This is a genomic window from Methylocystis sp. Uni0008 (assembly GCF_056838045.1).
This window is the reverse complement of the sequence record NZ_CM166370.1, coordinates 1,545,659-1,602,368: the sequence shown is the minus strand read 5'-3', so window position 1 is coordinate 1,602,368 and position 56,710 is coordinate 1,545,659. Positions and strand designations below refer to the sequence as shown.

Sequence of the window (56,710 nt, the reverse complement as noted above, 5' to 3'; positions counted from 1 at the left end):
CGCACCGCGCGCCACGTGGGATCCATGCGCAGCTGGTCGCGCAGCGCGGCGAGGTCGCGCAAAGTGGCGTCGAGATCGAGCGCGGCTTCGCCTTTCGGCATAGGCCGCGCCGAGGCGGCGCGCGCAGCCTCGGCCTTTTGTTTCAGCGTGATCGTCTGAGCGTTGAGCGCGTCGCGTCGCTTCGCAGCGCTCGCCCTTTCGCTCGTGGGACCGGCGAGTGTCTGCTTGAGCGCCGACATCCGCCGCGTCGCTTCGGCCGCTTTATCTCGATGACTGCGGCAATTCGGGCCGCAGGCCGCGCCCAGGCCATCGAGTCCATGTGCGGCGTCGACGGCAAGCTGCTCTTCCTGACGCACTGTGGCGGCCGCCGACGCCATCTCGTCCTGCTTGGCTTTGATGACGACGTCGAGTTCGCCGATGCTGCGCTCAAGCGCCTCGATCTCGCGGCGCGCATCCTCCAGCTGGCGCACCGCCGCCTGCGCGCTTTCCAATTCCGCCGCGGCCTGGCTCGCAGCCTGCGCGATGACCGCCTGCTGCGCCTCTTGCCGTTTCCGAATGGCGTCGCGCAGCGCCGGCCCCGCCTGCCGCGCCGTGTCGATGAGACCGTCGATCGCGTCGAGATAGGCTTTGTAGCTCGCCGTCTGAGCGATGCGCGCGGAGGTCGCCTCATAGGCGGCGGCGATCGCTTTCGTCGCCGGCAGGATGACTTCCGTCGCAAGCTCCATCGGCTGCAGCTCGGCGACGATCTTGCGCGAGGAGAGCTTGAAGATGTTGTTGTAATAATAGGTGAAGGAAAAAAAGGCGGAGATCGAGAAGACGAAGGCGAAGACCAGCGCCGTGACGCCGGTCTTGATGATCATGCGTTCGCGCGCCATCCGCCGCCGCGCGATGAGCGCGGCAAGGTCGACGCCGAGCGACCAGGACGTCGCGGCAAGCATGGTGAGGACGGCAGTCGTCGCGATCAGCGTGCCCGCGATGCCGATCACGTCGCCGGGCTCCTTTTGCATGATGTCGATCATGCCGGACGACGTCGTGTAGAAGACCCAGGCGAGGACGGGCAGGGCGGCCGCCATGCCGAGCCGGCCGAGATTGAGATCGCCGCTCCACAGACGAACGAGCGGGGAGGTCAGCGCGTCCAAGAGACCGAGGCGCCTTCGCGGCGTGGAGGAATCGGGAACGCGCGCCTGTTGCGCGGGGGCGGCCATTAAGCAGACGCTCTCGACGCTGGAACCGGCCGGCTGCGCATGTCCGCTCCTTGGAGAAATATCGGGTGGTGAAGTTGCCGGCGAATTGAGACGGATTTGCGCTTCAAGCGCAAGCGCGCCCGCCGCTGCGGCGCAGCGCGCTCGCCGGTTCCCGCCGCGTCCGGTTCCGCCTCCGGATCAGCGGCTTGATGCGGCGCAGCGCCCCGCTTTCCCTCGCAAAAGGATTCGTGTTAGAGGGCGGGATTATTGTCTGCGGCTGGGCCGTTCGGCCGCGACTCGCGCTGACGGGCCTTGAACCCGTCGAGTCATCAAGGGGTCAGCCGTGGCCATTCCGTTCCGCTATATCGCAAAAATCGGCGCCTATCTCGTCAAGCAGCACCTCATGGGCGTGCAGCGCTACCCGCTCGTGCTCATGATGGAGCCGCTGTTCCGCTGCAATCTCGCCTGCGCCGGCTGCGGCAAGATCGATTACCCCGATCATATCCTCAACAAGCGGCTGTCGGTGGAAGACGCGCTCCGGTCGGTGGACGAGTGCGGGGCGCCCGTGGTGGTGGTCGCCGGCGGCGAGCCGCTTCTGCACAAGGATCTGCCGCAGATCGTCGAAGGCATCGTCGCGCGCCGCAAATTCGCGATCGTCTGCACCAACGCGCTGCTGCTCGCCAAGAAGATCGACCTCTTCAAGCCGAGCCCCTATTTCACCTGGTCCATCCATCTCGACGGCGACAAGGAGATGCACGACCGCGCGGTCTGTCAGGACGGCGTTTACGAGCGCGCCGTCGAGGCGATCAAGCTGGCGAAGTCGAAGGGTTTCCGCGTCACCACCAACAGCACCTTCTTTTCCGACGCCGATCCCGAGCGCGTCGCCAAGTTCCTCGACGCCACGACCGAGCTCGGCGTCGACGGCATGACGCTTTCGCCGGGTTACGCCTATGAGCGGGCGCCCGACCAGACTCACTTCCTCAACCGCACCCGCACCAAGGAATTGTTCCGCGCCATCCTGCGCCGCGGCCGGGGCGGAAAGGCCTGGGACTTCACCCAGTCCACTCTGTTCATGGATTTCCTCGCCGGCAACGTCAGCTATCGCTGCACGCCCTGGGGCATGCCGCTGCGCACGGTGTTCGGCTGGCAGCGTCCCTGCTACCTTCTCGGCGAGGGCTATGTGCCGACCTTCAAGCAGCTGATGGAGGAGACCAACTGGGACTCCTACGGCGTGGGCAATTACGAGAAATGCGCCGACTGCATGGTGCATTGCGGCTTCGAGGCGACCGCCGTCGCGGATTCGGTGCGGCGCCCCTGGCGGGCCGCCGCCGTCGCGCTCTTCGGGGTGCGCACGGAAGGCCCGATGGCGCCGGATATTTCGCTCGAAAACCAGCGCCCGGCCGAATACGTCTTCGACGAAAACGTCGCCAAGCTCTCAGAGATCCGCGAGCATGAGGCGCAGCAGCGGGCCGAGCAACGGTCCACAGCGGCCTAGCGAGACAAAGGCGGCGCGGGAATCGAGTCCCGCGCGAATCATGCCGCCAAGTTGATGCGGCCCGCGCATAAGTTCGCGGGCGACGCCCAGCGCGCGAATGTCGCCCTCCGGCGTCAGCGCCTTGGCGACAAGCGGCGGCAGCGCGCGCGCCGCCGGATCGCTGATCGCGCGCAGCGCGACGAAAGGAAGCTCCCGCCGACGCGCAAATTCTTCGGCGACATGCGATTCCATATCGACCGCCACCGCTCGCGCGCCCTCGCGCAGCGCCGCTTTGGCGGCAGGGTGCATCGCCGGCGCGTCGACCCCGACGATGGCGCCGGGCGAAACCTTGCAGCCCGCCGCGGCGGCGCCTTTCATCAGCACTGACGAGAGCCGCGGATGCGTGTCGCGCCGCGCCTCTCCTGCGACGACGGCGTCAGCCACGACGACATGGCCTGGCCGCAGCGCATAGTCGAGGCCGCCCGCGAGCCCGAAGCTGACGACCGCGGAGAAATGATTCTCGCCGAGCGTATCGAGCTGATGCCGGAGGCGCGCGACATTGGCGCCGCTGCACAGGGTCGTGACGCCCTCGCCGGCGGCGCAGGCGGCTTCCCGCTTCATGCCGACAATGACGAGAATGGGCGCGACGGCGCTCAGGTCAGCGGTCCTTCTGCGGATTGCGCCGCGCGCCATCGTTCCTCCCGGCTACAAAGCTTCTAGAGCCCAACCTGCACGCGCTTGCTGTTGGCGCGCCGCAAATTGCGATAGCGCGCGAGCGCCCAGAGCGGGAAAAACTTACCGTAGCCATGATAGCGCAAATAAAACACGCGCGGGAAACCCGTGGCGGTGAAGCGCGCCTCGCTCCATAGACCGCCTTCGTTCTGCGTCGACTGAAGATAGGCGATCCCACGGGCGACGGCGGGATGGTCGACCTCGCCCGCCGCCATCAGCGCGAGCAGCGCCCACGCCGTTTGCGAGGCGGTCGAAGCGGCCTTCTCATAGCCCTTGTAATTAAGCTTGTAGCTCGAGAGGTCCTCGCCCCAGCCGCCGTCGTCATTCTGAATCGCCGTCAGCCATGCGACGGCGCGACGGTAGGCGTCATGGTCGTGCGGCAGGCCGATGGCGTTGAGCGCGCAAAGCGTCGACCATGTTCCGTAGATGTAATTCGCGCCCCAGCGGCCAAACCAGCTGCCGTCCTTTTCCTGCTCTTTCAGCAGATAGTCGACGCCGCGCTTGAGGCATTCGCTCGAGTCGACCGTTTCGCCGAGTTGCGCGAGCATGGAGACGCAGCGCGCGGAAACGTCCGCCGTCGGCGGGTCGAGCAGCGCGCCGTGGTCGGCGAAGGGGATGTGGTTGAGATAGTGATAGGTGTTGTCGGCGTCGAAGGCGCCCCAGCCGCCATTCTTCGACTGCATGCCGACGACCCATTCCTTGGCGCGGGCGATGCGCTCGTCGTAGGGACGGGAGGTGTCGTTCGCCATCAGGCGATCCATCGCGGTCACGACGACGGCCGTGTCGTCGACGTCCGGATAATAGGCGTTGCCATATTGGAAGGCCCAGCCTCCGGGCCGAACGTCGGGCCGCGTCGCCGCCCAGTCGCCCTTGACGTCGAGCACCTGCAGCGGCGCGAGCCATTCGCAGGCTTGGCGGGCGGCCTCGCGCGCGTCCTCGTCGCCGGTTTCGAGCAAGGTGTGCGCCGTCAGGCAGGTGTCCCAGACAGGCGAGACGCAGGGCTGGCAATAGGCTTCCGTGTCGTTGACGACGAGCAGGCGCTCGATCGCCTCGCGGGCCTGCCGCTTGCGCTCGTCGCCCTCAGGCACGCCGAGGACGTCATACATCAGCAGGCTGTTGACCATCGATGGAAAGATGGCGCCGAGCCCGTCGAATCCATTGAGCCGCTCGGTCGTCCATTCTACGGCGAGTTCGATCGAACGCTCGCGCGGGCCCTTCGGCATGTAGGGCTCGATAAGGCGCAGCAGCTTGTCGACTTCGCCGAAGACATGCGCCCAGGGCCAGGTCTGATGTTCGCCCTTCGGCCAAACCTTCACCTGTTCCGGCGGCGTCGTGAAGAGTTCGGGAATGTGGACATTATTCGGGTTCTTCGCGCGCGGCTTTTTCGTCATCAGCACGAGCATCGGCACGAGAACTGTGCGGCCCCAATAGGAGATCTTGTCGAGGTGGAACGGAAACCACTTCGGCAGCAGCATGATTTCGACAGGCATCACCGGCACGCCGCGCCACGGAATTTCTCCGTAGAGCGCCAGCAGCGAACGGGTGAACACATTGCTCCTGGCGGCGCCGCCATAAGCGAGGATCGCCTCGCGCGCGCGCGCCATATGCGGCGCGTCGACGTCGTCGCCGATCATCTTGAGCGCGAAATAGGCCTTCACGCTGGAGCTGATGTGGAAAGGCCCGTCTTGATAGAGCGGCCAGCCGCCGTGATCGCCTTGGCAGCGGCGCAGATAGACGGCGATCTTGCGTTCGAGTTCGGCGTCGACGGGCTCGGCGCGAAAGTGGCGCATCAGCACATATTCGGCCGGGATTGTCGTGTCGGCTTCGAGTTCGAAGCAGAAATGTCCGTCGCCCTTGCCGAGCGCCAGCAAGGCGCGCTTGGCGTTCTGGATGCTCGCCTCGAGCGCCTCGGTCGAAAGGGCGGTGTAATTATCGTCAATGCGCGCGGCGGCGTTCATTGCAAATCCTTCTTTAGTTCTTCCGGTCAGGCGACGCTCAGCGTCGCGGCCTTGGCCGATTCACGATGCGGTTTCACGACGATCTCGACATCCTGTCCGAGCGCGACGAGAAACCGCAGCAGCCGTTCAAGCGAAAACTGTCGCAGATCGCCATGCAGCAGCTTCGACACGTCGGGCTGCTTCACGCCGAAAAGTTCAGCGGCTTGCACCTGCTTCAACCCGCGCTCCTTCATCAGCGCTTCGATTTTGCGGACGAGCTGCGCCTTGAGGAGATGGTCGTCGGCTGGCGCCGCTTTCGGGGCGGTCGTGTCTTCGGTCATATCGGCTTGAGGTTTGCGAGGCGCCGTTCGCGCCGACCCGCACTGGCTATAGTGAATTGGCTATATCGTCAAGTCGTCTGGCTCGTCGCTTGCTACGGGGCAGGGGAGGGCGCCTCTTCTCGCCCAAGGCGTGCGACTTTGTCCGAAAGGAGAGCCGATGGACGAACTCTATGTGATTTGTCGGACAGACGAGATCGAGGACGCCGAGGCGACGGGATTCGTGCTGATGCGGGCCGAGGCGAGCGGCGACGCCGCGCCCTATCCGATCCTGATCACGCGCAAGGGCAATAATTTTTACGGCTTCGAGAACGCCTGTCCGCATGAAGGAACGCGGCTCGACGTGCAGCCCGGCCAGTTCATGGACGAGGAGGGAAATTTCCTCGAATGCGGCAGGCATCATTCGCAGTTCGACATCGACACCGGCCACTGCTTCATCGGCCCCTGTCAGGGTCAACGGCTTACGCCGATCAAACTCGTCATCGATGACGGCGATGTCTGCCTCACCGGCGTGCTGCTTGCCGAAGAATGAAAGGCGCTCCATGACCGACATGGCCGAACTGCAAAAGCGCAAGCAACCGCTCAACCTCGCGATTGTGCGCGTCGATCCCGACGCCTTCATCGCCAATTACACGCCCTGGCTCGAGATCACGAGTTTCACTACGGCGCTGCGGGCCGGAGACGCCGAGATCCCTGCGGACGGCGTCACGCCCAAGCTGACCGCACAGCAGATGAAGGGCGCGGCGGCGGCGAACTATGGCGGAGACGCGCTCTTCGCCTTCTGCATGACGGCGGCGCTGAAGGGCGACAAGGATGCGGTGTCGAAGGTCGACGCCGCGCTCGCCGAGCAGTTCGGCGAGGATTTTCCGGGCTCGACCGCGCTGTGGAGCTTTCGTTCGCCCATCGCTTCGCCGATGAGTCTCGAAGATCATGTGGGGCAGGCCGCGCAAAAGATGCTCGCCGGCGACATCCCGCCGCCGCCGATGCGCGCGCGTGAGAACTGGAACGCCGGCCTGCGCTTTTTCGAGAAAGCGCGTAAATCGAACTTCGTGCACGAGATCGTCTATCCGCTGGCTTTGTGGACGCGCGCCAAATGGACCGAGACGCTGGAAAAGGGCGTCGCCTTCCTGGCGCATATCGAAGACAGCGTCCCGCAACTGCAGGAATGCCTCGCGGAGACGCGTAACGATCAGGCGTTCGTCGCCAATATGCTGCTGAAGATGGCGCCGGCGATCGAGACGGATCTCACTGATGAAATGCAGGGCTTCCTGCGTTCGCTGTCGCGGCGGGTGTGAGTTCGGCTCCAGGGCTCCGTGATTTGCTCGCCGGCGCCGACGTCCGTCATTGCTGCGCCCAAGCGAGCGTGTGACGAGACAGTTGGAAAAACAGCCGCTTTTGCCGCGATGGAAACGAAGTGTTAACCGTCCCCCGCCGATGGTCCTCGCAGGGGTTTTTTAAGGAGAGAACATGGCTACCAAAACGGAAGGCGAACGCGCATTGGCCGACCTCGCGGCCGGCAAGTTTTCGTTCGAGATGGTCGACGCCATCAAGGATCACGTCAGCGGGCTCGACAGCGAGCTGCTGCGCGTCAGCACGGAGCTGCAACGCGTCAGCGCGCTGCATGAGCGCGTCGTCAACGAGACCAGGCAGCAGGAGTATACGATCTCGCGGCTCGAAGCCGATCTCCGCAAGCTGAACGCGAGACTCTACGCGTTGCTGAAGGCGAATGCGCTGACGGAAATCGCGCTGCGCCAGGCGAATGCGTTCATGGCGATCGCCCTGCGCGAGGCGAAGCGCGGCGCAGCGACGTTCATCGAATATCTCCCGGTCGCGCGAGATCATGCCGACGCGGGTTTGAAAAGCGCGCTCGCCTACCTCTCGACGCTCGATGTCAAGGGCGCCTTCGAGAAGGCGAAGGCGCATCCGGCGACGCAGAAGGCGCTCTCCTGGCTTGCCGATCTCGATCTGCGCGCCGAGTGGACGAAGCTGAAGACGCATCCGTTGACGCAAAAGGCGTGGAGCGAGCTGCAGCCGGCGCTTCTCAAGATTCCATGGGGAGGTGGATAGCGACCGGCGCTCTGGCAGAGTGAGGTTGCGACCACCCACTCTGGAGACGGCCATGCAAGTTAGAGCTGATCGCCCCGAAACGCCGGGCGCCATCCATACCGATCTTGGCGCGATTTTTATCTCTTTGGAACTCAGCCGCTCGACTTGGTTGATCACGTCGCTTTTGCCGGGCGGCGGCGGAAAGATGTCGAAGCACACTCTGCCTGCCGGGGACATCGATGCGCTGCTGGCGCGCTTTTTGGAATTTAAGCAGAAGGCGTTGGCGCGGACTGGGAAATCGTTCTCGATCATCGTCATTCAAGAGGCCGGACTGGACGGCTTCTGGATTCATCGGGCGCTGGAGAATGAAGGGATTGAGAGCCACGTCGTCGATCCGGCCTCGATTGCGACATCACGCCGGCGGCGACGCGCGAAGACCGACAGGATCGACGGTGAGGCGCTGCTTCGCGCGCTCTTGGCGTACAAGCGCGGCGAACCTCGCGTGTGTGCAATGGTCAAAGCGCCGGCTCCCGAGGAAGAAGACCGCCGCCGACTTTGCCGCGAGCGCAAAGTGCTGATCGCCGAGCGGGTCAAGCACGTAAATCGCATCAAAGGATTGCTGTTTTCCCAAGGCGTGTTCGGCTACGAGCCGTTGCGTCGTGATCGTCGGGAACAACTCGACTTGCTGAGCACGGGCGATGGCCGTCGGCTTCCGCCGCATCTCAAGACTCAGATATGCCGTGAACTCGATCGGCTCGAACTGCTGCTCGAGCAGGTCAAGGTGGTGGAGGCCGAGCGGGATGCGCTGCTGATCCCACAAGGAGTCGGTGCGCCAGAACCGGCCGCGATGTTGCTCGCCATCAAGGGCATCGGGCCCGAGTTCGCTGCCGTCCTCTGGGCGGAAGGGCTGTTCCGACACTTCGACAATCGCCGCCAGGTCGCTGCTTACGCGGGTTTGGCGCCGACGCCCTGGCAAAGCGGATCAGTGGATCGCGAGCAGGGCGTTTCTAAATCGGGCAACCCACGGCTGCGAACAACGCTTATCCAACTCGCCTGGCTTTGGCTGCGCCATCAGCCGCAATCGGCCTTGGCTCTGTGGTTCGAAGAACGAGTCAAGCGCAACGGCGGTCGTCTGAAGAAGACAACCATCGTGGCGCTGGCGCGAAAGCTACTGGTGGCGTTGTGGAAATATGTGACGGCCGGCGTCGTCATCGATGGAGCCGTGATGAAAGCCGCCTGACAAGGAACATTGACCGAATCCGCATATTGCGGATCCAGGTAGACGAACCGCACTTTCGCATGGCTTGAAAAGCCGCTTTCAAGAATGGTTTCGTCATCCTGAGCCCAGACCCGCCGCAAGCGGGATCTTGGTGCAGCCGTCGCGAACGGCGACCGAATGTGAGGTTGATCGTGCTCGGAAACGGGCAGCGTCATGCAGTCGGGCTCAGACCTTGGATACCGAAACAGCCACTGGAGTTTTATTCATGCGCCATTGACGCAGCCCACTTGACCCGAACTTCCCCATGTGAGGCGAAAGACTATCTGCCGGTCGCAAAGAAGCAGGTCGTCGCCGCGGCGGAAAAGACGGCGGCCTATATCGCCGATCTGCACAAGAAGATTGCGTAAGCGCTGAGCGGGCGCGGAAAGCTGCGCCCGCCGCTCTTTTGGTCATCAGACCCACTGCGCGAGTTCGACAGTGACGCCCTCAGGCCCGTCGATGAAGACCAGCTTGCGGGAGTGGAAAGTCATGACCTCGTTTCGCGTTCGAAAACCGGCCGCCCTTATTTTCGCGACCTCCGCTTCGATATCGTCGACCGCGAAACAGACGTGGTTGAAGCCGATCCTGTGCAGATCACGGATGGCGGGATCGGGCAGGGGCTGCGGGTTGAGATATCTCAGCAGCTGGATTTCCGTTCGCGGCGAAACATTCTCCAGAACCAGAGTGACGTGCTCGGCCTTGATGCCGGGAACGTCCATATAGCTGTCGAAGGGCGGGCCGGCGATGACGACCGACGCCGCTTCGCGGAAACCCAGCAGCGCGAAGAATTTCTTGGCGGCGTCGACGTCGTTCACGACGATCGTCAGATGGTCGAAATTCTTCACCATGGAGGTCCCTCCGGCTCCGCGGTTCGCTCGCTCGCGGCGGCCTAGTCAGGCGCTCGCCAGCTCCGCCGCCTTATAGCCGGAGCGTATCGAACCTTCGATCGTGGCCGGTAGGCCGGTGTTCGTCCAGTCGCCGGCAAGGTGCAGATTGCGCCACGACGTCTTCGCATCCGACCGGCGCTTCTCCTGCGCCGGCGTCGCGGCGAAGGTGGCGCGCTTTTCCTTGACGATCTGCCAGGGCGGCGGCGGCTCGGCCGGCAGGCCGGTCGCGGCCGAAACCTCGGCCCAGATTTTCGTCGCAAGCGCTTCGCGCGGCTCATCGATCAGCCGGTCGGCGCCGCTGATCGTCACCGACAGCCGATCGTCGAAGGCGAACAGCCACTCTGTCAGCGTCCCGATCATGCCGAGAAGCAGCGGCTGACCCGGCGGTGGCGCGATCTTGAAATGCGCATTGAGGATCGCGCGAAAATCGTCGGGCGCGACGAGTCCGGGAACAAGCTCCTGCGCGATCCAGGGCGGCGTCGCCAGGACGACCGAGTCGCCTTCTTGCAGCGTCTCCTCAGCATCGCCGAAGCGCAGCGCGGCGACACGAGACCCGTCGAAGGCGATCTCGCGCAGGCGCGCGCCGAAGCGCGGCTCGACGCCTTTGGCGCGCAGCGTGCGCAGCGCCGGCTCGATGAGCGCCTCGCCGAGGCCGCCTTTCGCGACCATCGGCCGGCAGGCGTCGCCGCCGGCGGCGAGGCTCTCGCGCAACACCGCGCCCGCGAGCGCGGCGGAGGCCTCTTCCGGCTCGGTGTTCAGGGCGGAAAGCAGAACCGGCCGCCAGAGCTTCTCCCACAATGGGCCGTTGCAGCGCATGGTTTCGCCGATGGTCGCGCCGTCCCTGGCGAAGAGAAGCCTTCCAGCGTCGAGATAGTCGAGCGGCCGCGTGCCGGGAACGCGCCGCTCGGCGAAGAAAATCCACCAGGGAATGCGCGAGGCGTTGGGGCGCAGCATCCAGCGTTCGCCGCTGCGCGCGTCGAGGAAATCGAAGGCGCATTCGTCGGGGCCGACGAGCGCGCCGCTCGCGCCGATGCGTTTGGCGTAATCCCGCGCCGCCCAATTGCCGGAAAGCAGCAGATGATTGCCGTTGTCGATCGTCAGGCCGAGCGACGCGTCGAAATAGGAGCGGCAGCGGCCGCCGGCCATGCGCGCCGCCTCGTAAACCGCGACGCGGCGACCCGCGTCAGCAAGGCGCAGCGCGCAAGCGAGCCCGGCGAGGCCCGCGCCGACGACATGGGTCGTTCCGCTCACGTGAAGGCGTGTCTGAAGAAGGCGCTGATGAGCCTGACTCGCGACGCGCGAACCGGGGCGCGCGGCGGCGCGAAGCCGCGCGCGGCGAGATTGTCGAGGATCGAGCGATAGCCGGCCGCCATCATATAAGGCGCCTTTACCGCGCGCTTCGGCAGCCCCGCCATCACCAGATCCGCCTGGTCATAATGTTCGCGCGCGCGGCAGAGCACCGGCGCGCAAATCTCTTCGAGCGACTCATGCGACAGCACGGCGTGCGGCGCGAAGCTCGTCACGCCGGCGGATTCGAGCGCCTCGCGCGGCAGATACAACCGTCCCCGCGCGGCGTCCTCGTCGAGGTCGCGCAAGATGTTGGTGAGCTGCAACGCGCGGCCGAGGTGATAGGCGAGCAGCTTCGGCGCCGTCGGCAGTTCGCAGTCGGCGCTCGGCTCTTCTTCGGCGAGTCCGAAGGCGCGCACCGACAGCCGCCCGACCGCGCTCGCCACACGGTCGCAATAGAGCTCAAGCTTCTCCCAGTCCGGGGCGCGAATGTCCTCTTCGACATCCATGGCCATGCCCTCGATCACCGATTCGAAATCGGCGCGGTCCAGGCGAAAACGGCGGACGGGTTCGGCGAGAAAGCTCACGCGCGCGCGGATGCGGCCGGCGTAGAGTTCGTCGAGATCGGCCCGCCACTGGTCGAGCGCGGCGCGGCGAAGCGCGCGGTCGCCCTCATCGTCGGCGATGTCGTCGACGGCGCGGCAGAAGGCGTAGATGGCGAACATGGCGTCGCGGCGCGCCGGCTCGAGGATGCGCATCGCGAGATAGAACGAGCTTTTGGTCGCGATGGCGCGCGTGCGCAGCGCCGCGGAATCTACAAGCGCGTCCATTGTCATTGGCGCGTCCTCGCGACGGTCGCGGTCGCGGCGCGGCGCGGCCGCGAGATGCGGCGCAAAAGCGCGCCGAGCGCGCCCGTCGCGCCCTTCACCGCGAAGCCGAACTTGCCGTCATGGACCGTCTCGCCGAGCGGGTCCGCGACCGCGAGCCGCGCCACAAGATGTTCGGCGAGAGTCTGAATGGCGCCGACCTCCATGGCGAGTCGGGTGTCGTCGATGAGATCGGCGAAAGAGCGCGACCGGGCGAGGAGCTTCGCGGTCTTCTCGTTCACTTCGCGGATCGTGGCGAGCAGCGGCGGCGGCGCTCTTTCCCGCGCAAGCATTTCGACCGAGGCGCGATGCGCGGCGAGCGAGTCCTGCGGCAGATAGACCCGGTCGAGATCGCGGTAGTCCTTGCCGCAGTCCTGCAGGTGGTTGATGACCTGCAGCGCGGCGCAGAGCGCGTCATTCGCATCCCACACGCGGCCGGGATCCTCGCCATGGACGTCGCAGACGAAGCGGCCAACGGGCATGGCCGAATAGCGGCAGTAGTCGATGAGGTCGTCCCAGTCGCGATAGCGCAGCTGCGTCACATCACGCTTGAAGGCGGCGATCAAATCGCGCGCGTGCTGCGGGTCGAGGCGCCGCTCCTGACTTACCTCGCGCAGGCGGCGCGCCTCCGGCGCGTCAACTTCCGCTTTTCCGATCAGAGCGGCGTCGAGCGCGTCCAGAAGCTCGAGCTTCTCCTGCGCGGGAAGGGTCGGGTGATCGGCGATGTCGTCGGCGGCGCGGACGAAATCGTAAAAGGCGAGGATCGGCGCGCGATGGCGCGGCGCAATCAGAAAGGAAGCGACGGGAAAATTCTCGTCGCGATGGGTCTTTCCCGAACTCGTCCGCGCAATGTCCATATGACGCCGATTGCCGCTCCACGGCGCTCGCGCGCCTTAAACCTCGATGTGACGGTTCGCCTCGATCTCGCCGGGCGCCTCGAATCGCTGCGGCGCCGCTTGCGTGCGCGGCGCCTGATAGCGGCCTTTCCATTCGCCGCCGCGGCCCCTCAGGTGCCGCCAGGCCGATTCAACCGTGAACCACGTATAGCATGCCGCGACGCCAGGCAAAGCAAAGGCGCGTAGCCGCGACAGGCCGTAAAAGCGCAGCGTGGGCATATAGGCCTGCGCCATCAGGAGCCAGGAGACGAGCGCCGTCTCACGCGCCGGCGATTCGCCGAAAAGCGCCAGATAGGGGGGCGCGAGATAGGCGGCGGCCATGCCGGTGAGCGCCCCGGCGAGACGCCAAGGGGAGTAGCTCAGCTGGGCATAGGCCGAGCGCACCACCATCCGGGAGATGTCGGCGAGACGCGGATAGGCCCGCAGGCTGTGGACGTCTTCGGTCAGCCCCAGCCAGATCGGGCCCTGCGCCTTCATCAGCGCGCCGAGCGCGCAATCGTCGATCAGCGCGCCGCGGATGGCGCGAAAGCCGCCCGCCGCCGCGAGCGCGTCGGGGCGTAACAGCATCACCCCGCCTGCGGCCCCAGCCGCTGCATGTTCAGGATCGTTGATGTGACGGAAGGGATAAAGCTTCTGGAAGTAGAAAATGAAGGCGGGGACGAACCAGCGTTCGGCGACGCTTTCGCAGCGAAGCTTGACCATAAGCGAGGTCAGCACCGCGCCGCGCGTCTGGGCGCCCGCGACGAGCCGGGCGAGCACATGCGGCGAGAATTCGATGTCGGCGTCGCAGAACAACACGAAATCGAATTCGATCGGCAGGCTCCGCACGTGATCGAATCCCCTCTGCATCGCCGCGAGCTTGCCCGTCCAGCCGGCGTCGGGTCCGCGCGAGGAAAGAACGGTCAGCCGGGAGAGGGCGCCATGCGCGGCCGCGCAGCGGCGCGCCGTTTCGGCGGTGCCGTCGTCGCTCTCGTCATCGACCAAGACAATGTCGAAGCGGCCATGGACCTGCTGAGCGAAGAGCGAGGACAGGCTCGCTTCGATCACGTCGGCCTCGTTCCGGGCGGGGACGATCGCCACAACCCGGGTCGCTGGAACGGCCGCGTCTTTGACCGCTAGATTGCGATCATGCTCGGTGAGCCGCCAAAAACCGCCGCGCAGGGTGAGGAGATAAAGCCAGGCAAACAGTCCGATGACGGAGATGGATGTCGCAAGCATTGGCGAATCGGGGTGAGATCCGGCGCAAGCTGGCCTTTTATCACTGGCGCTCAAGCTAGGCCAGTTGGCGCAGGCGTTCGCGGCGTTATCGCCTCATCCAGCGGTCCTCGACCTTGACGTAGCTTCGCTTGACGGCCGCCCAGGCGATGCGATGCGCCGCCTCCTCCTGTCGCGGATCGTTGCGGTGGGCGGCGAAGGCGTGGTTGAAGGCCTCGCGATAAATGTCCTGCGCGTGCTCAGGAAGGATGCGCTGGAGGTTTTCGGGCAGATCGGCGTTGCTCGCGTAGGGCATGCGGAGAACTCCGGTCAGGCGCCGGCAAGCTCGTTTATCACGGCCGCCGCCGCTGCGACCGGATTGGCCGCGCGTGTGATCGGCCGGCCGACGACAATATAGTCGGCGGAAGCGGCGATCGCCTCTCGTGGCGTCATGATCCGCTTTTGGTCTCCGGCGTCGGCGCCCTCCGGCCGCACCCCTGGGGTCACCAGCAGCATGTCCGAGCCGACGATGGGCCTGATGGCTGTGAGCTCCACCGGCGACAGGATGAGGCCGTCCACGCGCGCCTGCTGCGCCTGCCGGGCCCGGCGCGCGACCAGCTCGGCGACGCCCAAGGCGTAGCCCGCCTCTTTCAGGTCGGCGTCGTCATAGGAGGTCATCACCGTCACGGCGAGAAGCTTGAGCGCGCCCGCCGACGCGCCCTGGCGCGCCGCCGCCATCGTCTGTGGAAAGGCGTGGACGGTCAGAAAATCGACGCCAAGCCGGGCGATCTGCCGGGTGGCGCGCTCCACCGTGACGCCGATGTCATGGAGCTTCAGGTCCAGAAAGACGCGCTTGCCCGCCGCCTGCAGCTCCAGAGCGAAGTCGAAGCCGCCGGGCGCATAGGCGAGCTCCATCCCGACCTTATAGAAAGAGACCGTCTCGCCGAGAGCGGCCGCCATCGCCCGAGCGTCGGCGACGCTTTCGACGTCGAGCGCGACGATCAAGCGCTCCTGCGCCGTCACGCCTTCCGCTTTCCGGCAAAGCCGGCGTAGCCCGCCTTGCGGTAGCGCCAGACGCGTGCGGGCGGAATGTTGAGCACGATCGGCGGCGATCCCTTGCCGACATAGGCGCCGTTGACGCCGCGGGCGTGCATCGGCATCGGCGATTTGGTCAGGCCGTATGTGAACTGGATGAAAAGCCCGTCGTCGCCCATCAGCTCGAAGGCCTGGTTCAACAGCTCGACCCGATCGCGCTCGGGGCGCACCAGGAGCGGCAGGCTGGAGACGACGGCCGCGATCTTTCCCGGGACCTTGCCGTCGAGCGTCGCCTTGAGCCCGTAAGCGTCGCCCTGGACAATGTTGACGCCGGGGAAACGTTCGGAGAGCAGATGGCAGAAACGACTCTCATATTCGACGAGCACAAGTCGCTCAGGCGCGATGCCGCGGGCGAGCAGCGCTTGCGTCACCGGCCCGGTGCCGGGGCCGAGTTCAATGATGTGCCCGTCCTTGTCCGGTTCGACGAAGCCGGCCATCGTCTTGGCAAGCGCGCGACCCGACGGCGAAACGGCGCCGATGAGACGCGGATTCTCGATCCACTGGCGAATGAAACGCGCGTTGTCGACGAGCTTCGCGCGCCCGTTGGCCTTCTGCGATCTTTGTGACAAAGCGCCCCCTCCCGATCCGCGCGCGTTAGAGACGCGCAAACGGCCCCCGCTTTCGAGGGCCGTTTCGGCGGATGATAGGAGAGCCGCGCGTCAAAGACAACGCAGCGGGCGTGAGGACGGCGGCGCCGGATGCATTCCTGTCGCCGAGGCCGCCCCGAGATGTCGCAGAGGCTTGAGCATGAGGCTGCCCGAGCTTGTTGCGAAGCTTACCCTTCGCCCTTCGCGATGAGGCCGCCATAGGCGTCCAGATCGATGACGCCGCCGGCCGCATCGACGGCGGCGCGATCCTTGGGCGTCAACGCGTCCTGAGCGAGATCGAGCCGCTTCCAGCCCGGCAACGGCGCATCGCCCTCTGCATCCGGCAGATATTTCGAGTCAGCGATCTTCTGATAGCCGTGGATATAGCGCGGGCAATTGACCCAGACGCTCTCGACCGCGACGCTGACAAGGAATTGCGCGCCCGGATAAGACGCAACAAGCGCCGGGTCTCGCGAGATCGCCGCCGCGCCTTGCACGCGCAAGCGGTTCGGCCTCAGAAAGTCTATGAACAGCAGTCCGACATTCGACGTCTCGACGAGATTGCCGGCCGAATAAAACATGCCGTTGCCGTCATACCAGGGGAAGATCAGCGCGCTCGGTCCGGTGACGCGCACAAACTCAGTCGCGCCGCCCTTGTAGGAGACCGTCGGCCGTCCCGACGGATCCACCGTGGCGAGAAAGAACATGTCGCGCGATTGGATGAAATCGATTTCATGCGGCGCGAATTCGGCGTGCATCACGCCGCCTTCCATCAGATCGGCGAGGCGGCGCGTGTCAAACTCATCCTGAAGCGCGCGATGCGCCGCGCCGTAAATGTTGGACATGGAGTCCTCCCGCGCCTGCACTCTACTGCGCGCTTAGCGCGATGAAATCGTCGAAACGCAACGCGCCAACGCTGTTCTGCGCATCGTCGAGAAGTTCATAGACAGGATCATTGTCGTCATAGATCGCAAAGAGGACAATGACGTCCTGATCCCCGCCGCCTTCGCGATGCGGATCGTCCGAGGGCGGGCTCACCGTGTAGCGCCCGGCAGGTCGCGCTTCTGTCAGACGACCGTCGGGATGGTACAGCCGATGCTCGCCCTGAATAACGAAGGTTTTGTTCAAGCTGCGATGGCGATGCAGGATGATTTGCTGGTTCGCGTCGAATTTGAGCAGCACATGCGCGATGCGGTTTGTCGCGTCTATGTCGAGAATGGAATAGGCAAGGTGCGCAATGCCGTCGATGCGTCGCCAAACAATGTTCGTGTCGTCGAAAACAGATTGCGGCATGTCGGCTCTCCGCTGAGGACCAGCTCAGACTGTCCGACAATCGCCGCCGCGACGCCTGGGAAGCGCGCCCGAAAGCTTTCGGGCAAATTGCCCTGCGCATTTGATCTGACGTCGTCGCCCGGAAGCGCGTGGTATTAAAAAAATGCGCGCTAGCCCCCGAACAAGTCCTTCATTCGCGCGAAGAAGCCGGTCTCCTCGGGATGCGTGTCGTGCGAGGACTCCTCCTCGAATTCCGCGAGCAGCTCCTTCTGGCGCTTAGTGAGCTTCTGCGGCGTCTCGACGCTGATCTGCACGTGCAGATCGCCGTGATCACGCCCGCGCAGCACCGGCATTCCCTTGCCCTTGGCTTTGAGCTGGCGTCCCGACTGGGTTCCTTCCGGAATTTTGAGCTTCACCTCGGACCCGTCGAGGGCATGGACCTTGATCTCGCCGCCGAGCGCCGCGCGCACCATGGAGATCGGCACGCGGCAGTAGAGGTCCGCGCCATCGCGCTGGAAGAAAGGATGCGGCTTCACCGACAGGAAGATGTAGAGGTCGCCGGCCGGGCCGCCGCGCAGGCCCGCTTCGCCCTCTCCGGCGAGCCGGATGCGCGTCCCGTCTTCGACGCCGGGCGGCACATTGACCGACAGCGACCGTTCGATCGTCTTGCGCCCGGTTCCGGAACAGGAGGGGCAGGGGTTCTCGATGATCTCGCCGCGCCCCTGGCAGGCCGGACAGGTGCGCTCGATCGCGAAAAATCCCTGCTGGGCGCGGACGCGTCCCATGCCGCCGCAGGTGGCGCAGGTCTTGGGCTTCGAGCCCTTTTTCGCGCCCGTGCCCGAGCAGGCCTCGCAGGTGGCCGAGGTGGGGATTTTCAGCGATGCGGTCTTGCCGTGATAGGCCTCGTCGAGGGTGATCTCCATGTTGTAGCGCAGGTCCGAGCCGCGTTCGCGGCCGCCCGAGCGGCCGCGACGACCCATGACGTCGCCAAACAGATCCTCGAAGATATCAGCCATGGAGGCGCCAAAGCCTTCGCCGGCCCCAAATCCGCCAAATCCGCCCTGTTCGAACGCCGTGTGGCCGAAACGATCATAGGCCGCGCGCTTCTGCGGGTCGCACAGGCACTGGTAGGCTTCGTTCAATTCCTTGAAACGCGCTTCCGCCTGCTGATCGCCCGGATGCCGATCGGGATGGCACTGCATCGCCGCCTTGCGGAAGGCGATTTTCAGTTCGACTTCCGTCACGGTGCGGCTGACGCCCAGAACTTCGTAGTAGTCGCGTTTGGACATGCTCAATTTCTGCTGAGTGCGGCGACATGAACGCAACGAAACCCGGCGCTATTTGCGCCGGGTTCCCGTTTCGCTACCGTATCAGAGCGGCTATGGCCAGTCCCGGCTTACTTCTTGTCGTCGCCGACGTCCTTGAACTCCGCGTCGATGACGTCGTCCTTCGGCGCCTCGGCGGCGCCGGCGCTTGAGGCCTCGGCCTGCTGCGCCTTGTACATCGCCTCGCCGAGCTTCATCGAGGCCTGCGCGAGTTCGTTGGTCTTGGCCTTGATCGCGTCGACGCCGTCGCCTTCGATCGCGCTCTTGAGCGACGCGATCGCCGCTTCGATCGCGCTCCTGTCAGCGGCCGAGACCTTGTCGCCGAATTCCGCGACAGACCTCTCCGCGGCGTGAATCGCCGCTTCGCCGTGATTCTTGGCGTCGACGAGCTCGCGACGGACCTTGTCTTCCGCGGCGTGAGTCTCGGCGTCCTTCACCATCTTGTCGATGTCGGCTTCGCTCAAGCCGCCCGACGCCTGGATGCGGATCTGCTGCTCCTTGTTGGTCGCCTTGTCCTTCGCCGTGACGTTGACGATGCCGTTGGCGTCGATGTCGAAAGTGACCTCGATCTGCGGCATGCCGCGGGGGGCCGGCGGAATGCCGACGAGATCAAACTGCCCGAGCAGCTTGTTGTCGGCCGCCATTTCGCGTTCGCCCTGGAAGACCCGGATGGTGACCGCCGTCTGATTGTCATCGGCCGTCGAGAACACCTGGCTCTTTTTGGTGGGAATCGTGGTGTTGCGGTCGATCAGGCGCGTAAACACGCCGCCGAGCGTCTCGATGCCGAGCGACAGCGGGGTCACGTCGAGCAGCAGCACGTCCTTCACGTCGCCCTGCAGCACGCCCGCCTGCACCGCCGCGCCGATGGCGACGACTTCGTCGGGGTTGACGCCCTTATGCGGCTCCTTGCCGAAGAACTGCTTCACGACCTCCTGCACTTTGGGCATGCGGGTCATGCCGCCGACGAGCACCACTTCGCCGATGTCGGCCGCCGACAGTCCGGCGTCCTTCAGGGCCTTGCGGCAAGGCTCGACCGTGCGCTGGATGAGATCGTCGACGAGCGCTTCGAACTTGGCGCGGGTGAGCTTCAGCGTCAGATGCTTCGGCCCGGTCGCGTCGGCGGTGATGTAAGGCAGGTTGATTTCGGTCTGCGTCGCCGAGGAAAGCTCGATCTTGGCCTTTTCCGCCGCCTCCTTAAGGCGCTGCAGGGCGAGCTTGTCCTTCGTCAGGTCGATGCCCTGCTCCTTCTTGAACTCGCCCGCCAGATATTCGACGAGGCGCATGTCGAAGTCCTCGCCGCCGAGGAAGGTGTCGCCATTCGTCGACTTCACCTCGAAGACGCCGTCCCCGATCTCCAGGATCGACACGTCGAAGGTGCCGCCGCCGAGGTCGTAGACCGCGATCGTGCCCGACTGCTTCTTGTCCAGGCCATAGGCGAGCGCCGCCGCCGTCGGCTCGTTGATGATGCGCAGCACCTCGAGGCCGGCGATCTTGCCGGCGTCCTTCGTGGCCTGGCGCTGGGCGTCGTTGAAGTAGGCGGGGACGGTGATGACCGCCTGCGTGACGGTCTGACCGAGGTAGGACTCGGCCGTCTCCTTCATCTTTTGCAGGATGAAGGCCGAAATCTGGGATGGCGAATACTGCTTGCCGGCGGCCTCCACCCAGGCGTCGCCGTTGTTTGCTCTGACGATCTTATAGGGAACGAGACCCATGTCCTTCTTGGTCATCGGGTCGTCATAGGTGCGGCCGATCAGCCGCTTGATCGCGAAGAATGTCTTGTCGGGGTTGGTCACCGCCTGGCGTTTCGCCGGCTGGCCGACGAGACGCTCGCCGTCGTCGGTGAAGGCGACAATTGAAGGCGTCGTCCTTGCGCCTTCGGCATTCTCAATGACCTTGGGGCTCGACCCTTCCATGACGGCCACGCAGGAATTGGTCGTGCCGAGGTCGATGCCGATAATTTTGCCCATATCTATTTCCTTTCGCTGGTGAACGCCGGACCCCGAAGCGGTCCGGTTCAAAGGCGAAGGACGGCGGCTCGCCATGAGCCCGCCGCGCGATCCTCCGCGCTAGCTCTCCCAAGATTGTGTTGCGCTCACCCGGCCGCAAGAGCAGGCCGCATATAGAAGAATCATTTCATGGCGACAAGGCGCGGACGTCCACATCCGGCCTCGTTTGGCGACCTTTCGAGGGCTCGCGGAAAGCTCCGCCACGGCCGAGCGCGCCTTGACGGTTGACTAACGTGTGATGAGTGACGATTATTGAAATTCGTCAGCCGGAGCCCTGCATGGGCTCTCGTCAACAGAACGGCGCCCGTGATGTTCAGTTATCGCTCGGCCTTTCATGCGCTCGCCGCGCTTCTGGCGGCGGGGCTTGCCGCCTGTGATTCGAAGGATCAGCGCGCCGCCGAGGCGGGCGAGCACAGCGACCGGCCGGTGCTGGTCGCGCCGGCCCGTTACGCCGCCCAGTCGCAAGCGCGCGAATTTGTCGCCACAATCCGTCCGAGGGTTGAGTCGGACCAGGGTTTCCGGGTCGCCGGAAAGGTCGTCAAGCGCTTCGTCGAAGTCGGACAGCGGGTGAAGGCGGGCGACCCAATCGCCGCGCTCGACGAGCAGGATTTGCGGCTGCAGAAGGAGCAGGCCGACGCCGAATTCGCCGCCGCGCGCATGGCGCAGACGCAGGCCCTGGCCGACGAAAAGCGCGCCGCGGAACTGCGCAGCAAGGGGTGGATCGCTCAGGCGGCGCTCGATCGCGCGCGCGCCGGCGGCGAGGAGGCGCGCGGGCGCTTCCGAAGAGCCGAACGCGCGGTCGAACTCGCCCGCAATGCGCTCGAATACGCAACGCTGCGCGCCGGGGCGGACGGCGTCGTCACGCAAACGCTGGTCGATCCAGGGCAGGTGGTCTCGTCGGGACAGCCCGCCGTGCGCATCGCGCATGCGGGCGAGCTGGAAGCCGCCGTCGCTTTGCCGGAAGCGTTCGCGGCGGCGGCGGGAAAGGGCGAGGCGACGTTGACCCTGTGGTCGAAGCCCGGCGCGGTCTATCGCGCCAAGCTGCGCGAATTGAGCCCCGCCGCCGACCCGGTCACGCGCACCTTCGCCGCGCGTTTCTCCATTCTCAATCCGGATTCGGCCATCGCGCTCGGCATGAGCGCCACGCTGCATATTTCCGGCTCGGATTCGCAGCCTGTGGTGAGCGTGCCGCTGTCTGCGATCTACAATCAGGGGACAGGTCCTTCCCTCTGGAAGGTCGACGGCGAAGGGAATCTGCAGCTCGTTCCCGTCACCCTGGTGCGCCTCGAAGCCGACTCCGCGCTTGTCGCGGGCGGGGTCAAGGACGGCGACAACATCGTCGTTCTCGGCGTCCACAAGCTCGATCCGAATATGAAAGTCCGCGCGATGTCGCGGCAGTCGCTCTGAGGAACCGGCGATGGCTGGCGTAAACCTCTCGCGTTGGGCCGTGCAGCGCCCGACCCTCATCCTCTTTCTGATGCTCGCGATCAGCGTGACCGGCGTCTATTCCTACATGCGGCTGGGCCGCGCGGAGGATCCGTCGTTCACGATCAAGGTCGCCATCGTCACCGCCTCCTGGCCTGGCGCGACGGCGACGGAGATGCGCGATCAAGTCGCCGATCTGATGGAGAAGAAGCTTCAGGAGCTTCCCTTCCTCGACAAGATGGAGACCTACACGAAGCCTGGCTTTCTGGCGATGCAGGTCACCTTCAAGGACACGACGCCGCCAAAGGACGTGCCGCAGCTTTTCTATCAGCTGCGCAAGAAGCTCGACGACATCGCGCCGACGCTTCCGGCCGGCGTGCGCGGCCCGCAGGTCAATGACGAATACGGCGACGTCGATACGGTGATGTATGCGGTGACCGGCGATGGCGCCGACTATCATGTCCTCGACAAGGTCGTTCAGGCGCTGCGCCAACGGCTGCTCTCGGTTCCGGACGTCGTCAAGGTCGACGTCTACGGCGATCAGGGACGGCGCATCTTCGTCGAATTCAGCGAGGCGAAGCTCGCGAGCCTGGCGATCCAGCCTCAGGCCGTCTTCGATTCGCTCGCCAAGCAGAACGCCATCGACGAGGCCGGGGTGTTCGAGACCTCGTCGAACCGCGTGCGGGTCCAGGTGACGAGCGATCTCAAAGGCGCCGACGCCATCGCCGCGATCCCTGTGGAGGCGAACGGCAAGGTGATCCGCCTCGGCGACATCGCCAACGTCTATTCCGGCTTCGAGGATCCGCCGAGTTTTCTCGCGCGCTTCAAGGGTAGGCCGGCGATTATCGTCGGCGTCGTGATGGCGAAGGGCGCCAACGTCCTTAAATTCGGCGAGAACGTCGGTGCGGCGGTCGAAGAGATGCGCGCCAAAACGCCGCTTGGAATCGACATCGATCAGTTTGCCGATCAGCCGAAGGTCGTCGAGGAGGCGATCGGCGAATTTACGCGGTCCTTTCTCGAAGCTTTGGTGATCGTGCTCGGGGTGAGCTTCCTGTCGCTCGGCTTTCGGACCGGCATCGTCGTCGCGCTCTCCGTGCCTTTGGTGCTGGCCATCGTTTTCATCTTCATGGGCCCGCTTGGCATCGATCTGCAGCGCATCTCGCTTGGCGCGCTGATCATCGCGCTCGGCCTTCTCGTCGATGACGCGATCATCGCCGTCGAGATGATGATGGTGAAGATGGAGCAGGGCTTCGATCGGATCAAAGCCGCGACCTTCGCCTGGGACTCGACCGCCTTTCCGATGCTGACCGGCACGCTCGTGACCGCCGCGGGTTTTCTGCCTGTCGGCTTCGCCAATTCCGGGGTCGGCGAATATACGGGATCGATGTTCTGGGTGCTGCTCGTCGCGCTGATCGCCTCATGGTTCGTCGCGGTGATGTTCACGCCCTATCTCGGCGTTAAGCTGCTTCCCGATTTCGCGAAGCTGCATCCGCACCACGATCCGGATGAAATCTATCAGACGCCGTTCTATCGGCGGCTGCGCGCCGTCGTCACCTGGGCGGTCGACTACCGCGGCGTTGTGATCGCCGGCGTTGTTGGCGTTTTCGCGCTCGCCGTCTTCGGCTTCTTCGTCGTGCAGAAGCAGTTTTTCCCCTACGCCGAGCGCCTGGAGCTCTTTTTCCAGTTGCGCCTGCCGGAAGGCTCGTCGATCGGCGCCTCGCTCGAGGCCGCGAAGCAGGCCGAGGCGCTGCTCAAGGACGATCCGGACGCGACGCTCTATACGAGCTATGTCGGGCAGGGTCCGCCACGATTTTGGCTCGGCCTCAACCCGCAGCTGCCGAATGAAGCCTATTCGGAGATCGTCATCGTCGCCAAGGACATCGAGGCGCGCGAACGCTTGAAGAAAAAGCTCGAGGCGGCGATCGCCAACGGCGCCTTGCCGCAGGCGCGCGCCCGCGTCGATCGCTTCTATTACGGCCCGCCCGTGGGCTTTCCCGTGCAGTTTCGCGTCGTCGGCTCCGATCCCGCCAAGGTGCGCGCCATCGCCTATCAGGTCCGCGACGTCATGCGCGGCGACGAAGGCGTCGATGATCCGCATCTGAACTGGAACGAGCAGACGCCGCGCGTGCGCCTCGTCATCGATCAGGATCGCGCGCGGCTCCTCGGGCTGACGCCGCAGGACGTGTCGAGCAGGCTTCGCCTGGCGATCTCCGGCGTGACGATCACGACGTTGCGCGACGGCGTCGATCAGGTCGAAGTGGTCGCGCGCGCGGTTCCGCAGGAGCGCGGCGATCTCTCCAGAATCGGCGACATGGTCATCTATTCGCGCGACGGGAAGGCGGTGACCGTCTCGCAGGTCGCGAAGATCGTCTACGACCACGAGGAGCCGATTTTCTGGCGGCGCAATCGCGACATGAGCATCACGGTGCGCTCCGGCGTCAAGGACGGCGTGCAGGCGCCGGACGCGACGATGCGCATCTGGCCGCGGCTCGCGCAGATTCGCGAAAGCCTGCCGCCGGGCTACCGCATCGAAATGGGCGGCGCGATCGAGGAATCTAAGAAAGGCAACGCCTCGATCTTCGCGGTGTTTCCGCTCGTCGGCCTCGTCATGCTGACGATCGTGATGTTCCAGCTGCAGAATTTCACGCGCGTCGCGCTCGTCATGGTGAGCGCGCCGCTCGGCGTCATCGGCGCATCGCTCGCGCTCAACGTCGCCCATGCGCCATTCGGCTTCGTCGCGCTGCTCGGACTAATTGCGCTCTCGGGCATGGATATGCGCAATTCGATCATCCTCGTTGACCAGGTGCGACAGGATCTCGAGCGCGGCGAGAACTATCGAGAAGCGATTATCGGCGCGACGATACGGCGCGTCCGGCCCGTCGCGCTCACCGCGCTCGCGGCCATCCTCGCCATGATTCCATTGTCGAGCTCCGCCTTCTGGGGACCGATGGCGCTGACGATCATGGGCGGGCTTTTTGTCGCCACTTTTCTCACGGTTCTGTTCCTGCCGGCGCTTTATGCGACCTGGTTCCGCCGTCACCTCAGCGAGGGGCTGGCCGAAACCGAGGGCGCGCGGATCGACGCGCTGGCTGACGGCTATGCGAGGGGGGCGGCCGAATGAGCGTGGTGGGAGAGAGCGCGCAGGGCGCGCGCGAGACCGAGCAGCGGGCAAGAATCATCGCCACGGCGGAGCGGCTCTTCCGTGAGATCGGCTTCCAGAAGACCACGGTGGCCGACATCGCGCGCGAACTGCGGATGTCGCCGGGCAACGTCTACCGCTTCTTCAGCGCCAAATCGGAGATCAACGCCGCCGTCGCGCAGCATCTCATGCATGAGGTCGAACAGGCGGCGCAGAGCATTGCGCAGGGGCATGGTTCGGCGGAGGAGCGGCTGCGGGCGCTCATCCTTTCGAACGAGGCGATGAACGAGGAGCGCTATGTCGCCGACCGCAAGCTGCATGATATGGTGGAAGCGGCGCTCGACGAGAACTGGCCGATCATTTCAGATCACATCGATCGCATCGACGCCGCGATCGAGGACGTCATCCGCTCGGGCATGGAGAGCGGCGAATTCGCCGACGGCGACGCGCAGCTTGCGGCGCGTCTCGTGCACGCCGCCTGTATTCGCTACTGCCACCCGCGGCTGATGGTCGAATGCGCGGACCGACCGACTCCGACGAGCGCGCAAATGGTCGAATTTTGCATTGCAGCGTTGCGCGGCGGTTTCCGCGATCTCGGCCCTTCGCCGGCTTTGCCGCGCTAGCGCGATTGGACCTAAATTGTTACTTAGGACGACTGCGAGTCGCAGGAGCAATCGCGAAAATATCGAGCGGACGATGAAGGTCACTCTGGTTCAAATGAATTCCGTTGGCGACAAGGCGCTGAATCTCGCCAATGCGCGCGCCTTGATCGAGCGCGCCGTGGTCCAGGAGCGTCCGGACTGGATTTGCCTGCCGGAGGTCTTCGACTTCATCGGCGGCTCGCGCGCCGAGAAGATGGCGGCGGCCGAGGAGCTTCCCGGCGGCCCGGCTTACGAGATGTGCAGCACGCTCGCGCGTGAGCATAAGGTCTTCATTCACGCCGGCTCCATTCTCGAAAAGACGCCAGGCGAAGAGCGGCTGCACAACACCAGCGTCGCCTTCAATCGGGAAGGCGAGGAGGTCGCGCGCTACCGCAAGATCCACATGTTCGACATCACCGCGCCGGACGGGGCCAAATATCACGAGAGCGCCGCGTTCAAGCCGGGCGACGCCGTCGTCACCTACGACTGCGAGGGCATCACCGTCGGTTGCGCCATCTGCTACGATCTGCGGTTTTCATATCTATTCCATGCGCTCGCCGATAAGGGCGCCGACATCGTCGCCTTGCCGGCCGCGTTCACGCTCGTCACCGGCAAGGATCACTGGGAAGTGCTGTGCCGCGCGCGTGCGATTGAGATGCAAGCCTATCTTTGCGCCCCTGCGCAGACCGGCGCGCATAAGGCGGGACACGAAACGCGCTTCACTTACGGCAATTCTCTGATCGCCGATCCCTGGGGACATGTCGTCGCGAAAGCGTCGGAAGGGCCGGGGCTCGTGTCCTCCTATGTCGACGTCGACCGCATTCGTAAGGTCCGGGCGATGATTCCGGTGGCGCAACACAAGGTGAAACTGGCGGTTTGACCCTGCCGTACCGGTTCAGTCGAAGCTCGTCGCCCCTCGTCGCCGCCTGGCGGGAGAGCGCGTGATCGCCCTTGCAAATCTGTCGTTTATGCGTACTATCAGCCTACTGGGCTCGGCGCCCGTTTATTGCCAAGTGACCATTGCCAAAAGCTTTGAGGGGGAGTTGTGTCCAGCCCAGTCCCGACAAAACAAGCATTGGGCGCTCTTTTCGCATGGTAAGGAGAACCGCTCCAGGCAGCACGCTGACTCGGGCGGCGCTGAGAGAAGCCGTCTATGGCTGCTGTCCTTCCCTTTCCCGCGCCGAAGCCCGGAAGATTTTGGACGCGACCTTCGACGAGATCAGCGAAGCTTTGCTGCGCGGCGAATCCGTAAAGTTGCGGTCCTTCGGGACCTTCAACGTGCGCGCCAAGCGTGAGCGCATCGGCCGCAATCCGAAGACCGGCGTCGAGGCGACGATAACGCCGCGCCGGGTGCTGACTTTCAAGGCGTCGCCTGTGCTCGTCGCCCATGTCAATGGCGATCCGGTCATTCCGGAAGAGGACTGATTCCTCTATCATGTGGCTAGACGGCCAGCGTCGGCGATGCGATCGCGGCGCGCCGAGCGGCTTCTCACATCCAAGGTGAAAGATGCAGAAATTGAGCGTGGCGGTCGCCGTGTTCGCGACCCTTACCGCGCTGGTCGGCGCCCATAAAGGCGACTCCAGCCTTTTCGTGCTCGCCGCCGCCGCGGGGCTATGCGCCTATACGACATGGCGCGCGGCCGACATGTCGAGTTTCCTGAAAATCTTCGCCGCGATTTTTTCGACGGAGACGATCGTCTTCGGGGTCATCGGCCTCATGCAGTCGGAAGGCCTGTGGCCTTCGTCGCTGAAGGACTATGCGCCGCCCGAAACCATGCCGCTCACCGTGGCCGTGTTCTCGATCATCGTCTACGCGATTTCGCACATACCCGTCGTTCGGGAGATGACGCGCATCGCCGATCTCTATTTCGATTCCCGTGAGCGCGGCGAAGGGCGCGTCTGGCCATTTCCGCCCTTCGCGGCGCGAGAACGCGCCATCGCCATGGCAATGGTCGTTGTGCTGGTGCTTCTCAACCAAGGACAGGTCGGCATCACCGTGCGCCTGTCCTTCTTCAATCGCGACTGGTTCAACGCCATTCAGGAGAAGAACGCCGCAGAGTTCTGGCGGCAGCTTTTCTTCGTCTTTACCCCTTGGGCCTTCGTTTACGTCACCTCCGTGATCATCGAATTCGTTCTGCAGTCGATGCTGATCATCCGTTGGCGCCGCTGGCTGACGGAGCATTACATCGAGCGCTGGCTCGGCGCCCATACGCATTACGGCATGGCGCTCGCCGGGGGCGGGGCCGACAACCCGGACCAGCGCATCGCCGAAGACGTCAATCGATTCATCAGCGGCGCGGAGGAGGGCTACGGCGTCTACTCCTACTCGATCCTGCTGATCGCCACCTTGAGTTCGCTCGTCTCCTTCGCCTATGTGCTGTGGGATCTGTCGGGCAATTATCCGCTGCCTGGAACAGATATTTATATTCCAGGCTTTCTCTTCTGGGTGGTGCTGCTTTACGCTGCGGTCGGAACGCTGGTGACGCATTTGATCGGCCGCTCGCTCACCGGGCTCTATTTCGACCGTCAGAGGCGTGAGGCCGATTTCCGCTTTTCACTGGCGCGCATGCGCGAATACAGCGAGCAGATCGCCCTGCTGCGCGGCGAGCCTGCCGAGCGCGGGTCGCTGATTCAGCGCTTCGCGGGGATTATCATGAACTATCTGGCGATCGTGCAGAAGCGCAAGCAGCTGATGGCGTTCACCTCCACATACGGGCAGCTCTCGCCGATCATTCCTTACGTCATCACGGCGCCGTTCTACTTCGCCGGGCGCATTCCGCTCGGCGTCATGACGCAGACGGCGAGCGCCTTCGGACGGGTGGAAAGCGCGCTGACCTTCTTCATCAATTACTATACGTCTCTCGCCAACTTTAAATCGGTGCTCGACCGCCTGACGTCCTTCGACTACGCGATCGATGCAGCGCGGGGGCAGATGTCCGCGGCGCAGATCGTCGCTTCGGCGGAGGGCGCCGATATCCGCTTGCGCGAGCTGACGCTTGCATTGCCCGACGGGCGGCGGATCGTGACGGTCGACGATCTGACGCTCGCCGCCGGCCAATCCGCGCTGCTCACCGGCCCCTCGGGTTCAGGCAAGTCGACGCTGTTTCGCGCGATCGCCGGCGTCTGGCCCTACGCCTCGGGCGAGGTGCTGACCCCGCGCGGCGCCAAGGTGATGCTCGCGCCGCAGCGCCCCTATATTCCGATGGGCGCGCTGGCCCAGGCGATCGTTTATCCCGGCCATGTCGACGACTACTCGCGCGCCGAAATGCAGGAGGCCCTGCGCGCGGCGCGACTGGCGCCCTTCGTCGAGCGTCTCGACGAGGAAAACAACTGGGGACAACGTCTCTCTGGAGGCGAGCAGCAGCGGGTCGCCATCGCCCGCGCGCTTCTCGCCAAGCCGGACTGGCTTTTCCTCGACGAAGCGACGTCGGCGCTCGACGAGCAGCTCGAAGAAGACATCTACGCCATGCTGCGCGAGCGGCTGCCGCGCACGACGATCGTCTCGATCGGACACCGCTCGACCTTGCACGCCTTCCACGACCGACACATCGTCATGGAGCCGGCGCAGGGCGGCGTCTTCAGCCCGCGCGACAAGGTGCACGCGTGACGAAAGAGTCAGGGCGCGAGGGCGGCCGATCGCTAAAGACGCGGGTCAAGACCGCGCGCAAGCGATCGCTCTCCTCGACTCTGTGGCTTGAACGCCAGCTCAACGATCCTTATGTGGCCCGCGCCAAGCGCGAGGGCTATCGCTCGCGTGCGGCCTATAAGCTCCTCGAGATGGACGATCGCTACCATCTCTTGAAGTCCGGCGGCCGCATCGTCGATCTTGGCGCCGCGCCCGGCGGCTGGTCGCAGGTCGCCGCCGAGCGCGTCAAGGCGAAGGAAGGCAAGGGCAAGGTCGTCGCCGTCGATCTTCTCGACATGGAGCCGATCGCGGGCGTTGAATTCGCGGTGAAGGACTTCAACGATCCTGACGCGCCCGAGTTCATCAAGAACATGCTCGGCGGCGACGCCGACAGCGTGATGTCGGACATGGCGGCGAACGCCACCGGCCATAAGGCGACGGATCATCTGCGCATCGTCGCGCTCGCCGAACTTGCCGCCGACTTCGCCTGCGACGTGCTGGCGGAAGGCGGCTTCTTCGTCGCGAAGGTCCTGCAGGGCGGCACCGAAGGCCAGCTGCTGGCGCGCCTCAAGCGCGACTTTTCAACGGTGCGCCATGTGAAGCCGGCCGCGAGCCGCGCGGATTCCGCCGAACTCTATGTGCTGGCGACCGGCTTTCGCGCGCGCCGCGCGGAATAGGCGATGCGCCTACAGGCCGTGCGCCCGCGCGTAGGCGTCGACTTCTGCGATCCTCGCCTTCTTTTCCGCGTCAGCGAGAAATGACGCGGCGAAGCTGTTTCTGGCGAACTCGAGCAGCTCGGCCGCGCCTATGTCGAACGCCTGCTGAACGGCGCGGTAATTGTCGCTTACATAGCCGCCGAAATAGGCCGGATCGTCCGAATTGACGGTCACGACGACGCCCGCCTCGAACAGCCGCTGGATCGGATGCGCGCGCATGTCGGGATAGACGCACAGGCGTATGTTCGACAGCGGGCAGACGGTCAGCGGGACCCGCTCACGCGCGAGTCGCTGGACGAGCGCCGCATCATCGATCGCGCGCACGCCGTGATCGATGCGCTCGACCTGGAGGCGATCCAGAGCTTCCGAGACATAAGCCGCGGGCCCTTCTTCGCCGGCATGCGCCGCGGCGCGCAGGCCGAGAGAACGCGCGCGCTCGTAAACTTCGACGAATTTGCTCGGCGGATTTCCGGCTTCGGCGGAATCCAGTCCGATCCCGGCGATACGATCCAGCCAGGGATGCGCGGTCTCGAGAGTGGCCATGGCGTCAGCCGCATCGAGATCGCGCAGGAAGCACATGATCAGCCGCGACGTCGGCCCGCCCTCGCGCGCGGCGTCCCTCAGAGCCGCGCTCAGTCCCTCGATGACGGCTTCAAAACGGACGCCCCGGCGCATATGGGCCTGCGGATCGAAAAAGATCTCGGCGTGGCGAACGTTCTCCTCGCGGGCGCGGTCGAGATAGGCGCGCGCGAGATCGTAGAAGTCCCGCTCGGTCAGCAGCGCCTGCGTCGCCTGATAATAAAGAGCGAGAAAGTCCTCAAGACTTCGGAAATCGTACAGCCGCCGCATGGCTTCGACCGAAGCGTACGGCAGCTTGACGCCATTTCGCTCGGCGAGCGCGAAGGCCAACTCGGGTTCGAGCGTCCCCTCGATATGAAGATGCAGCTCCGCTTTCGGGAGCCCGGCGATGAAGTCTTGGGGAGCGCTCGACATGTCTTCCTATCTGGGGCTGGCGGTCGCCTCGTCATCTGAACTGGCGTGCCGGCATCGATCGCCGAACTACGCGGTTTGATCGCGTCCGGTCAGGCTGTCGCCTGCATTGGACGCGAGCGGCAGGAAGCTCGTCACCGACAGCGTCGAGATTAACGCCACGACGATGAACGCCGGCGTGAAATCCCCCGCCTCGAGCGCGCCGCCGCCGCGAAACGCGCGCGCGGCCTCCAGCGCCGCGGCGCCGATGGCGACGCCTGTCGAAAGCGACAATTGCTGCGCCACCGAGGCGAAGCTCGTGGCGCGGCTCATGGCGTCCTGATCGACGTCGGCGTAGGCGATGGCGTTGAGCGCGGTGAACTCCAGCGAGCGGAAGAAGCCGCCGACGAGCAGTGCGCCCATGATGAGCAAATGCGGCGTCGTCGCCGAGAAGGTCGCGTTCAAGGAGAGAAAGCCGGCAGAGATGAGCGCGTTCACGATCAGCACGCGCCGGAAGCTGAACATCCGCAGAATCGGCTGCGCGGTCGTTTTCATCGCTATGGCGCCGACCGCCGAGACGAAGGTCAGAAGTCCCGCCTCATAGGCGGAGAGCCCGAAGCCGGCCTGCAGCAAAAGCGGCAGCAGGAAGGGGGTCGCGCCGAGGCCGATGCGGAAGAGAAAGCCGCCGAAGACGGCGGCGCGAAACGTCGGAATATGCAGGAGATCGAGATCGACGATCGGGTAGGGCGCGCGTTTCGCGTGCCGCACATAAGCGAAAAGCGCCGCGGCGCCGAGCGCGACGATCAGCGCGACGACCGGCGCCGGCGCGAATCCGCGCCCCGCGATCGTGAAGCCGAAGACCAGGCAGGACAGGCCGACGCCGGAGAGGATGGCGCCGGCGATGTCGAGCGGCGGCGTCCACTCTTCGCGCAGATCCGGAATAAAGCGCGTCACGAGCATGACGCCGACCACGCCGATCGGCACATTGATCCAGAAGATGTAGCGCCAGTGAAAATAGGTCGCGATAAAGCCGCCGAGCGGCGGGCCGATCATCGGGCCGATCAGCGCCGGGATGGTGAGATAGGCCATCGCGCGCACGAGTTCGTGGCGCGCCGCGGTGCGTAGCAGAACAAGCCTGCCCACCGGCGTCATCATGGCGCCGCCGAGCCCCTGCACGATGCGAAAGACGACGATCGCGCCAAGCGAATTGGACAGGCCACAGAGAATCGAGCCGAAGGTGAAGACGACGATCGCGGCGCGAAACACGCGCCGCGCGCCGAAGCGATCCGCCGCCCATCCGGAGAGCGGGATGAACACCGCGAGCGAGAGAAGGTAGGACGTCAGCGCCAGTTTCAGCGCCACGGGATCTTCATGGAGATCGGCGGCCATCGCCGGCAGCGCCGTGGCGAGCACGGTGCCGTCGAGCTGCTCCATGAAGAGCGCGGTGGCGATGATGAGCGGCGTGACGAAATAGGACAATGCGCTCAACTCACTCTGGAGCGCGTCGCCTTAATTCCGACGATCGTGGAGGAGTTTAGCGTCAAATGAGCTTCAGCCCTCGGAAGCTCGAATGGCCGTGACGGCCGACGACGAGGTGGTCGTGGACCGTAATGCCGAAAGGCTGCGCGATCGCGGCGATATCCTTGGTCATGCGTATGTCTGCGGCTGATGGCGTGGGATCTCCGGACGGATGATTATGCGCCAGTATCAGCGCGCTCGAGCCGAGCTCCAGCGCGCGTCTGACGATTTCGCGCGGATATACGGGCGTGTGATCGATGGTGCCGATCCCCTGGACCTCGTCGGCGATCAGCGCATTGCGTTTGTCGAGGAACAGGATGCGAAATTCCTCGCGCTCGGCGAAGGCCATCGCCGTTCGGCAATAGTCGAGCACCTCCATGAAGGACGAGAGCACGGGGCGCTTCTGCAGGGCGCCGCGCGCCAGCCGTTTTGCCGCAGCCTCGACGAGCTTGATTTCGACGATAGCCGCTTCGCTGAGGCCATCGACTTCGCGAAGCCTCTCGGGCCGCGCCGCGACTGTCTCCGCGAAAGAGCCGAACCTTGTGATCAGCGCCTTGGCGAGCGGCTTCACGTCGCGTCGCGCGATCGCGCGAAACAACAGCAGCTCCAGCATCTCGTAATCGGCGAGCGCAGCTTCGCCGGCGTCCATGAAGCGTTCGCGCAGACGCTGCCGGTGTCCGTGAAAGTGTGGCGCAGAATCGCGCAGGCCGGAGCCGTCGCTTGTTGCGGCGTCAGCCGCCTTCTTCATGCGTCGGCGCGCGCGGCTGAGGGATTGTCGAGCCCCGCCGGCGATTTGGTGAAGACTTCGACGCCCGTTTCGGTGACGCCGACCGAATGTTCAAACTGCGCGGAAAGCGAGCGGTCGCGCGTCACGGCGGTCCAGCCATCCGATAGGATCTTCACCTGCGAACGACCGAGATTGATCATCGGCTCGATCGTGAAGAACATGCCCGGTCGCAATTCGACGCCCTGGCCCTTGACGCCATAGTGCAGAATATTCGGCTCGTCGTGAAACACGCGCCCCAGTCCGTGGCCGCAGAAATCGCGCACCACCGAACAGCGCTCGCTTTCGGCATATTGCTGAATCGCCGCGCCGATGTCGCCCGTCGTCGCTCCCGGCTTGACGGCGGCGACGCCGCGCTCCAGCGCCTCATATGTCACGTCGATCAGGCGCTGCGCGCGCCGCGGGATCTCGCCCACGGCGAACATGCGGCTGGCGTCGCCGTGCCAGCCGTCGACGATGAACGTCACATCGATATTGACGATGTCGCCTTCGCGCAGCGGCTTGTTGTCAGGCACGCCATGGCAGACGACATGGTTGATCGAGGTGCAGATTGATTTTCGGTAGCCGCGATAGTCGAGCGGCGCAGGATAGGCGCCGTGCGACATGGCGAAGTCGAAAACGAGATCGTCAAGCGCCTGCGTCGTCACGCCCGGTTTGACGTGTTCGACGAGCATGTCCAGCGCTTCCGCCGTCAGCCGGCCCGCAACGCGCATGCCCTCGAAATCTTCGGGGCCATGCAGCTTGATCTGCCCGCTTTTGCGCGCGGCGGGCGCGAGATGGGATTCGATAAAGGTCATTTAACGCGGCGGCCCGGTTTCCATCGAGGGATTCACTCGACAAGGTAATGGTTTGAAGCGGCAACGCAAGGCTGCGGCGGACTGTCGCCCGGGATTCTCTGGATAAGCGCGCAGCGCGATCTTGGCGGAATTGCCGGTCATGCTTATCAAGGAGGCATGCGGCTTGCTTTCCCGCCACCGGCGCATGGGCAAGGGGGATCGAAGGGCGTGCAGGGCAAACGAATCGAGGGAATCGATTTCTGGCGCGGCGCGGCCCTCGCCATCATCCTCATAAACCACATTCCCGGCAATGTGCTCGGCGCGATCACGCCGCGCAATTTCGGCTTCTCGGATGCGGCCGAAGGCTTTGTTTTTCTTTCCGGCGTCTCGATCGCCTTGGCCTATGGCGAGAAATTCAGGCGCAATATCATCGATGCGACCGCTTCTATCAGCGCGCGCGCGCTCCGCCTTTACGGCGCTCATATCGCGCTGACCGCAGCGGCGTTGGCGCTCTATGGCGTCGCAACCTATTTTACGCCTTGGGATTTTCTCAGCGGCGAGAACAGCCGCGCGGCGCCTTTCGCCGATCCGACTCGGGGCGTCGCAGGCATTCTCGCGCTTAGTCATCAAGTCTCTTATTTCAACATCTTGCCGCTTTATATCGTGCTGATCGCGCTTGCGCCGGCGCTTTTCGCATTCGCCTCTCGCTCCGGCTTGCGCATGCTCGCGGCCTCGGCTGCGCTTTACGCGGGCGCGCGCCTGCTCGGGTTCAATGTCCCCACATGGCCGGAGCCCGGCTACTGGTATTTCAATCCGTTCGCCTGGCAGTTCATGTTCGCCCTGGGGATCTACTGTGGCGGCGCGATCAGAACCCGCGGCGTGCCCTTTCACGCCGTCGCCTACCAATTCGCTTTGGCCTTCACCATCCTTTCGACGCTGATCGTCTCGAACGCGTTCGGCCTCGCGCGCGGACTTGTCGAAGAAGCAGGCCGCTACCTGGACTGGGACAAGACCGATCTCGGCGTCATCCGCATCATCGATTTCGTCGCGCTCGCCTATGTGCTCTACTTCTCGAAGATCACCGCCCTCCTGAGCCAGACGCGGATTTTCCCCTTCTTTTCGCTGCTCGGGCGCAACGGGCTTTCGACCTATTCTTGCGTGAGCCTGTTGAGCGCGATCGGACAGATTCTGCAGGAAGCAAGTCTTGCTTCGCCCGCCCTCGACGTCGTCTTCGTTGCGGCATGCCTTGGTCTGCTGCACCGCTTCGCCGCCGCCGTCGAGCAATTCTCCCTGTCCGCGCCAGTCCCGGCGGAATAGACGCCGGGGCTGGCGTTCACGGCCGCCATGGTCATAATTGGCGCGAGGGAGGCCGGCATGGCGCAGGAAACGGCGCGAGAAGCGGCGGGAGACAGGCCGGCGAGCGCGGCGGTACTCGTGATCGGCGACGAGATACTGTCCGGCCGCACGCAGGACGTGAACACACGCTACATCGCCAATTATCTCGCGCAGATCGGCGTCGATCTTCGAGAGGCGCGAACCGTGCCGGACGATCTGGAGGCGATCGTCGAGGCGCTCAACGCGCTGCGCGCCCGCTACACCTATGTCTTCACAACTGGCGGCATCGGGCCGACGCATGACGACATCACCGCGGATGCGGTCGCCTGCGCCTTTGGCGTCGACATCGGCGAGGACCCGCGCGCGATCGCGCTCCTCAGGGAGCGCTTTTCCGAGGCTGAACTCAATCCGGCGCGCCGGCGAATGGCGCGCATCCCCGCGGGGGCGGATCTGGTCTTCAACGCCATATCCAAGGCGCCGGGATTCTGGATCGGCAACGTCATCGTAATGGCCGGCGTGCCGATGATCATGCAGAACATGATGGACGTCATCGGACCGCGGCTCGCGGCCGGACCGCCGGTGCTTGTCGAGACGGTAGAGGCCAACGGCGTTCCCGAAGGATCATATGCGGCAGGTCTGGAAGAGATTGCGCGGGGCCACGAAGGCGTGAGCGTCGGCTCCTATCCCTCCTTTACCAGCGGCGGGATCAGGAATCAGATTGTGCTGCGCAGCCGGGACGCGACGCTGCTGGCGCGCGCCGCGCAGGCTGCCCGGGCGCTGATCGCGTCGCTATCTAAGGAACTCGCGCGCTGACATGACGGCGGAGGCGTGAAGCAGATGTACGGACCCGACAAGGTCTTCCCGGTCTCCTGGGACATTTTTCACCGCGACGCGCGGGCGCTTGCCTGGCGTCTTGCGTCGATCGGCGGGTTTTCGGCGATCGTCGCGGTGACCCGGGGGGGCCTTGTGCCCGCCGCGATCGTGGCGCGAGAACTCGGCATCAGGGTGATCGAAACCGTCTGCGTCGCGAGCTATCACGAGGAGACGGAGCGTGACGAAATTCAGGTGCTCAAGCCGCTGACGGAGACGATTCTGGCGCGGCCCAGCGCCGAGGTGCTCATCATCGACGATCTCGTCGACACCGGCGCCACGGCGAAGGCGGTTCGAGACATGCTGGCGAACGCCCATTTCGCGACGGTCTACGCCAAGCCTCAGGGCCTGCCCATGGTGGACACCTTCGTCACCGAAGTCTCGCAGGACACCTGGATCTTCTTTCCCTGGGACACGGGGCTGTCGTTCCAGGCGCCGATCGGCAAGCCCGACGCCAAGCCGCGCCGCCGGGCATAAACCGCTTGGCGTTCGCTTGCCGCGCCGCCTATATACGGTCGGCTGGCGGGCGTGGCGAAACTGGTAGACGCAACGGACTTAAAATCCGTAGGGCCGCAAGGCCTGTGCCGGTTCGATTCCGGCCGCCCGCACCAGAGTGCCTAAAACCTTGGCGTTCCTTTAATCTCTTACACCGCATATGATTCTGCTTTAGGGTTGCAATTAGGATTTTAATCATGGCCAGCGCCGATCAAGTTAAAGCGCTCATTGCATCCCTGACCGAGGGAGATGAAGCACAGTGCTATGCGATTGCTATGCAGATCGCGGCCCATGAAGCACGCCTTGGGCATGGAAAAGTCGCCGACGAAATCCGCCTTATGATCGATCGCGCAAAAGCGCGACCTCATTTGCCGGCCAAGGCGCCGATCCCGCTTGCGCGTCCACGAGGCGAAGTCGCGGAGCTGCTAAGCGTTTCTTATCCGAGCGTCCGTTTGAAGCAAATGGTTCTTGGCGCTCAAACGCGAAGCAAACTGGAACGCGTCATTAGGGAGCATCGGGCGGTTCAGGTCATACGTAACAAGGGGCTCTCGCCACGCCGTAAGCTTCTGCTCATCGGCAATCCGGGTACCGGCAAGACGATGACCGCGTCTGCCCTGGCTGGAGAACTTGGCCTGCCGCTGTTTGTTGTGCGGCTGGACGGCCTCATCACAAAATTCATGGGTGAAACCGCAGCAAAGTTGAGGCTGATTTTCGAGGCGCTCAATCAAACGCGCGGTGTCTACCTGTTTGACGAGTTTGACAGCATAGGGTCGTCGCGCGGCCTCACGAATGATGTTGGCGAGATACGTCGTGTGTTGAACAGTTTCTTGCAGATGGTCGAACAAGATAATTCCGACAGCTTGGTGATTGCGGCGACCAATCATGTCGGAATGCTGGATAGAGCGTTATTCCGTCGTTTCGACGACGTGATCGAATACACCTTGCCTGATGCGGAAAGGATCGTGGAAACGCTGCGTTCTAAACTCAGCGGATTTCCGACCAAGAGGATACAATGGGCAAAAGCTGCGGCCCTCGCAGAGGGGCTGAATTTTGCGGACGTTACGCGGGCCTGCGAGGACGCGATTAAGGATGCGCTCGTTCATGAGCGGGATTTCGTAGCGCAGGCGGACCTCGCGCGCGCAATTGAAGATCGAAAGTTTGCTGTAACGCATAAGCAGGTTTTTAGCGAATAGCGCATATTGACAGGAGCAGCATGGCTCAGCACCCGCATTTAATCGTTCCAACGAATATTGAGCCGACCCGATTTACCAGCCCAAATTCGGCGCCGCACGAGCCTATGAGCCTGCCAGCGCGAAACCGATCGCAGCACGCGGCGGATTTGCTCGCTAAAATTGAAGCAGCGAAACCGATCGCTGACCAACGTGTCGAAGAACAGAAGGCATTCGGACTCGATGCGGGCTTTGGCATTTATCTTGAGTTCGAAAGCGAGCCCAACTTCCCGCTCAAATTCGAGAGTCTTGATCTCACACCGAGTGGCATCGAACTTTGTGCCGTCAAGACGACACCGCAAAACCGTACCCAGGCAACGGTCTTTGTACCCGACGGTAAGCTCGACTTATTTCTACGTCGAATTGCCGACTATAGGGATAGGGAAACGACGCCGCGCGCTGAAACAGGCGTATCGCGGCCAAAAAATCAAGATTTGGTTGAAAGCATCAGCGACATAAAGATTGCAGCTCTGGAAGCTCTTTGGACGGAAGAATCCCTTCCTTTTCCCGATCCCGACACAGAACTCACTTGGGAACTTTGGTTAAGGCGCGCGAACCCAATCGATCATCTATCTCGCTTGAGGCAGTTTGCGCCGCAATTCCAACTGTTGGTCAAAGACCAGGTGATCAACTTCGTCGATCGGACGGTGGTTCTTGTTCAGGGGACAGCTGCGAATCTGGCGCGTTCCATCGACATTCTTGGGATGATTGCCGAAATCAGGTTGCCGAAAGAGACGGCGGCAATCTTTTCCGAGATGACGGTCAGTGAACAACAGCAATGGATAGACGAATTGCTGTCGCGAACAACCGTAAGTTCGTCCGTCTCACCTTACATCTGTCTCTTCGACACCGGACTCAATGCCGGTCACCCGCTTCTTTCTCCTATTGCCGATCCCCACGACCTGCATACCTATCGGCCAGCTTGGGGCGTGGATGATCGTGAAGGTCATGGAACGCCGATGGCAGGACTTGCTGCCTATGGCGATCTAACCGAGGCGCTGTCTTCGTCGGCTAACCTGGAAATAAGCCATCGGCTCGAATCCGTAAAAATTGTCAACCGCGCCAACCCCCACGATCCCGAACTTTATGGCGCCGTCACGCAAGAGAGTGCTTACCGCGTCGAAGTTACCGCAGATCGCAAACGTGTCTTCTGCATGGCCGTTACCGCTCAAGATGGAAGGGACCAAGGCCGCCCTTCGTCCTGGTCTGCGGCCATTGATGCACTTGCCGCTGGCGTCGATGACGGACAGCGCCGGTTGATGCTGGTTTCGGCGGGCAACACCGATCCATCGCAGCGTCACCTTTATGCCAACTCAAACCTGACCGACGGCATTCATGATCCCGCACAGGCATGGAATGCGCTAACCGTCGGCGGTTGCACCGATAAATTCTCAATCGACAGCACAAAGTGGCCTGACTGGAATCCCCTTGCTCAGCCAGGCGATCTTTCACCCTGTAGTTGCACCTCTATGACTTGGGGTAAATGGGCCATCAAGCCGGACATCGTGATGGAAGCGGGTAACATGGGGACGAACCCCGCCATAGCCGAACCGGATTATCTCGATGATCTTCAGCTTTTAAGCACGTCGCACAGCATGATCGGGCGCGGGGCGCTTACTACATTCGGCGATACAAGCGCAGCAACTGCACTCGCGGCGCGGTTGGCTGCGATGCTCTGGTCAAAATACCCAAGCCTCGCTCCCGAGACCGTTCGAGCCTTACTCGTCCATTCCGCCGAATGGTCACAAGCAATGAAGGCGCGGTTCACCGATGCACGGGGTCAACTCGATTATCGCGGACTGCTACGGTGTTTCGGCCACGGAACGCCAAATATGCGTCGTCTTCTATTGAGCCTTGATAATTCGCTGACGCTCATTGCCGAGAGCGAAATTCAGCCCTTCTACAAGGACGACGGAAAGGTGAAGACGCGCGACATGAACTTGCACGCCCTACCATGGCCTCGCGAAGCGCTTGAAGCGCTACAAAATATCGAGGTTTTAATGCGCGTGACCTTGTCGTACTTCATAGAACCAAGTCCAGGATCCCGAGGCTGGACTCAACGTTACGGCTACCAGTCTCACGGACTTCGCTTTGCCGTACGCAAGCCGCTTGAAACAGACACAATGTTTCAGCAGCGCATCAACAAATTTGCCCGAGATGATGACTACCAAGGACCATCGATTCCCGATCCCGGGTGGGATTTTGGTCGACGCCACTCACTAGCCTCTCTGGGCTCCATCCACTCCGATACATGGCGGGGCACGGCAATCGACTTAGCCGCGCGTGGGCATATAGCGGTGTACCCCACGATGGGGTGGTGGAACAAAAGGCCACATCTTGGAGCCTGGGAAAAAATCGCGCGATACTCGTTAATCGTATCGCTTGAAAGTCCTGATGTTCAGGCGGACCTTTATACGCCCGTTGCCAACAAGATCGGCATCCCAATCGTCATAGAAACGTGATCGGGCGCGTTTCTTGCGCCCGTGCAACTGCAGTCCGGACCGCGAACGCGCAGGCGGTGCAGCGAAAGTTGTCCGTAGGGCCGCAAGGCCTGTGCCGGTTCGATTCCGGCCGCCCGCACCAATTCTCCCACTGGTCTCAACGTGTTGTGCTCCCGTGGCTCTGCCCCGGCCGCTTCGGCTGTCTATTTCGTCGATGAAAGCGCGTTCTTCGCGCTGAGACCAGACGACCGGAGAGCCGTATGTCCACATTCAAGGTTGAGAATAAGTTCAGAGGCCTGATCGTTCTCGCATTCGTCGCCTCGGTTTCGGGGCTGACCCTTTCCGCGACGCCTACCCCCGCCGCAGCGCAGCAGCTCGCCTTCATGCATGAGCCTTCCCACGACTGGTATGGTCATGGGCATCACCAGCGTGGCGGATGCTTTGTAACGACGTCGCCCACGAACCACACGCGCGGCATCCGGCACTGGCGTTATCCGTGCCCGCATCACCATCGCAAGCACCTCAATCCCTATCACCCGCCGCACCACCGGCTGCATCCCCACCATTAAGGCGCAGGCTCGAGCAAGGGCCCCGCGACGCTTGGTTCACACCGGCGACGCGGGGCTGCATTGCGACTCTCAGATGGGGGATGAAATCGGCGTGAGCGCGTCGGCTTGCGCAGGCTCCAGACGGGCAGGGGGCTGGTCCGCAACTTGCTAACGCTTTTCAGAAAGTGAGTTTCTGAAGGCGGTCACGATGGCGTTCACCACGATCTGCAACACGGGCGCCGTGAGCGAAGGCGGCATGGGCCTCTTTCACGCCGGCAAGAAGAGCGTGCTCCTGGTCTGGCCGACGGGCGGCGAACTCAAGGCCTATCGCGGGCGCTGTCCGCATGCCGACATGCCGCTCGCCGACGCCACCTTCAACGGGCAGACCGTCACCTGTCCGCACCACCAATGGGGGTTCGACAGCGCAAGCGGCAAATGCGTGACGCATCTCGTGCGCAATGCGCTTCACCCCTATGAGATTCGCCTGGAGGGCGACGAGATTCAGGTCGACGTCGGCCCCGTCAGGCCGGCGCGCGCGCCGGCGTAATTTGCGCGAATCCTCGTTGAACGCCCCGCTGGCGTCGGCGTTATTCTGCTTCAGCGCTTCCAGCCAGCTTGCTGCGCCGGCGCCCAAAAAGGAAATAAATCACGAGCCCGATCGCCATCCAGATCGCGAAGCGCTCCCAGGCGACCGCCGGCAGGCGCGACAGCAGCCACAGCGAGAAGCCGACGCCGACGATGGGGGTGAGAGGCACGAAAGGCGCGCGGAAACTGCGCTTCGCGTCGGGGCGGGTGCGGCGCAGCACGATGATCGCCGAGCAGATGACGACGAAGGCGGAGAGCGTGCCGATATTCACCAGCTCCGCGACTTCCTTGATCGGGTAGAGCGCGGCGACGAGCGCGGTCAGCGCCCCGGCGATCAGCGTCGGCCGATAGGGCGTGTGAAAGCGCGGATGCACTTCGGCGAACCAGCCGGGCAGCAGGCCGTCGCGGCTCATCGCGAACCAGATGCGCGCGCAGGCGAGCAGGAAGGCGAGCATCACGCTGATGATGCCGGCCACCGCGGCAAGCGAGACGACGAAGGCGACCCAGGGCAGGCCGATCGACGCGAAGGCGGTCGCGACCGGCGCCGGATTGTCGAGCGTGTCATAGCGCACGACGCCGGTGAGCACGAGCGACATCGCGATGTAGAGCGTCAGCGCCACGACGAGCGACAGAAGCACGGCGCGCGGCACGTCGCGCTGCGGCGCGCGGGCTTCTTCGGCGGCGGTGGTCAGCGTGTCGTAGCCGAAGACCGCGAAGAAGACGACCGCCGCGCCCTGCGCCACGCCGGAGAAACCATAGGGCATGAAGGGCGACCAGTTCTCGATGCGCACATAGGGAACGCCCGCAACGATCACGAGCGCCGCCGCGGCGATCTTGACGACGACCATCGCCGTATTGAAGCGCGCGCCGAGTTCGATGCGCAGCATCAGCAGGCCGGCGACGCCGAGCGCGCCGAGCGCCGCGAAGAGATCGACGATGCGGCCGGGGCCGGTTCCCGACGCGCCGCTCGCCCACTCCGGCAGAGCGAGGCCGAATTGACCGAGCAAAGCCTGCAAATAGGCCGACCAGCCGATCGCCACGACGGCGACGACGAGCGCATATTCCAAGAGAAGATCCCAGCCGATAATCCAGGCGGCGAGTTCGCCCAGCACCGCATAGGCATATGTGTAGGCGCTGCCGGCGACGGGGATCATGCCGGCGAATTCGGCGTAGGAGAGCGCGGCGGCGGCGCTGGCGACGCCGGCGATCAGGAATGACAGGGAGACGCCTGGCCCGGCCTGGGTCGCAGCGACGACGCCGGTGAGCACGAAGATGCCGACGCCGATCAGGCCCCCGAGGCCGATCCCCGTGAGCTGCCACACGCCCAGCACGCGGCGGAACCCGCCCGGCCGGTCGGCTTCGGCTTGCAGCGATTCGATCGATTTTGCGCGCAGCAGCGAGGAGGGAAACTTCATCCATAGGCCCATGGGCGGGCGTGTCCGCCACGACGTCCATAGGCGATCCGGCCGGCGCTGTCATGGCGCGCCAGAGGGACGCAGAAATGAAAAGAGCGGTCTCATGAAGACCGCTCTCTCGTTTCGTCGAAGCGACGCGGACTATTTTTTCGCGGCTTCGAGATGAGTCAGCGCCTCTTCGGCGTGCTTGGCCCCGACGTCGGCGTGATTCTGCTTGCCGTGGTCGATGGCCATTTCGAGATGCGACACGCCTTGTTTGGTGTGCTCGTTCGGCTTCTCGGCCTGAGCCGCCTTGGCGTGTTTCAGCGCTTCTTCCGCATGCATGGTCAGCGCGTCCGCCTTTCCTGCCTTGCCTTCGCTGATCGCCTGCTTGGTGTGGGTGATCGCCTCGCCCAGATGGTCTTCCGCGTAGGCCAGTCGTGGCGCGAAGAAGGCTGCGATGGATAGAGCCAGCGCGGTTGCGAAGATTCTGCGATTCATGGGCGTCTCCTCAATGCTTCGCCGCATGACGATAAATATGGTCGCCTTCGCTCAAGTATCGAGGGTCTATATCCTTCTTGCCAACGCCAGACGCCGCAGCTTCCGCTTCGCGGCGACATCACTGGCGGTCGGCGGCGAAAAGCTCGCAGCTCTCCCCAAACTCGGCCAGCCCGCCTTCAAGGAAGGAGGCGAGAAGCGGGACGCCGAGCAGATAAGCCGATGTGGAGCCCTCGTGCCGGGCTCGCGCTTGCGTGACAGCCTCGTTCCATTCGCTCGCGGCGAAATCGCCGCGGCCCACCCACATCAACGCAACCAGTTCGACCTGCTCGTCGATGTCCATCGACTCGATGAAGGAGGACACCTCATCGCGCGTGGTGGAGAACGCGTCCTCCGTCAAGACGCTGACGAAACCGTCGTCAGTGGCGTTTGAGGCGTCCGCCTCGACGCCCTCATCTTCGCTTTCGAGTTCGCGAGCCTTGACGACAACGAAACAGACTTTGTCCGTGTTGATGGTTGGCATCTTGTGGCGCTCCCGTTCGTAAAACCGCTTGACCTTCGCCCTTGTCGCTGAAGGCGACCCTTTGCATATATTCCTCCAAGGCGAGATTTTTACCCAAGTCGACGCCGTCTTTTCTGGAGCAGGACATGCGTGTCGGCGCGCCGAGGGAAACGAAGGACAATGAATATCGCGTTGGGCTGACGCCCTCATCGGTCGCCGAACTCGCGCATGCGGGACATGACGTCTTCATCGAGCGGGGCGCAGGCGAAGGCGCGGATCTCTCCGATTCGGATTATTCAGCGGCGGGAGCGACGCTCGTGGACGGTCCCGAGGCGCTCTTCGCCCGGGCGCAACTCATCGTGAAGGTGAAGGAGCCACAATCGCGGGAGATCGCCTATCTGCGCCCCGACCACGTGCTCTTCACCTATTTCCACCTCGCCGCCGACGCCGAGCTCACGCGCGAACTCATGGCGAGCGGCGCCCATTGCATCGCCTATGAAACAGTGACGGCGCCCGGCGGGGGACTGCCCCTGCTCGCGCCGATGTCGGAAATCGCTGGGCGTCTCGCGACGCAGGTCGGCGCGCATTTCCTCGAGAAGCAGGCGGGCGGCCGCGGCGTTCTGCTGGCGGGCGCGCCGGGCGTGCCGCCCGCGGAAGTCCTCGTTCTCGGCGCGGGCAGCGTCGGCGTGCAGGCGACGGCGATCGCGCTCGGGATGGGCGCGAGCGTGCTTGTCGCCGACCGCAACCCTGAGGCGCTTCGGCGTCTCGAGACGCGCTTCGGTTTCGCGGCGCGCACCATTTATTCGACGCGCGCCGCGATCGCCGAGTCGGTGAAGCGCGCCGACCTCGTCATATGCGCGGCGCTGGCGCCGGGAGCCAAGGCGCCGATCCTGATCACGCGGGACATGCTGTCGACCATGAAGCGGGGCGCCGTGATCGTCGATGTCGCGATCGATCAGGGCGGATGCTGCGAGACGTCGAGACCGACGAGCCATTCCGATCCGACCTATGTGGTCGACGGGGTGGTGCATTACTGCGTCACCAACATGCCGGGCATCACGCCGCGCACGTCGACTTTCGCACTCAATAACGCCACCTTGCCGTTTGTCCTGGCCCTCGCCAACAAGGGCTGGCGTCGCGCAGTCGAGGAGGATCCGCATCTTCGGGCCGGGCTGGAGATTTCTGGCGGACGCATTCTGTCGCCGCCGGTCGCCGCCGTCCACGGTCTGCCGCTGTCGTCGAACCATAATGTGCTGGACAGCGCCGGCGCCGCATAGAGCCGTCGTACTGCGAGCTTTGGACCATGCGACCTTTTGCCGAATCGACGCAGGCGGCCGCTCCGACCCGCGCCGGATGCGCGATATTGCATTGTAATAATTCGAGCTTATGTCGGCGGGGCGCCTCTTCTCGCGCGAGGCCGGTAGAGCTTTTCTCGTTAACGCGCAATTGTTAGACCAGAGCGACGCGGCGGTTGTGGAGCGGCGCGCCCCCATTATTCAAAACAGACAGGTTTAGGGCATGAGCGCGAATCAGGACCAAGACCCCGCCGCCAGCCGGAAACGAGGGGTCACGGCGGAAAAGGTCTCCGCGCTCGGCAAGTCCGAAACGCCGGCGAAGCCGGCCCGCAAGGCCAAGAAAAAGGCTGCGGCGAAAAAGCCTTCCGCGCCCGGCGCCGCCAAACAAAAGGCGGCCCCCAGCGCTCCCAAACAAACGGTCGCGCCCGCATTGACCAAGGCGGCAGGCGCGCCCGCGCCGCTTCCCAATCTGGAGAAATTCGCCCGGCTCGATGTCGAAGCGCTCGCCGACAACATGGCGCAGCTCGTCGACCAGGGGCGTAAGGCGCTGGCCGCGGCGATTGGCGGCGTCAATCCGGACGAGGCGCGCAGCGAACTCGCCGCGAATGTCGCTGACGCGACCAAGACGCTTGGCGCCGTCGCCGAATATTGGCTGTCGAAACCCGAGCGCGCCGCGGCCGCGCAGGCGGATCTTTACAGCGGATTGAGCGAGATCTGGCGTCAGACGCTGCGCCGCTATGGCGGCGAGGACGTTGCCCCGATCGTTCCCTCGGATCTCGGCGACAAGCGGTTCGCCGGGCCCGAATGGAACGAGCATCCCTTCTTCGACTGGCTGCGGCAGTCCTATCTGCTCGCGTCGCGCTGGGCCGGCGACATGGTCGAGAGAGCCGAAGGGCTCGATCCGCAGACAAAGGCCAGGGCCGCCTTTTACACGCGGCTGATCTCGAGCGCAGTCTCGCCATCGAATTTCGTGCCGACCAATCCCGAACTGTTGCGTGCGACGATCGACGCAAAGGGCGAAAATCTGGTCCGCGGCCTGAAAATGCTCGCGGAAGACATCTCCGCCGGCGGCGGCGTGCTGAAGATCCGGCAGAGCGCCGACCGCAAATTCGAACTCGGCGTCGATCTGGCGAATACGCCCGGCAAGGTGGTCTGGCGCAACGATGTGATGGAGCTCATTCAATATGAGCCGACGACGGCGGAGGTCTATGCGCGGCCGCTGCTGCTCACGCCGCCCTGGATCAACAAGTTCTATGTGCTCGATCTCAACGCCGAAAAAAGCTTCGTGCGCTGGGCCGTCGAGCAGGGTTTCACCGTCTTCATCATCTCCTGGATCAATCCCGACGAGACCAAGGCCGAGAAGGGTTTCGAGGCCTACATGCACGAAGGCGTGCTGACCGCGCTCGACGTGATCGAAAAGGCGACGGGCGAACGCAAGGTGGCGGCGGCGGGCTATTGCGTCGGCGGCACGCTGCTCGCGCTGACGCTCGCCTATATGGCCGCGACCGGCGACGATCGCATCGACAGCGTCACCTTCTTTGCGACGCAGGTCGATTTTTCGGACGCCGGCGATCTGCAGATCTTCGTTGACGAGGCGCGGCTCGCGGCGCTCGATGAAAGCATGGCGCGCACCGGCTATCTCGAAGGCTACAAGATGGCGAACGCCTTCAACATGCTTCGGCCAAACGAACTCATCTGGAATTACGTCGTCAATAATTACATGAAGGGAGTCGAGCCAGCGGCTTTCGATCTCCTGTATTGGAATTCCGACTCGACGCGCATCCCGCGCGCCAATCATTCCTTCTACCTGCGCAGCTGCTATCTCGAAAATCGCCTCGCGCGCGGCGAGATGGTCATCGACGGCGTGCGACTGAACCTGCGTCAGGTCAAAATTCCGGTCTTTGAGATCGCGACCAAGGAAGATCATATCGCGCCGGCGCCGTCCGTATTTCGCGGCGCAAAGTTCTTCGGCGGCGACGTGACCTTCGTGCTGGGCGGCTCGGGCCACATCGCCGGGATCATCAACCCGCCCTCCAAGGACAAATATCAGTATTGGACGGGCGGGCCGGCGAAGGGCGCTTTCGAGGACTGGATGAAGAAGGCGAAGGAGACGAAGGGCTCCTGGTGGCCGCACTGGCTTGCCTGGATGACGGCGCAGGCGCCGAAAAAAGTCCCCGCGCGGCAGCCCGGCGGCGGCAAGCTCAAGATCGTCTGCGACGCTCCCGGCGAATATGTGCGGGTGAGGGGCTAGGCGCGGGCGGCGCCCCAGCCGGGCGTCGCCGTTTTCGATTCACGAGGTGTCGCCGCAAGCCGGGGACAAACCGATCAGATCACCCTGGAAGAACCCCGATCCGCTCCAGGAACCAGTAGACGCCCGCAATCGCGATCAGCGCCGAGACCACATAGACGAGCTTCTCGCTGCGCCTGCCGCCCGTCTGCCTGTCGATCAGGAACAGGATCGGCATCACCGCGAAGACGATGGCGATCTGACCCAGTTCGACGCCGATGTTGAACGCCGCGAGCGCGGGCACGACCCCGCCCTGCGGGACGCCCATCTCCGTCAGCGCCGAGGCGAAGCCGAAACCATGGATGAAGCCGAACAGGAAAGTATTGCGCCACCGGTTGTCGACGTCGCGCGAGAAATAATTCTCCACGGCGACGAAAACGATCGAGGCGGCGATCAGCGCTTCGACCAATGTCGAGGGCAGGGTGAAGATGTTGAGCGCCGCCAGCGACAGCGTGATCGAATGCGAAATGGTGAAGGCGGTGACGATCTTGACGACCGGCCAGATGCGCGTCGCCCAGAGGATGAGGGCGAACAGGAAGCACAGATGATCGTAGCCGGTGACGATGTGCTCGACGCCGGCCTTGAGGAACTTCCACATCAGCTGAGCGGTCGTTTCCATGGGCTTTGAAAGGTCGAGCGGCGGATCCTCCGGATAGAGCATGGTCTCGCCGGCGTTTTCGGTTCCCTCGAGCGTGACCAGATGCTTTCCCTTCGCGCCCTGGGCGGCGAGAAGCTTCGTCGCGTCGTAGAAGAGCGTGCCGGTCGTTCCGCCGCAATCGAAGCGAACGATGATCAGGGCGCTGTCCTGATTGGTGGGGTCCTCGCCGGATTTGACGACATTGGCGACGCAGGCGCGGCCGCTCGCATCGCGCATCGCGACGCGCTTTTCGACGAATCTGCCGATCTCCGCTTCGAGCGCGCCAGGCGCCGAGAGGTCGACGCCTGCGCGTTCGCCCATCGTCTCCTGAAACATGCGTTCGAGATCAGTGGCGAGAAAGCCGACGTCGACGGCGTAGACGCGATTGTCCTTGGGGACGATCTTGCCGGTCGAAATATCCGGCGTGTGCGCCAGAGCCGGGGCCGCGAGACCGATGCAAAACAAGATCACGGCGGCAATTATCCTGAACACCCCGGTCATACGCGCTCCCCCTGTTCGTGGCCGCGCAACATGCCAAACGAGGCTGCGGCGGACAAGACAGCGCAAGCGGCGGCGTTCAATTCACGCGCCCGCTCTATTCAGGGTCTCAGTTTGACGTCGCGGCCGAGCCGCGCCGCTCGCGTTCTACCGCGAGCAGCCGTCCTTTGATCGGCCGGCCGCTGGCGCCTCGCGTCAGGACGGGAGCCGGGCGCTCTCGCGGCCCGCCGCGCACGGCTTCCTTTCGGCGGCCATGCCGGCCATTGCCGCCGCGCGGTGGGGCCTGACGCCGGGGGCGCTTCCCTCGACGCCCTTTGCGAGGTCGTTTTCGCCCTCCTCTGTCGACCAGCGCGTTTCTCCGCGCGAGGGCCGGAGCGTCGCGAACGTCATGCTGGCGCCAACGCCGAGAAGGCCGGCCACAAGCGCGTTATCCCGGAGGAAGCCGAGAATGCCTTGGCGTGTGGCTGCGCGCCTGTCTTTCCTGGGGCGGCCGCGCAAGCCGGGGCGCCGCCGGCTGCGCCACTCGGACTCATCCTCCAGACGTAAGGCCCGCCGATCCATCTCGCGTTCGGTAGAGCCTGAAAACAAGCGCCTCGCGAGCAGTCCCGCCAGCGCCACGCCCGCCAATGCGGCGGGCAGCGGGTTCTCGCGCAGCTTTCCGCTCACGCCGCGCGCAAATCTGGCTGCGCCGGCCTCCAACCTCGCTTTCAGCCGGCCGAAAATCTTGGAAGGCGACATGCTGCCGCGGAGTTCTTCGATCGAGTCCGCAAGCTCGGCGCGAATCCTCTCGGCTTCACTCTCAAGCTGCTCGGCGCGTTGCTTCATCTCTCATCCCCATCTGTTCCTTCGCGAGGGCCATGTCGCGGTTGAGTTCGTCCAGGGTTTTCTGCGGCTTCAACTGTGAGAGTTTCATCCGCCTGCGGCCGATGACGGTGAGAAGAAATCCGACGATGAGGGCGCCGCCGCCGAACATGGCGAGCGCCCAATGTGCGGCGACGCCGGCCGCGACGGTTGCCGCGGCCCCGGCTCCAAGCAGCAGCACGAGACCCGGAATGACGAGCGTCGCGCCAATGATCATCATCCTGACGCCGCCGGAGAGCGCCTCCAGATTTTCACTCATTTCGGCGCGCGCGAGGTTCGCCTCGGTCCGCAGCAAGGTCGATGCCTGCCGTATGATGTCCGCTGCAACCTCGGGAATCGTGCGAAAATTATCCATTCCGCTTCTCCACCGGGTATCGTGCGATTAAGAGAAGATTGCGAAAAGCGCGCCGCCTGCTGTGGCGCCGCCTTCGCCTTCACCCGCGTTCTTCGGCGCGTCTTCCGTCGAACCTCTCATTCGCCGGGTTGTTCCAACCTCAAGAGCGTTCGTTTGAGGTCTTCGGCATGAAAATCTCGACCTGTCGCGCGGCCTCAGCCCGGCTCCTGGAGCGCGGACCGAACGAGTTCTCGCGAAGCCGAAATTTGAAAGAGGCTTGAACGAGGCCTGGCGCCGCAACCCCTGCACAGGAAGGTTCGCGAGAGCCGCAGCGATTTTTGGGGATGGTGGGGGAAGTAGAAGTTAACTTCCGCGTTAGAAATAGCCGCTTAGTAAAAGGTGCGCCCAAAAATGGCGCTTTGATCCAAAAAGGCTTTTTGGAGCGTTGGGCGCACCTTTCGGCCATCGCCAAACGCCGTAATTCGGAGTCGTCATTCCGACGCGCGACAGCGCAAAATTGGTCGGCGTCCTCCTCGACGCCTACCGTGCAATAGGCGTTGAGCATCTTTATTTCGTCGACGCTCGCTGCACAGACAGTACGCCCAAGCTGCTCCGAGCCAATGGCGCGGCCTGCGTAAGCGTCACGCCGGTCGGCGCTCAGTACCCGCTGCGCCGGCGGTGCCTAACACTCGCGTCTCGAAGATCATGAATTCTCCGTGCTGGCCCTGATGCAGCGGCTCGCGACCATCGACGCGAAGCGCTCGATCAGGCTGGCAGAGCTCCTTTCGATTTCGCCCTGGAGTAGACGTTAACGAACGCCGCCAGCGAGCGACTCACTCCACTGCGAAACGATCTTGCCCGGCGCACCGCTGATATGAGAATATATCCTTTGGCATTTTTTCGTCTCTTGGCTTGTTTCCTATGCTCTTTATCGGCTCAATAGATATGAGTGAAATTGAGACGACCGGCTAGAAGCAACCCGACAGATAAGCAGGGCCACGTCCTTCGGAACTCACCAGACGCGCTTGAATTATTCCGACAGCGCGACGGGCGGAGTCTCGCTGTTGACCATAACTTGTTGCTTGTCGGTTCCGCGGATGATGGTCACCACTTGCCAGGCTCGCGGCCCCTGGATCGCCAATAGGTTTTTTACGTCATAAACTATCTTATCGCCCGTGCACTCGAAGCTTAGCACAACGAGCACGCCTTCGTCGTTCGCTGGATCTTCGCCTGACTGCTCGACTTTGCTCGTGCAGGCGCGCTGACGCTCATCGCGCATTTCTATCCGACTTGCTAGAAATAGGCCGATCTCGCGCTCGAGAACACCAGGTTGCGACAGATCTACGCGGGGTTGCTCGCGACTACCGTTTCGAAACATCTGTTCGACGTCCGTCGCGGCAATCCTTACTTCGATGACGTAGCGGTTTGGGCTCACGTGGATTTCTGCGGCCGAGATATTGGCCTGAATGAACGAATCCGACGCTAGCGATCGAGAGACTAGAAATTCGAGTGCCCCCGCGGCAAGGGCCACGACGAGGCAGAAATAAGCTCGACGGCGGGTCATTGGAGAGCCAAATCCACGACTTGGCGGGTAGGAATTTTGCTGTTATTTATCTTACTTGTCTCATTTATGTCAATTCGACCGGCGGACTTTCGTGGAAGATGTCCTTTGAGCGATGAGAGGACCTCGAGATAGGGACGCTTGCAATGTGGAGCGAACAGGCGTGGGTGCTGGTTGTCGCAACCTGGATTGCGATCGTAGTCGGGGGAATCGCGTTTGCCTTCATCGAACAACGAAAGCGCACGCGAAAGTAAGCCCGAGCCTGCACGATATTTAATTGAGCTCGCGGCCCCTTAACTTCTCTGCTCGCAGCTGAGGATTTTTCGCATGGCTCGCGCTCCCATTGCCGCACCGATCGCCAACGCTCTCATCGTGTCCATCATCATCGCTGTGATTCTGGGCGGCGCGTTGGTGCTGATTCAGCAATAAGGCAGTCGCGACGAGACAGACCCGCGCGTGCGACCGGGGCCGGTCAGTTCCAGAATTTCACGCTGAAGAGGCCGAGGCTCGCCTCGCCAACGCGATCGTTTCGAACGGTGTCGTAAGGCCTGCGGATATAAGTGTCCTGCAATCCAACCCTGATGTCGTCCCAACGGCCCTGATAACCCAAGCGCAACTCGACGGCGTTTCCGGCCGGCGGGGAGGCGGATGGCGTCGCTCTACACCCCGGGCCGCGAACCGCGAGCGGCTGGCGATCGGCGCCGGCGACAAGCTCGAAACGCGAACGTCTATGGGCGCACCTTCAGGGGAATTTGGGCGCACCTTGAAAAAGGATCATTAAATACAATTAGATACGAAGTGGATTTTTGGTGGGGGAAGTAGGACTCGAACCTACGAAGGCTTAGCCAGCGGATTTACAGTCCGCCCCCTTTGCCGCTCGGGACATTCCCCCATCGTCCCGCGAGCGAGACGCGGCCGCGTGCGGCCGATGAAGCGGCATATGCGGCCCCTGCCGCTCAGTGTCAACCTTAAACTCCCCCGCCGGCTCCGAGGGGGCTCCTGGACCCGTGCGCGCGTCCAAATTGCGTCGCGATCGGCTCAAGCAGAGCGCGCGGCGCTCAGCTGGATGATCAGCTGGATGAATCGAGGGCCGGCGCAGCGGACGACAGTTGGGCCAGCTCGGCGTCCGAGAACAGTCGCGAGCGCGTCAGAAATCGCAGGCCGGTGCCGTTGTCGAGGGAAAACATACCGCCCTGGCCCGGCACCACGTCGATGACGAGCTGCGTGTGCTTCCAATAGTCGAATTGCGCCGCCCCTATGTAGAAGGGCGCCCCGCCAATCTCGCCGAGCAGCACGTCGCCGTCGCCGACCAGAAATTCCGCGCGCGGATAGCACATCGGCGCGGAGCCGTCGCAGCAGCCGCCCGACTGATGGAAGAGGAGGTCGCCATGTTCGCGGCGCAGACGCTCGACGAGATCGAGCGCCGCGGGCGTGGCGAGGACTCTCACGGGACGGTCTTCGGTCAATGCTCGGCATCCCTCGGCTGTCATTCCCGACGCGCGATGAACGCGCGATCGGGAATCCAGACTAAGTCCTACCCGCGGGTTCCCTCTGGATTCCCGGTCAGGCCTTCGGCCCGCCGGGAATGACAGTCAAAGATCCCGCTGGGAATCCCCCGGCTAAAAGAACCCGAGCTTCTTCTCGCTGTAGCTCACCAGCATGTTCTTCGTCTGCTGATAGTGATCGAGCATCATCCGGTGATTCTCACGGCCGATGCCGGACTGTTTGTAGCCGCCGAAGGCCGCATGCGCGGGATAGGCGTGATAGCAGTTCACCCAGACTCGTCCGGCCTGGATGGCGCGGCCGAACCGGTAGCATCGGTTGGCCTCGCGGCTCCAGACGCCGGCGCCGAGGCCATAGAGCGTGTCATTGGCGATGGCGAGCGCCTCCTCGTCGTCCTTGAAGGTCGTCACCGACACAACCGGACCGAAGATCTCCTCCTGGAAGACGCGCATGCGATTGTGGCCCTTAAGGACCGTCGGCTTCACGTAGAAGCCGCCGGCGAGTTCGCCCGCGAGCGAATTGCGCTCGCCGCCGGCGAGCACCTGCGCGCCCTCCTGCCTGCCGATGTCGATGTAGCTCAGGATCTTCTCGAGCTGTTCGGAGGAGGCCTGCGCGCCGATCATCGTCTCCGGGTCGAGCGGGTTGCCCTGCTTGATCTCGCCGACGCGCTTCAGGGCGCGCTCCATGAAGCGGTCGTAGATCTTCTCATGCACGAGCGCGCGGCTCGGGCAGGTGCAGACCTCGCCCTGGTTGAGCGCGAACATGACGAAGCCTTCGACTGCCTTGTCGAGATAGTCGTCGTCCTCGCGCGCGACGTCCTCGAAGAAGATGTTCGGCGACTTGCCGCCGAGCTCCAGCGTCACCGGAATGAGATTCTGGCTGGCGTATTGCATGATGAGCCGGCCGGTCGTCGTCTCGCCGGTGAAGGCGATCTTGGCGATGCGGCTCGATGAGGCGAGCGGCTTGCCGGCCTCCAGCCCGAAGCCGTTGACGATGTTGAGCACGCCCTTTGGGAAGAGTTCGCCGACAAGCTCCGCCCAGACGAGAATGCTCGCGGGCGTCTGTTCCGCCGGCTTGATGACGACGCAATTGCCCGCGGCGAGCGCGGGGGCGAGCTTCCACGCCGCCATCAGCAGCGGGAAATTCCAAGGGATGATCTGGCCGACGACGCCGAGCGGCTCATGGAAATGATAGGCGATGGTGTCGTGATCGATTTCCGAGATGCCGCCTTCCTGGGCGCGGATGGCGCCGGCGAAATAGCGGAAGTGATCGATTGCGAGCGGAACGTCGGCGGCGGTCGTCTCGCGGATCGGTTTGCCATTGTCCCAGGTCTCGGCGGCGGCGAGCAAACCGAGATTGGCCTCCATCACATCGGCGACGCGGTTGAGGATCACGGCGCGCTCCGCCGGGCTCATTCTGCCCCACGCGTCTTTGGCGGCGTGGGCGGCGTCGAGCGCCGCTTCGACGTCATCCTTGTCGGAGCGCGCGATCTCGCAGACCTTCTGGCCGGTGACCGGGGAGATGTTGTCGAAGACGCGTCCAGACTTCGCGGCCTTCCATTCGCCATTGATGAAATTGCCATACCGCGGCTTGAACGGCGGTTTGAGCGCGGCGAAAGTCTCGTGCTTGGTCATGGGGCGTTCCTCGCATTGCCGCCGGCGGCGGCGTTTTTTTGAGAGAAGGTAGTTGGAGCGCCGCGTTACGCCAAGTGCTCTGCGCCGGCGCGACCCTGAGCGCGACTAGTCGAGACACGCCCTCGCCAGCGCCTGAAAGGCGCGGGCGCGATGCGACAGCGCCTGCGAGCCGTCGCCGGGCAGGGCGTGTTTTTCGGCCGACATCATCTCGCCGAAGGTCTTGTCGAGCCCGTCAGGCCTGAAGATCGGATCATAGCCGAAGCCCTTCTCGCCCTTGGGCGGAAAGACCAGAACGCCGTCGACGCGGCCCTCGAACGCTTCGATATGGCCGTCGGGCCAGACGACGGCGAGCGCGCAGGCGAAATGCGCGCGATAGGGCGCCTCGGCGCCGCGCGTTTGAAGCTCGCGTTCGACGCGGGCGCAGGCCGCCTTGAAGTCGCGGTCCTCGCCCGCCCAGCGCGCCGAATAGACGCCGGGCGCGCCGTCGAGCGCGTCGACGCAAAGACCGGAGTCGTCCGCGAAGGCGGGAAACCCCGAGGCCATGGCGGCGGCGCGGGCCTTCAGGAGCGCATTGCCGGCGAAGGTTTCCTCGGTCTCCTCAGGCTCCTCGAGGCCGAGTTCGCCCACAGAGACCGCCTCGACGCCATGCGGCTCCAGCAACTGCCTGAGCTCCCAGAGCTTTCCAGGGTTATGCGTCGCGATGACGAGCTTGCCGGCAATTTTACGCGAACCCATCTGACCTTCCTCCGCTGCGCCCCTTTTTACGCGGGGCGGGCGTCGCCATAGCGCAGAATTCTTCACAACTTGGCGCGATTCGTCCCCAGATCGCCGGAATGGCGCCTTTCGGCCTTGGACGGCGGGACGGAAGGCGCTACAAAGTTACATCTTGGCGCGGTTAACCCCGCCTTTACTATGCTTGGCAACGATTGAGGAGCCGCCAAGACGGCTCCGGGAGGCGCCAAGCCCGAGGCGGCGACGTTGGCCGCCCATTTGATCCCGGAATGCAAGGGACGAAATGACAACGATCCTCATTGCCGACGACGATCCGGTTCAGCGTCGTCTCCTGGAAGCTATGACGCGGCGTTTTGGTTATGAGGCCGAGACCGTCGAAAGCGGCGAACAGGCGATCGCCCGACTGACGCAGCCGGGCGCCAAGCCCATCGCGCTGTTGATTCTGGATCTGGTCATGCCCGACCTCGACGGCATGGGCGTGCTCACCCGCATGCGCGACATGAAGCTCGCGACGCCGGTGATCGTGCAGACCGCCCATGGATCGATCGAGACGGTCATCTCGGCGATGCGCGCCGGCGCCCATGACTTCGTCGTGAAGCCGGTCGGCGCCGAGCGCCTGCAGATTTCCATCAAGAATGCGCTCTCCGCCGACGCGCTCGCCGACGAAGTGCGCCGCATCAACCGTCGGGCGCAAGGCGCGCTGAACTTCAAAGACCTCGTCTCGCGCAGCGACGACATGGCGCGCGTCATCAGACTGGGACAGCGCGCGGCGCATTCCTCCATTCCGGTGCTGCTCGAAGGCGAGTCGGGCGTCGGCAAGGAGATCGTGGCGCGCGCCATCCAGGGCGCGTCGGATCGCAAGGGCAAGCCCTTCGTCACCGTTAACTGCGGTGCGCTGCCGGCCAATCTCGTCGAATCGATTCTCTTTGGCCACGAGAAGGGCGCTTTCACCGGCGCTACGGAGAAGCACACCGGCAAATTCCTCGAAGCCAACGGGGGCACGCTGTTCCTCGACGAGATCGGCGAATTGCCGCTCGACATCCAGGTGAAGCTGCTGCGCGCGCTGCAGGAGGGCGAAATCGATCCCGTCGGCGCGAAGCGCCCGATCCGCGTCGATATACGATTGATCTCGGCGACCAATCAAAACCTCATCGACCTCGTCAAGCGCGGACTGTTTCGCGAGGACCTTTTCTATCGGCTCAACGTCTTCCCGATCAACATTCCGCCGCTGCGCGGGCGCCGCGAGGACGTGCCCGATCTCGCCAGGCGCTTCGCGGCGCGCTTCGCCGCGGAGGAAGGCCGCAACATTCGCGGCTTGACGCCGGAGGCGCTGTCGCTGCTGACAAGCTATGACTGGCCGGGCAACGTTCGCCAGTTGGAGAACGCCGTGTTTCGCGCCGTGGTGCTCGCCGACGGCGACGAACTGACGGTGGCCGAATTTCCGCAGATCGCCGCCCATGTCGAAGGCTATGAAGTGCGTGTGCCGCCTGCGCC

Annotated in this window: 53 protein-coding genes and 2 tRNA genes (2 of these 55 cut by a window edge); 23 read left to right on the top strand and 32 right to left on the bottom strand. The window is 63.9% G+C overall.

Features of this window, described 5'->3' with window-relative positions:
* On the bottom strand, positions 1-1,139 hold the 5' portion of the coding sequence (locus tag AC0X69_RS07845; RefSeq protein WP_482612909.1) for a hypothetical protein. The gene continues 1,000 nt to the left of window position 1, outside the view; only the first 1,139 of its 2,139 coding nucleotides appear in the window; its start codon is at positions 1,137-1,139; the stop codon falls past the left edge of the window.
* Positions 1,140-1,527: 388 nt separating this feature from the next.
* Between AC0X69_RS07845 and hpnH the strand changes: the two genes are divergently transcribed.
* Positions 1,528-2,679 (top strand): adenosyl-hopene transferase HpnH, encoded by a 1,152-nt coding sequence (hpnH, locus tag AC0X69_RS07840; protein ID WP_482612908.1) that lies wholly within the window; start codon positions 1,528-1,530, stop codon positions 2,677-2,679.
* Here hpnH and AC0X69_RS07835 read toward each other — a convergent pair.
* From AC0X69_RS07835 to AC0X69_RS07825, 3 genes are read right to left on the bottom strand one after another with little or no spacing between them, the layout of a single operon-like run.
* Positions 2,620-3,351, bottom strand: coding sequence for a phosphorylase family protein (locus tag AC0X69_RS07835; protein ID WP_482612907.1), 732 nt, complete (start codon positions 3,349-3,351; stop codon positions 2,620-2,622). The genes hpnH and AC0X69_RS07835 overlap by 60 nt on opposite strands.
* A 23-nt stretch (positions 3,352-3,374) precedes the next feature.
* Positions 3,375-5,348, bottom strand: coding sequence for a squalene--hopene cyclase (gene shc / locus AC0X69_RS07830; protein ID WP_482612906.1), 1,974 nt, complete (start codon positions 5,346-5,348; stop codon positions 3,375-3,377).
* A gap of 26 nt (positions 5,349-5,374) precedes the next feature.
* Positions 5,375-5,668 carry a helix-turn-helix domain-containing protein gene (locus AC0X69_RS07825; protein ID WP_482612905.1) on the bottom strand — a complete coding sequence of 98 codons (294 nt, stop codon included), beginning with the start codon at positions 5,666-5,668 and terminating at the stop codon, positions 5,375-5,377.
* A gap of 157 nt (positions 5,669-5,825) precedes the next feature.
* On the opposite strand from AC0X69_RS07825, the gene AC0X69_RS07820 reads away from it, so the two are divergent.
* The 4 genes from AC0X69_RS07820 to AC0X69_RS07805 all read left to right on the top strand — a co-directional run bounded on the left by AC0X69_RS07820 (position 5,826) and on the right by AC0X69_RS07805 (position 8,951).
* Positions 5,826-6,197 carry a Rieske (2Fe-2S) protein gene (locus AC0X69_RS07820; protein ID WP_482612904.1) on the top strand — a complete coding sequence of 124 codons (372 nt, stop codon included), beginning with the start codon at positions 5,826-5,828 and terminating at the stop codon, positions 6,195-6,197.
* A 10-nt stretch (positions 6,198-6,207) separates the two neighbouring features.
* Entirely contained in the window at positions 6,208-6,960 is a 753-nt protein-coding gene (locus AC0X69_RS07815; RefSeq protein ID WP_482612903.1) for a hypothetical protein, read from the top strand.
* A 172-nt stretch (positions 6,961-7,132) separates the two neighbouring features.
* Entirely contained in the window at positions 7,133-7,732 is a 600-nt protein-coding gene (locus AC0X69_RS07810) for a hypothetical protein (protein WP_482612902.1), read from the top strand.
* 52 nt (positions 7,733-7,784) lie between these two features.
* Entirely contained in the window at positions 7,785-8,951 is a 1,167-nt protein-coding gene (locus AC0X69_RS07805) for an IS110 family RNA-guided transposase (protein WP_482608713.1), read from the top strand.
* Positions 8,952-9,382: 431 nt separating this feature from the next.
* On the opposite strand, the gene AC0X69_RS07800 is transcribed toward AC0X69_RS07805, so the two are convergent.
* The 12 genes from AC0X69_RS07800 to dnaK all read right to left on the bottom strand — a co-directional run bounded on the left by AC0X69_RS07800 (position 9,383) and on the right by dnaK (position 20,345).
* Positions 9,383-9,817 carry a VOC family protein gene (locus AC0X69_RS07800; RefSeq protein WP_482612901.1) on the bottom strand — a complete coding sequence of 145 codons (435 nt, stop codon included), beginning with the start codon at positions 9,815-9,817 and terminating at the stop codon, positions 9,383-9,385.
* Positions 9,818-9,862: 45 nt separating this feature from the next.
* Positions 9,863-11,107 carry a hydroxysqualene dehydroxylase HpnE gene (gene hpnE, locus AC0X69_RS07795; protein ID WP_482612900.1) on the bottom strand — a complete coding sequence of 415 codons (1,245 nt, stop codon included), beginning with the start codon at positions 11,105-11,107 and terminating at the stop codon, positions 9,863-9,865.
* Entirely contained in the window at positions 11,104-11,979 is an 876-nt protein-coding gene (gene hpnD, locus AC0X69_RS07790) for a presqualene diphosphate synthase HpnD (RefSeq protein WP_482612899.1), read from the bottom strand. Before hpnD ends, hpnE begins: the two co-directional genes overlap by 4 nt.
* A complete protein-coding gene (gene hpnC, locus AC0X69_RS07785) occupies positions 11,976-12,866 on the bottom strand; it encodes a squalene synthase HpnC (RefSeq protein ID WP_482612898.1) in 891 nt (296 codons plus the stop codon). Before hpnC ends, hpnD begins: the two co-directional genes overlap by 4 nt.
* Positions 12,867-12,902: 36 nt before the next feature.
* Positions 12,903-14,123, bottom strand: coding sequence for a glycosyltransferase (locus tag AC0X69_RS07780; RefSeq protein WP_482612897.1), 1,221 nt, complete (start codon positions 14,121-14,123; stop codon positions 12,903-12,905).
* A gap of 85 nt (positions 14,124-14,208) precedes the next feature.
* Positions 14,209-14,415, bottom strand: coding sequence for a ChaB family protein (locus AC0X69_RS07775; protein WP_482612896.1), 207 nt, complete (start codon positions 14,413-14,415; stop codon positions 14,209-14,211).
* Positions 14,416-14,429: 14 nt separating this feature from the next.
* Positions 14,430-15,122: an orotidine-5'-phosphate decarboxylase gene (gene pyrF / locus AC0X69_RS07770; RefSeq protein ID WP_482612895.1), complete on the bottom strand. Its 693-nt coding sequence runs from the start codon at positions 15,120-15,122 to the stop codon at positions 14,430-14,432.
* Positions 15,119-15,763, bottom strand: coding sequence for a class I SAM-dependent methyltransferase (locus AC0X69_RS07765; RefSeq protein ID WP_482612894.1), 645 nt, complete (start codon positions 15,761-15,763; stop codon positions 15,119-15,121). Before AC0X69_RS07765 ends, pyrF begins: the two co-directional genes overlap by 4 nt.
* Before the next feature lie 206 nt (positions 15,764-15,969).
* Positions 15,970-16,626 carry a pyridoxamine 5'-phosphate oxidase family protein gene (locus tag AC0X69_RS07760; protein ID WP_482612893.1) on the bottom strand — a complete coding sequence of 219 codons (657 nt, stop codon included), beginning with the start codon at positions 16,624-16,626 and terminating at the stop codon, positions 15,970-15,972.
* A 22-nt stretch (positions 16,627-16,648) separates the two neighbouring features.
* Positions 16,649-17,074, bottom strand: coding sequence for a regulator (locus AC0X69_RS07755; protein ID WP_482612892.1), 426 nt, complete (start codon positions 17,072-17,074; stop codon positions 16,649-16,651).
* A 149-nt stretch (positions 17,075-17,223) separates the two neighbouring features.
* Positions 17,224-18,342 (bottom strand): molecular chaperone DnaJ, encoded by a 1,119-nt coding sequence (gene dnaJ / locus AC0X69_RS07750; protein ID WP_482612891.1) that lies wholly within the window; start codon positions 18,340-18,342, stop codon positions 17,224-17,226.
* A 107-nt stretch (positions 18,343-18,449) separates the two neighbouring features.
* Positions 18,450-20,345 carry a molecular chaperone DnaK gene (gene dnaK, locus AC0X69_RS07745; protein ID WP_482612890.1) on the bottom strand — a complete coding sequence of 632 codons (1,896 nt, stop codon included), beginning with the start codon at positions 20,343-20,345 and terminating at the stop codon, positions 18,450-18,452.
* Positions 20,346-20,693: 348 nt separating this feature from the next.
* On the opposite strand from dnaK, the gene AC0X69_RS07740 reads away from it, so the two are divergent.
* From AC0X69_RS07740 to AC0X69_RS07710, 7 genes are all read left to right on the top strand, one after another.
* On the top strand, positions 20,694-21,791 hold the full coding sequence (locus AC0X69_RS07740) for an efflux RND transporter periplasmic adaptor subunit (RefSeq protein ID WP_482612889.1): 1,098 nt from the start codon (positions 20,694-20,696) through the stop codon (positions 21,789-21,791).
* Between the two features lie 10 nt (positions 21,792-21,801).
* Positions 21,802-24,930 carry an efflux RND transporter permease subunit gene (locus tag AC0X69_RS07735; protein WP_482612888.1) on the top strand — a complete coding sequence of 1,043 codons (3,129 nt, stop codon included), beginning with the start codon at positions 21,802-21,804 and terminating at the stop codon, positions 24,928-24,930.
* Positions 24,927-25,571 carry a TetR/AcrR family transcriptional regulator gene (locus AC0X69_RS07730; protein ID WP_482612887.1) on the top strand — a complete coding sequence of 215 codons (645 nt, stop codon included), beginning with the start codon at positions 24,927-24,929 and terminating at the stop codon, positions 25,569-25,571. Before AC0X69_RS07735 ends, AC0X69_RS07730 begins: the two co-directional genes overlap by 4 nt.
* Positions 25,572-25,644: 73 nt before the next feature.
* A complete protein-coding gene (locus AC0X69_RS07725) occupies positions 25,645-26,469 on the top strand; it encodes a carbon-nitrogen hydrolase family protein (protein ID WP_482612886.1) in 825 nt (274 codons plus the stop codon).
* A gap of 212 nt (positions 26,470-26,681) precedes the next feature.
* On the top strand, positions 26,682-27,014 hold the full coding sequence (locus AC0X69_RS07720; protein ID WP_482612885.1) for an integration host factor subunit alpha: 333 nt from the start codon (positions 26,682-26,684) through the stop codon (positions 27,012-27,014).
* An 82-nt stretch (positions 27,015-27,096) separates the two neighbouring features.
* Complete coding sequence (locus AC0X69_RS07715; RefSeq protein ID WP_482612884.1) at positions 27,097-29,196, top strand: ABC transporter ATP-binding protein/permease; 2,100 nt, start codon at positions 27,097-27,099, stop codon at positions 29,194-29,196.
* Entirely contained in the window at positions 29,193-29,891 is a 699-nt protein-coding gene (locus AC0X69_RS07710; protein ID WP_482612883.1) for an RlmE family RNA methyltransferase, read from the top strand. The genes AC0X69_RS07715 and AC0X69_RS07710 overlap by 4 nt, the downstream gene beginning before the upstream one ends.
* Positions 29,892-29,900: 9 nt before the next feature.
* Here AC0X69_RS07710 and AC0X69_RS07705 read toward each other — a convergent pair whose 3' ends face one another.
* The 4 genes from AC0X69_RS07705 to map form a co-directional block, all read right to left on the bottom strand.
* Positions 29,901-30,923 (bottom strand): adenosine deaminase, encoded by a 1,023-nt coding sequence (locus tag AC0X69_RS07705; RefSeq protein ID WP_482612882.1) that lies wholly within the window; start codon positions 30,921-30,923, stop codon positions 29,901-29,903.
* A 66-nt stretch (positions 30,924-30,989) separates the two neighbouring features.
* Positions 30,990-32,378: a DHA2 family efflux MFS transporter permease subunit gene (locus tag AC0X69_RS07700; protein WP_482612881.1), complete on the bottom strand. Its 1,389-nt coding sequence runs from the start codon at positions 32,376-32,378 to the stop codon at positions 30,990-30,992.
* 61 nt (positions 32,379-32,439) lie between these two features.
* On the bottom strand, positions 32,440-33,165 hold the full coding sequence (gene radC / locus AC0X69_RS07695) for a RadC family protein (RefSeq protein WP_482612880.1): 726 nt from the start codon (positions 33,163-33,165) through the stop codon (positions 32,440-32,442).
* Complete coding sequence (gene map / locus AC0X69_RS07690; RefSeq protein ID WP_482612879.1) at positions 33,162-33,998, bottom strand: type I methionyl aminopeptidase; 837 nt, start codon at positions 33,996-33,998, stop codon at positions 33,162-33,164. Before map ends, radC begins: the two co-directional genes overlap by 4 nt.
* A 156-nt stretch (positions 33,999-34,154) precedes the next feature.
* On the opposite strand from map, the gene AC0X69_RS07685 reads away from it, so the two are divergent.
* The 8 genes from AC0X69_RS07685 (at position 34,155) to AC0X69_RS07650 (ending at position 41,442) form a co-directional block, all read left to right on the top strand.
* Positions 34,155-35,294: an OpgC family protein gene (locus AC0X69_RS07685; protein ID WP_482612878.1), complete on the top strand. Its 1,140-nt coding sequence runs from the start codon at positions 34,155-34,157 to the stop codon at positions 35,292-35,294.
* 57 nt (positions 35,295-35,351) lie between these two features.
* The gene (locus AC0X69_RS07680; protein WP_482612877.1) at positions 35,352-36,125 is read left to right on the top strand and encodes a competence/damage-inducible protein A; all 774 of its coding nucleotides are present in this window, start codon (positions 35,352-35,354) and stop codon (positions 36,123-36,125) included.
* 24 nt (positions 36,126-36,149) lie between these two features.
* Positions 36,150-36,659, top strand: a complete 510-nt coding sequence (gpt, locus tag AC0X69_RS07675; RefSeq protein WP_482613323.1) for a xanthine phosphoribosyltransferase — start codon at positions 36,150-36,152, stop codon at positions 36,657-36,659.
* Between the two features lie 45 nt (positions 36,660-36,704).
* A tRNA-Leu gene (locus tag AC0X69_RS07670) sits at positions 36,705-36,793 on the top strand.
* A gap of 81 nt (positions 36,794-36,874) precedes the next feature.
* Positions 36,875-37,870 carry an AAA family ATPase gene (locus AC0X69_RS07665; protein ID WP_482612876.1) on the top strand — a complete coding sequence of 332 codons (996 nt, stop codon included), beginning with the start codon at positions 36,875-36,877 and terminating at the stop codon, positions 37,868-37,870.
* A 20-nt stretch (positions 37,871-37,890) separates the two neighbouring features.
* Positions 37,891-40,368 carry a S8 family peptidase gene (locus AC0X69_RS07660; RefSeq protein ID WP_482612875.1) on the top strand — a complete coding sequence of 826 codons (2,478 nt, stop codon included), beginning with the start codon at positions 37,891-37,893 and terminating at the stop codon, positions 40,366-40,368.
* Between the two features lie 239 nt (positions 40,369-40,607).
* The gene (locus AC0X69_RS07655) at positions 40,608-40,916 is read left to right on the top strand and encodes a hypothetical protein (protein ID WP_482612874.1); all 309 of its coding nucleotides are present in this window, start codon (positions 40,608-40,610) and stop codon (positions 40,914-40,916) included.
* Positions 40,917-41,103: 187 nt separating this feature from the next.
* Positions 41,104-41,442, top strand: coding sequence for a Rieske 2Fe-2S domain-containing protein (locus AC0X69_RS07650; protein WP_482612873.1), 339 nt, complete (start codon positions 41,104-41,106; stop codon positions 41,440-41,442).
* Between the two features lie 40 nt (positions 41,443-41,482).
* Here the strand turns inward: AC0X69_RS07650 and AC0X69_RS07645 are convergent, their stop codons facing one another.
* The 3 genes from AC0X69_RS07645 to AC0X69_RS07635 all read right to left on the bottom strand — a co-directional run bounded on the left by AC0X69_RS07645 (position 41,483) and on the right by AC0X69_RS07635 (position 43,895).
* Entirely contained in the window at positions 41,483-42,895 is a 1,413-nt protein-coding gene (locus AC0X69_RS07645; RefSeq protein ID WP_482612872.1) for an amino acid permease, read from the bottom strand.
* 141 nt (positions 42,896-43,036) lie between these two features.
* Positions 43,037-43,375, bottom strand: coding sequence for a small metal-binding protein SmbP (smbP, locus tag AC0X69_RS07640; RefSeq protein ID WP_482612871.1), 339 nt, complete (start codon positions 43,373-43,375; stop codon positions 43,037-43,039).
* A 118-nt stretch (positions 43,376-43,493) separates the two neighbouring features.
* Positions 43,494-43,895: a DUF3775 domain-containing protein gene (locus AC0X69_RS07635; RefSeq protein WP_482612870.1), complete on the bottom strand. Its 402-nt coding sequence runs from the start codon at positions 43,893-43,895 to the stop codon at positions 43,494-43,496.
* Between the two features lie 125 nt (positions 43,896-44,020).
* Between AC0X69_RS07635 and ald the strand changes: the two genes are divergently transcribed.
* Entirely contained in the window at positions 44,021-45,151 is a 1,131-nt protein-coding gene (gene ald, locus AC0X69_RS07630) for an alanine dehydrogenase (protein WP_482612869.1), read from the top strand.
* Positions 45,152-45,392: 241 nt separating this feature from the next.
* Complete coding sequence (phaC, locus tag AC0X69_RS07625; protein WP_482612868.1) at positions 45,393-47,420, top strand: class I poly(R)-hydroxyalkanoic acid synthase; 2,028 nt, start codon at positions 45,393-45,395, stop codon at positions 47,418-47,420.
* A gap of 79 nt (positions 47,421-47,499) precedes the next feature.
* On the opposite strand, the gene AC0X69_RS07620 is transcribed toward phaC, so the two are convergent.
* From AC0X69_RS07620 to rdgB, 9 genes are all read right to left on the bottom strand, one after another.
* Positions 47,500-48,594, bottom strand: a complete 1,095-nt coding sequence (locus tag AC0X69_RS07620) for a HupE/UreJ family protein (protein WP_482612867.1) — start codon at positions 48,592-48,594, stop codon at positions 47,500-47,502.
* 192 nt (positions 48,595-48,786) lie between these two features.
* Positions 48,787-49,416 (bottom strand): DUF3618 domain-containing protein, encoded by a 630-nt coding sequence (locus AC0X69_RS07615; RefSeq protein ID WP_482612866.1) that lies wholly within the window; start codon positions 49,414-49,416, stop codon positions 48,787-48,789.
* Positions 49,391-49,807 (bottom strand): phage holin family protein, encoded by a 417-nt coding sequence (locus tag AC0X69_RS07610; protein WP_482612865.1) that lies wholly within the window; start codon positions 49,805-49,807, stop codon positions 49,391-49,393. The genes AC0X69_RS07615 and AC0X69_RS07610 overlap by 26 nt, the downstream gene beginning before the upstream one ends.
* Before the next feature lie 1,009 nt (positions 49,808-50,816).
* A complete protein-coding gene (locus AC0X69_RS07605) occupies positions 50,817-51,350 on the bottom strand; it encodes a hypothetical protein (protein WP_482612864.1) in 534 nt (177 codons plus the stop codon).
* 469 nt (positions 51,351-51,819) lie between these two features.
* Positions 51,820-51,957 (bottom strand): hypothetical protein, encoded by a 138-nt coding sequence (locus tag AC0X69_RS07600; protein WP_482612863.1) that lies wholly within the window; start codon positions 51,955-51,957, stop codon positions 51,820-51,822.
* A gap of 197 nt (positions 51,958-52,154) precedes the next feature.
* A tRNA-Tyr gene (locus AC0X69_RS07595) sits at positions 52,155-52,239 on the bottom strand.
* Positions 52,240-52,417: 178 nt separating this feature from the next.
* The gene (locus AC0X69_RS07590; RefSeq protein WP_482612862.1) at positions 52,418-52,837 is read right to left on the bottom strand and encodes a DUF779 domain-containing protein; all 420 of its coding nucleotides are present in this window, start codon (positions 52,835-52,837) and stop codon (positions 52,418-52,420) included.
* A gap of 129 nt (positions 52,838-52,966) precedes the next feature.
* A complete protein-coding gene (gene adh, locus AC0X69_RS07585) occupies positions 52,967-54,484 on the bottom strand; it encodes an aldehyde dehydrogenase (protein ID WP_482612861.1) in 1,518 nt (505 codons plus the stop codon).
* Between the two features lie 105 nt (positions 54,485-54,589).
* On the bottom strand, positions 54,590-55,219 hold the full coding sequence (rdgB, locus tag AC0X69_RS07580; protein WP_482612859.1) for an RdgB/HAM1 family non-canonical purine NTP pyrophosphatase: 630 nt from the start codon (positions 55,217-55,219) through the stop codon (positions 54,590-54,592).
* A 280-nt stretch (positions 55,220-55,499) separates the two neighbouring features.
* On the opposite strand from rdgB, the gene AC0X69_RS07575 reads away from it, so the two are divergent.
* On the top strand, positions 55,500-56,710 hold the 5' portion of the coding sequence (locus tag AC0X69_RS07575; RefSeq protein ID WP_482612857.1) for a sigma-54-dependent transcriptional regulator. Its footprint extends 289 nt past the window's final position; only the first 1,211 of its 1,500 coding nucleotides appear in the window; its start codon is at positions 55,500-55,502; its stop codon lies off the right edge, out of view.

Bases quoted from the DNA above. Each gene is read 5' to 3' on its own strand.
- AC0X69_RS07620 (WP_482612867.1), bottom strand. From the start codon at position 48,594: ATGACCGGGGTGTTCAGGATAATTGCCGCCGTGATCTTGTTTTGCATC.
- AC0X69_RS07650 (WP_482612873.1), top strand. From the start codon at position 41,104: ATGGCGTTCACCACGATCTGCAACACGGGCGCCGTGAGCGAAGGCGGC.
- AC0X69_RS07780 (WP_482612897.1), bottom strand. From the start codon at position 14,123: ATGCTTGCGACATCCATCTCCGTCATCGGACTGTTTGCCTGGCTTTAT.
- hpnC (WP_482612898.1), bottom strand. From the start codon at position 12,866: ATGGACATTGCGCGGACGAGTTCGGGAAAGACCCATCGCGACGAGAAT.
- AC0X69_RS07775 (WP_482612896.1), bottom strand. From the start codon at position 14,415: ATGCCCTACGCGAGCAACGCCGATCTGCCCGAAAACCTCCAGCGCATC.
- ald (WP_482612869.1), top strand. From the start codon at position 44,021: ATGCGTGTCGGCGCGCCGAGGGAAACGAAGGACAATGAATATCGCGTT.
- AC0X69_RS07810 (WP_482612902.1), top strand. From the start codon at position 7,133: ATGGCTACCAAAACGGAAGGCGAACGCGCATTGGCCGACCTCGCGGCC.
- AC0X69_RS07820 (WP_482612904.1), top strand. From the start codon at position 5,826: ATGGACGAACTCTATGTGATTTGTCGGACAGACGAGATCGAGGACGCC.
- AC0X69_RS07705 (WP_482612882.1), bottom strand. From the start codon at position 30,923: ATGTCGAGCGCTCCCCAAGACTTCATCGCCGGGCTCCCGAAAGCGGAG.
- map (WP_482612879.1), bottom strand. From the start codon at position 33,998: ATGACCTTTATCGAATCCCATCTCGCGCCCGCCGCGCGCAAAAGCGGG.
- AC0X69_RS07805 (WP_482608713.1), top strand. From the start codon at position 7,785: ATGCAAGTTAGAGCTGATCGCCCCGAAACGCCGGGCGCCATCCATACC.
- adh (WP_482612861.1), bottom strand. From the start codon at position 54,484: ATGACCAAGCACGAGACTTTCGCCGCGCTCAAACCGCCGTTCAAGCCG.
- AC0X69_RS07760 (WP_482612893.1), bottom strand. From the start codon at position 16,626: ATGTCCAACATTTACGGCGCGGCGCATCGCGCGCTTCAGGATGAGTTT.
- rdgB (WP_482612859.1), bottom strand. From the start codon at position 55,219: ATGGGTTCGCGTAAAATTGCCGGCAAGCTCGTCATCGCGACGCATAAC.
- AC0X69_RS07605 (WP_482612864.1), bottom strand. From the start codon at position 51,350: ATGACCCGCCGTCGAGCTTATTTCTGCCTCGTCGTGGCCCTTGCCGCG.
- AC0X69_RS07685 (WP_482612878.1), top strand. From the start codon at position 34,155: ATGCGGCTTGCTTTCCCGCCACCGGCGCATGGGCAAGGGGGATCGAAG.
- AC0X69_RS07680 (WP_482612877.1), top strand. From the start codon at position 35,352: ATGGCGCAGGAAACGGCGCGAGAAGCGGCGGGAGACAGGCCGGCGAGC.
- dnaJ (WP_482612891.1), bottom strand. From the start codon at position 18,342: ATGTCCAAACGCGACTACTACGAAGTTCTGGGCGTCAGCCGCACCGTG.
- AC0X69_RS07755 (WP_482612892.1), bottom strand. From the start codon at position 17,074: ATGCCGCAATCTGTTTTCGACGACACGAACATTGTTTGGCGACGCATC.
- dnaK (WP_482612890.1), bottom strand. From the start codon at position 20,345: ATGGGCAAAATTATCGGCATCGACCTCGGCACGACCAATTCCTGCGTG.
- AC0X69_RS07660 (WP_482612875.1), top strand. From the start codon at position 37,891: ATGGCTCAGCACCCGCATTTAATCGTTCCAACGAATATTGAGCCGACC.
- radC (WP_482612880.1), bottom strand. From the start codon at position 33,165: ATGAAGAAGGCGGCTGACGCCGCAACAAGCGACGGCTCCGGCCTGCGC.
- AC0X69_RS07825 (WP_482612905.1), bottom strand. From the start codon at position 5,668: ATGACCGAAGACACGACCGCCCCGAAAGCGGCGCCAGCCGACGACCAT.
- AC0X69_RS07735 (WP_482612888.1), top strand. From the start codon at position 21,802: ATGGCTGGCGTAAACCTCTCGCGTTGGGCCGTGCAGCGCCCGACCCTC.
- AC0X69_RS07645 (WP_482612872.1), bottom strand. From the start codon at position 42,895: ATGAAGTTTCCCTCCTCGCTGCTGCGCGCAAAATCGATCGAATCGCTG.
- AC0X69_RS07635 (WP_482612870.1), bottom strand. From the start codon at position 43,895: ATGCCAACCATCAACACGGACAAAGTCTGTTTCGTTGTCGTCAAGGCT.
- AC0X69_RS07800 (WP_482612901.1), bottom strand. From the start codon at position 9,817: ATGGTGAAGAATTTCGACCATCTGACGATCGTCGTGAACGACGTCGAC.
- AC0X69_RS07740 (WP_482612889.1), top strand. From the start codon at position 20,694: ATGTTCAGTTATCGCTCGGCCTTTCATGCGCTCGCCGCGCTTCTGGCG.
- AC0X69_RS07720 (WP_482612885.1), top strand. From the start codon at position 26,682: ATGGTAAGGAGAACCGCTCCAGGCAGCACGCTGACTCGGGCGGCGCTG.
- AC0X69_RS07715 (WP_482612884.1), top strand. From the start codon at position 27,097: ATGCAGAAATTGAGCGTGGCGGTCGCCGTGTTCGCGACCCTTACCGCG.
- AC0X69_RS07655 (WP_482612874.1), top strand. From the start codon at position 40,608: ATGTCCACATTCAAGGTTGAGAATAAGTTCAGAGGCCTGATCGTTCTC.
- AC0X69_RS07665 (WP_482612876.1), top strand. From the start codon at position 36,875: ATGGCCAGCGCCGATCAAGTTAAAGCGCTCATTGCATCCCTGACCGAG.
- shc (WP_482612906.1), bottom strand. From the start codon at position 5,348: ATGAACGCCGCCGCGCGCATTGACGATAATTACACCGCCCTTTCGACC.
- AC0X69_RS07590 (WP_482612862.1), bottom strand. From the start codon at position 52,837: ATGACAGCCGAGGGATGCCGAGCATTGACCGAAGACCGTCCCGTGAGA.
- AC0X69_RS07815 (WP_482612903.1), top strand. From the start codon at position 6,208: ATGACCGACATGGCCGAACTGCAAAAGCGCAAGCAACCGCTCAACCTC.
- AC0X69_RS07730 (WP_482612887.1), top strand. From the start codon at position 24,927: ATGAGCGTGGTGGGAGAGAGCGCGCAGGGCGCGCGCGAGACCGAGCAG.
- phaC (WP_482612868.1), top strand. From the start codon at position 45,393: ATGAGCGCGAATCAGGACCAAGACCCCGCCGCCAGCCGGAAACGAGGG.
- hpnD (WP_482612899.1), bottom strand. From the start codon at position 11,979: ATGACAATGGACGCGCTTGTAGATTCCGCGGCGCTGCGCACGCGCGCC.
- AC0X69_RS07615 (WP_482612866.1), bottom strand. From the start codon at position 49,416: ATGAAGCAACGCGCCGAGCAGCTTGAGAGTGAAGCCGAGAGGATTCGC.
- AC0X69_RS07835 (WP_482612907.1), bottom strand. From the start codon at position 3,351: ATGGCGCGCGGCGCAATCCGCAGAAGGACCGCTGACCTGAGCGCCGTC.
- AC0X69_RS07610 (WP_482612865.1), bottom strand. From the start codon at position 49,807: ATGGATAATTTTCGCACGATTCCCGAGGTTGCAGCGGACATCATACGG.
- AC0X69_RS07725 (WP_482612886.1), top strand. From the start codon at position 25,645: ATGAAGGTCACTCTGGTTCAAATGAATTCCGTTGGCGACAAGGCGCTG.
- gpt (WP_482613323.1), top strand. From the start codon at position 36,150: ATGTACGGACCCGACAAGGTCTTCCCGGTCTCCTGGGACATTTTTCAC.
- smbP (WP_482612871.1), bottom strand. From the start codon at position 43,375: ATGAATCGCAGAATCTTCGCAACCGCGCTGGCTCTATCCATCGCAGCC.